The sequence below is a fragment of the Ancylobacter sp. IITR112 genome, assembly GCF_041415945.1.
In the GTDB taxonomy this organism is placed as follows: Bacteria; Pseudomonadota; Alphaproteobacteria; order Rhizobiales; family Xanthobacteraceae; genus Ancylobacter.
On the sequence record NZ_JBGCUS010000002.1, the window covers coordinates 57,672 to 115,342 of the forward strand.

Annotated in this window: 49 protein-coding genes and 5 pseudogenes (1 of these 54 only partly in view); 28 read left to right on the forward strand and 26 right to left on the reverse strand. The window is 64.0% G+C overall.

The annotated features are described in order from the left end of the window. Positions 1-231: 231 nt before the first annotated feature. The 5 genes from AAC979_RS21890 to AAC979_RS21910 all read left to right on the forward strand — a co-directional run bounded on the left by AAC979_RS21890 (position 232) and on the right by AAC979_RS21910 (position 5,965). A complete protein-coding gene (locus AAC979_RS21890) occupies positions 232-1,830 on the forward strand; it encodes a Mu transposase C-terminal domain-containing protein (RefSeq protein ID WP_371349230.1) in 1,599 nt (532 codons plus the stop codon). Beyond that, positions 1,827-2,705 carry a TniB family NTP-binding protein gene (locus tag AAC979_RS21895; RefSeq protein ID WP_371349231.1) on the forward strand — a complete coding sequence of 293 codons (879 nt, stop codon included), beginning with the start codon at positions 1,827-1,829 and terminating at the stop codon, positions 2,703-2,705. The genes AAC979_RS21890 and AAC979_RS21895 overlap by 4 nt, the downstream gene beginning before the upstream one ends. A 3-nt stretch (positions 2,706-2,708) precedes the next feature. Further along, positions 2,709-3,686 (forward strand): TniQ family protein, encoded by a 978-nt coding sequence (locus AAC979_RS21900; RefSeq protein WP_371349232.1) that lies wholly within the window; start codon positions 2,709-2,711, stop codon positions 3,684-3,686. Positions 3,687-4,286: 600 nt separating this feature from the next. After that, positions 4,287-5,237 carry a DUF1403 family protein gene (locus tag AAC979_RS21905; protein ID WP_371349233.1) on the forward strand — a complete coding sequence of 317 codons (951 nt, stop codon included), beginning with the start codon at positions 4,287-4,289 and terminating at the stop codon, positions 5,235-5,237. 2 nt (positions 5,238-5,239) lie between these two features. Further along, positions 5,240-5,965, forward strand: a complete 726-nt coding sequence (locus tag AAC979_RS21910) for an SMC-Scp complex subunit ScpB (RefSeq protein WP_371349234.1) — start codon at positions 5,240-5,242, stop codon at positions 5,963-5,965. Between the two features lie 149 nt (positions 5,966-6,114). Here the strand turns inward: AAC979_RS21910 and AAC979_RS21915 are convergent, their stop codons facing one another. The 6 genes from AAC979_RS21915 to AAC979_RS21940 all read right to left on the reverse strand — a co-directional run bounded on the left by AAC979_RS21915 (position 6,115) and on the right by AAC979_RS21940 (position 12,596). Next, the gene (locus AAC979_RS21915) at positions 6,115-7,641 is read right to left on the reverse strand and encodes a hypothetical protein (RefSeq protein WP_371349235.1); all 1,527 of its coding nucleotides are present in this window, start codon (positions 7,639-7,641) and stop codon (positions 6,115-6,117) included. Positions 7,642-7,875: 234 nt separating this feature from the next. Continuing rightward, complete coding sequence (locus AAC979_RS21920; protein WP_371349236.1) at positions 7,876-8,466, reverse strand: restriction endonuclease; 591 nt, start codon at positions 8,464-8,466, stop codon at positions 7,876-7,878. Beyond that, the gene (locus AAC979_RS21925; protein WP_371349237.1) at positions 8,463-9,389 is read right to left on the reverse strand and encodes a restriction endonuclease; all 927 of its coding nucleotides are present in this window, start codon (positions 9,387-9,389) and stop codon (positions 8,463-8,465) included. The genes AAC979_RS21920 and AAC979_RS21925 overlap by 4 nt, the downstream gene beginning before the upstream one ends. Before the next feature lie 507 nt (positions 9,390-9,896). Further along, entirely contained in the window at positions 9,897-10,703 is an 807-nt protein-coding gene (locus AAC979_RS21930) for a hypothetical protein (RefSeq protein ID WP_371349238.1), read from the reverse strand. 568 nt (positions 10,704-11,271) lie between these two features. Continuing rightward, a complete protein-coding gene (locus AAC979_RS21935; protein ID WP_371349239.1) occupies positions 11,272-11,853 on the reverse strand; it encodes an RES family NAD+ phosphorylase in 582 nt (193 codons plus the stop codon). Between the two features lie 2 nt (positions 11,854-11,855). Then, entirely contained in the window at positions 11,856-12,596 is a 741-nt protein-coding gene (locus AAC979_RS21940; protein ID WP_371349240.1) for a hypothetical protein, read from the reverse strand. A gap of 146 nt (positions 12,597-12,742) precedes the next feature. Between AAC979_RS21940 and AAC979_RS21945 the strand changes: the two genes are divergently transcribed. From AAC979_RS21945 to AAC979_RS21960, 4 genes and pseudogenes are all read left to right on the forward strand, one after another. Then, positions 12,743-13,747: a hypothetical protein gene (locus AAC979_RS21945; protein WP_371349241.1), complete on the forward strand. Its 1,005-nt coding sequence runs from the start codon at positions 12,743-12,745 to the stop codon at positions 13,745-13,747. Positions 13,748-13,826: 79 nt separating this feature from the next. Then, complete coding sequence (locus tag AAC979_RS21950) at positions 13,827-17,258, forward strand: AAA domain-containing protein (protein WP_371349242.1); 3,432 nt, start codon at positions 13,827-13,829, stop codon at positions 17,256-17,258. Then, the gene (locus AAC979_RS21955) at positions 17,255-18,994 is read left to right on the forward strand and encodes a phospholipase D-like domain-containing protein (RefSeq protein ID WP_371349243.1); all 1,740 of its coding nucleotides are present in this window, start codon (positions 17,255-17,257) and stop codon (positions 18,992-18,994) included. The genes AAC979_RS21950 and AAC979_RS21955 overlap by 4 nt, the downstream gene beginning before the upstream one ends. A gap of 159 nt (positions 18,995-19,153) precedes the next feature. Next, a pseudogene (locus AAC979_RS21960) lies at positions 19,154-19,534 on the forward strand (Tn3 family transposase); the annotation flags it as partial. A 75-nt stretch (positions 19,535-19,609) separates the two neighbouring features. Here the strand turns inward: AAC979_RS21960 and AAC979_RS21965 are convergent. Next, a pseudogene (locus tag AAC979_RS21965) lies at positions 19,610-20,422 on the reverse strand (cation transporting ATPase C-terminal domain-containing protein); the annotation flags it as partial. 42 nt (positions 20,423-20,464) lie between these two features. Here AAC979_RS21965 and AAC979_RS21970 point away from each other — a divergent pair. After that, positions 20,465-21,576 (forward strand): IS3 family transposase gene (locus AAC979_RS21970; RefSeq protein WP_371346076.1). Its coding sequence is split into 2 segments (ribosomal slippage): positions 20,465-20,720 and positions 20,720-21,576, totalling 1,113 coding nucleotides; the frame shifts between segments, so codons are not numbered across the junction. A gap of 27 nt (positions 21,577-21,603) precedes the next feature. Here AAC979_RS21970 and AAC979_RS21975 read toward each other — a convergent pair. The 9 genes and pseudogenes from AAC979_RS21975 to AAC979_RS22015 all read right to left on the reverse strand — a co-directional run. Continuing rightward, positions 21,604-23,565, reverse strand: a pseudogene (locus AAC979_RS21975) (cation-translocating P-type ATPase); the annotation flags it as partial. An 87-nt stretch (positions 23,566-23,652) separates the two neighbouring features. Further along, entirely contained in the window at positions 23,653-23,982 is a 330-nt protein-coding gene (locus tag AAC979_RS21980; protein WP_371349244.1) for a P-II family nitrogen regulator, read from the reverse strand. A 35-nt stretch (positions 23,983-24,017) separates the two neighbouring features. Further along, positions 24,018-24,701: a DUF1538 domain-containing protein gene (locus AAC979_RS21985; RefSeq protein ID WP_371349252.1), complete on the reverse strand. Its 684-nt coding sequence runs from the start codon at positions 24,699-24,701 to the stop codon at positions 24,018-24,020. Between the two features lie 41 nt (positions 24,702-24,742). After that, positions 24,743-25,438 carry a DUF1538 domain-containing protein gene (locus AAC979_RS21990; protein WP_371349245.1) on the reverse strand — a complete coding sequence of 232 codons (696 nt, stop codon included), beginning with the start codon at positions 25,436-25,438 and terminating at the stop codon, positions 24,743-24,745. A 110-nt stretch (positions 25,439-25,548) separates the two neighbouring features. Then, positions 25,549-26,601 (reverse strand): AI-2E family transporter, encoded by a 1,053-nt coding sequence (locus tag AAC979_RS21995; protein ID WP_371349246.1) that lies wholly within the window; start codon positions 26,599-26,601, stop codon positions 25,549-25,551. A gap of 24 nt (positions 26,602-26,625) precedes the next feature. Then, positions 26,626-26,925, reverse strand: a complete 300-nt coding sequence (locus AAC979_RS22000) for a hypothetical protein (RefSeq protein WP_371349247.1) — start codon at positions 26,923-26,925, stop codon at positions 26,626-26,628. 114 nt (positions 26,926-27,039) lie between these two features. Further along, positions 27,040-27,297 (reverse strand): annotated as a pseudogene (locus AAC979_RS22005) (hypothetical protein); the annotation flags it as partial. Positions 27,298-27,496: 199 nt separating this feature from the next. After that, a complete protein-coding gene (locus AAC979_RS22010) occupies positions 27,497-27,658 on the reverse strand; it encodes a carboxymuconolactone decarboxylase family protein (RefSeq protein WP_371349253.1) in 162 nt (53 codons plus the stop codon). Between the two features lie 343 nt (positions 27,659-28,001). Beyond that, a complete protein-coding gene (locus AAC979_RS22015; protein ID WP_371349124.1) occupies positions 28,002-28,505 on the reverse strand; it encodes a DUF305 domain-containing protein in 504 nt (167 codons plus the stop codon). 275 nt (positions 28,506-28,780) lie between these two features. Here AAC979_RS22015 and AAC979_RS22020 point away from each other — a divergent pair, with 275 nt between their 5' ends. Beyond that, positions 28,781-29,041, forward strand: coding sequence for a hypothetical protein (locus AAC979_RS22020; protein WP_371349125.1), 261 nt, complete (start codon positions 28,781-28,783; stop codon positions 29,039-29,041). Continuing rightward, positions 29,041-29,352 (forward strand): annotated as a pseudogene (locus AAC979_RS22025) (FAD-dependent oxidoreductase); the annotation flags it as partial. The gene AAC979_RS22020 and the pseudogene AAC979_RS22025, both read left to right, overlap by 1 nt. A gap of 156 nt (positions 29,353-29,508) precedes the next feature. Here AAC979_RS22025 and AAC979_RS22030 read toward each other — a convergent pair. Together AAC979_RS22030 and AAC979_RS22035 are read right to left on the reverse strand one after the other, a co-directional pair. Continuing rightward, a complete protein-coding gene (locus tag AAC979_RS22030; RefSeq protein ID WP_371349126.1) occupies positions 29,509-30,873 on the reverse strand; it encodes an ATP-binding protein in 1,365 nt (454 codons plus the stop codon). Then, on the reverse strand, positions 30,870-31,529 hold the full coding sequence (locus AAC979_RS22035) for a response regulator transcription factor (protein ID WP_371349127.1): 660 nt from the start codon (positions 31,527-31,529) through the stop codon (positions 30,870-30,872). The genes AAC979_RS22030 and AAC979_RS22035 overlap by 4 nt, the downstream gene beginning before the upstream one ends. 142 nt (positions 31,530-31,671) lie before the next feature. On the opposite strand from AAC979_RS22035, the gene AAC979_RS22040 reads away from it, so the two are divergent. From AAC979_RS22040 to AAC979_RS22070, 7 genes are all read left to right on the forward strand, one after another. Then, complete coding sequence (locus AAC979_RS22040; protein WP_371349128.1) at positions 31,672-31,986, forward strand: PepSY domain-containing protein; 315 nt, start codon at positions 31,672-31,674, stop codon at positions 31,984-31,986. A gap of 167 nt (positions 31,987-32,153) precedes the next feature. Further along, positions 32,154-32,492 carry a hypothetical protein gene (locus tag AAC979_RS22045; protein ID WP_371349129.1) on the forward strand — a complete coding sequence of 113 codons (339 nt, stop codon included), beginning with the start codon at positions 32,154-32,156 and terminating at the stop codon, positions 32,490-32,492. A 39-nt stretch (positions 32,493-32,531) separates the two neighbouring features. Then, complete coding sequence (locus AAC979_RS22050) at positions 32,532-33,002, forward strand: DUF2271 domain-containing protein (RefSeq protein WP_371349130.1); 471 nt, start codon at positions 32,532-32,534, stop codon at positions 33,000-33,002. A 9-nt stretch (positions 33,003-33,011) separates the two neighbouring features. Beyond that, positions 33,012-35,219 (forward strand): PepSY domain-containing protein, encoded by a 2,208-nt coding sequence (locus AAC979_RS22055; protein WP_371349131.1) that lies wholly within the window; start codon positions 33,012-33,014, stop codon positions 35,217-35,219. After that, positions 35,200-36,174, forward strand: coding sequence for an FAD:protein FMN transferase (locus AAC979_RS22060; RefSeq protein WP_371349132.1), 975 nt, complete (start codon positions 35,200-35,202; stop codon positions 36,172-36,174). Before AAC979_RS22055 ends, AAC979_RS22060 begins: the two co-directional genes overlap by 20 nt. Before the next feature lie 5 nt (positions 36,175-36,179). Beyond that, positions 36,180-38,081, forward strand: a complete 1,902-nt coding sequence (locus AAC979_RS22065; RefSeq protein ID WP_371349133.1) for a heavy metal translocating P-type ATPase — start codon at positions 36,180-36,182, stop codon at positions 38,079-38,081. Next, positions 38,078-38,311: a DNA polymerase gene (locus AAC979_RS22070; RefSeq protein WP_371349134.1), complete on the forward strand. Its 234-nt coding sequence runs from the start codon at positions 38,078-38,080 to the stop codon at positions 38,309-38,311. Before AAC979_RS22065 ends, AAC979_RS22070 begins: the two co-directional genes overlap by 4 nt. 23 nt (positions 38,312-38,334) lie before the next feature. Here AAC979_RS22070 and AAC979_RS22075 read toward each other — a convergent pair whose 3' ends face one another. From AAC979_RS22075 to AAC979_RS22085, 3 genes are all read right to left on the reverse strand, one after another. Beyond that, positions 38,335-39,126, reverse strand: coding sequence for a hypothetical protein (locus tag AAC979_RS22075; RefSeq protein WP_371349135.1), 792 nt, complete (start codon positions 39,124-39,126; stop codon positions 38,335-38,337). A gap of 221 nt (positions 39,127-39,347) precedes the next feature. Beyond that, on the reverse strand, positions 39,348-39,671 hold the full coding sequence (locus AAC979_RS22080; protein ID WP_371349136.1) for a hypothetical protein: 324 nt from the start codon (positions 39,669-39,671) through the stop codon (positions 39,348-39,350). A gap of 183 nt (positions 39,672-39,854) precedes the next feature. Continuing rightward, positions 39,855-41,348, reverse strand: coding sequence for a multicopper oxidase family protein (locus tag AAC979_RS22085; RefSeq protein WP_371349137.1), 1,494 nt, complete (start codon positions 41,346-41,348; stop codon positions 39,855-39,857). A gap of 293 nt (positions 41,349-41,641) precedes the next feature. On the opposite strand from AAC979_RS22085, the gene AAC979_RS22090 reads away from it, so the two are divergent. After that, the gene (locus AAC979_RS22090) at positions 41,642-41,842 is read left to right on the forward strand and encodes a hypothetical protein (RefSeq protein ID WP_371349138.1); all 201 of its coding nucleotides are present in this window, start codon (positions 41,642-41,644) and stop codon (positions 41,840-41,842) included. Positions 41,843-41,978: 136 nt separating this feature from the next. Here the strand turns inward: AAC979_RS22090 and AAC979_RS22095 are convergent, their stop codons facing one another. The 5 genes from AAC979_RS22095 to AAC979_RS22115 all read right to left on the reverse strand — a co-directional run bounded on the left by AAC979_RS22095 (position 41,979) and on the right by AAC979_RS22115 (position 50,078). Then, positions 41,979-45,155 (reverse strand): efflux RND transporter permease subunit, encoded by a 3,177-nt coding sequence (locus tag AAC979_RS22095; RefSeq protein WP_371349139.1) that lies wholly within the window; start codon positions 45,153-45,155, stop codon positions 41,979-41,981. Beyond that, a complete protein-coding gene (locus AAC979_RS22100) occupies positions 45,152-46,573 on the reverse strand; it encodes an efflux RND transporter periplasmic adaptor subunit (protein ID WP_371349140.1) in 1,422 nt (473 codons plus the stop codon). The genes AAC979_RS22095 and AAC979_RS22100 overlap by 4 nt, the downstream gene beginning before the upstream one ends. Then, positions 46,570-46,977: a FixH family protein gene (locus tag AAC979_RS22105; protein WP_371349141.1), complete on the reverse strand. Its 408-nt coding sequence runs from the start codon at positions 46,975-46,977 to the stop codon at positions 46,570-46,572. Before AAC979_RS22105 ends, AAC979_RS22100 begins: the two co-directional genes overlap by 4 nt. A gap of 786 nt (positions 46,978-47,763) precedes the next feature. Next, positions 47,764-48,786, reverse strand: coding sequence for a murein L,D-transpeptidase family protein (locus AAC979_RS22110; RefSeq protein WP_371349254.1), 1,023 nt, complete (start codon positions 48,784-48,786; stop codon positions 47,764-47,766). 929 nt (positions 48,787-49,715) lie between these two features. Beyond that, positions 49,716-50,078, reverse strand: coding sequence for a hypothetical protein (locus tag AAC979_RS22115; protein ID WP_371349142.1), 363 nt, complete (start codon positions 50,076-50,078; stop codon positions 49,716-49,718). A 1,025-nt stretch (positions 50,079-51,103) separates the two neighbouring features. Between AAC979_RS22115 and AAC979_RS22120 the strand changes: the two genes are divergently transcribed. From AAC979_RS22120 to AAC979_RS22155, 8 genes are all read left to right on the forward strand, one after another. After that, positions 51,104-51,790 (forward strand): Crp/Fnr family transcriptional regulator, encoded by a 687-nt coding sequence (locus AAC979_RS22120; RefSeq protein WP_371349143.1) that lies wholly within the window; start codon positions 51,104-51,106, stop codon positions 51,788-51,790. 1,168 nt (positions 51,791-52,958) lie between these two features. After that, on the forward strand, positions 52,959-53,177 hold the full coding sequence (locus AAC979_RS22125) for a hypothetical protein (protein WP_371349144.1): 219 nt from the start codon (positions 52,959-52,961) through the stop codon (positions 53,175-53,177). Continuing rightward, the gene (locus AAC979_RS22130) at positions 53,177-54,643 is read left to right on the forward strand and encodes a TolC family protein (protein ID WP_371349145.1); all 1,467 of its coding nucleotides are present in this window, start codon (positions 53,177-53,179) and stop codon (positions 54,641-54,643) included. Before AAC979_RS22125 ends, AAC979_RS22130 begins: the two co-directional genes overlap by 1 nt. A gap of 19 nt (positions 54,644-54,662) precedes the next feature. After that, positions 54,663-56,060, forward strand: coding sequence for a multicopper oxidase family protein (locus tag AAC979_RS22135; protein ID WP_371349146.1), 1,398 nt, complete (start codon positions 54,663-54,665; stop codon positions 56,058-56,060). A gap of 13 nt (positions 56,061-56,073) precedes the next feature. Continuing rightward, entirely contained in the window at positions 56,074-56,544 is a 471-nt protein-coding gene (locus tag AAC979_RS22140; protein ID WP_371349147.1) for a plastocyanin/azurin family copper-binding protein, read from the forward strand. Between the two features lie 25 nt (positions 56,545-56,569). Next, positions 56,570-56,854: a copper-binding protein gene (locus tag AAC979_RS22145; protein ID WP_371349148.1), complete on the forward strand. Its 285-nt coding sequence runs from the start codon at positions 56,570-56,572 to the stop codon at positions 56,852-56,854. A gap of 60 nt (positions 56,855-56,914) precedes the next feature. After that, the gene (locus AAC979_RS22150; RefSeq protein WP_371349149.1) at positions 56,915-57,388 is read left to right on the forward strand and encodes a DUF411 domain-containing protein; all 474 of its coding nucleotides are present in this window, start codon (positions 56,915-56,917) and stop codon (positions 57,386-57,388) included. 10 nt (positions 57,389-57,398) lie between these two features. Beyond that, positions 57,399-57,671: the beginning of a cytochrome b gene (locus AAC979_RS22155; protein ID WP_371349150.1), read on the forward strand. It continues 291 nt past the right edge of the window; only the first 273 of its 564 coding nucleotides appear in the window; its start codon is at positions 57,399-57,401; its stop codon lies off the right edge, out of view.

A 57,671-nucleotide genomic window follows, 5' to 3' on the forward strand; every position in this document is an offset into this window, starting at 1 on the left:
GCGGCTAAAGCGGCGCCGGAAATCCGCCGATCTTGGCGGAGCGGTCCGCCCAATTAGGGCGAGGACTCCACCCATGTCAGCCGACGGTTTTTCATGAGACTGGCGATCGCTTATTTTCAATGGGTTAGCCGATTCAGAATTTGTGAGACCGAGTCGGATCTGCTGAGACGGAACCGTCACGCGATTCAGTTATGGTGAGACTAGATTGATCGACCATCCGCGTGAATAGGCATGGAACGCGACCAGCTCGACGAACAGGAATGGCAGAACGCGCTCAGGTATGCAGATGTTCTACGACGGATGCCACAACGCCCGAGTGCAGCTGATGTCGCGGACGCTATGGCGGAGCTTGCCGTCAGTCGCGCGACCTTATTACGGTGGCTAAAGCGGTACCGGACGGAGGAGCGCGCCACTGCGCTCATTAGTCGAAAGCCAGGGCGGCGTGCCGGAATCGACGCCTTTGATCCTGCCCTGAAGGCGATCGTCGACCGCAACATCACGACATTCTACGCCACACCCGAGAAGCCCACGTTGACGCGCCTGTGGAAGCGAATCTCGGCCGATTGCCGGGTGAGCGAGTTGGCGCCGCCCTCAATCAGACGCCTGAAAGGATACCTTGCGACGTTCGATACGGAAGCTATGACGCGCCGTCGCGAGGGCAAGGCCCGGGCCGACGCGCAGTTCCTGGCACTACCCGGCGAGCTTTCAGCGCAGCATCCGCTGCAGATCGTCCAGATCGATCATACGAAGGTCGACGTGACGGTGGTCGACCCGATCGAGAGGCAGCCGATCGGTCGACCGATCCTCACCATCGCGATCGATGTCTGTACCCGGATGGTGCTGGGCTTTTACCTGTCTCTGGAGGCGCCGTCGGTGACGTCGGTGGCGCTTTGCTTGACGCACGTGATCATCGACAAGACCCGCTGGCTGCAGGGTCGGGGGATTTCGCTGGATTGGCCGACGAGCGGCCTGCCCGAGTGCATTCATGTCGATAACGGCGCTGAATTCCACGCGCGCGCCTTCAAGAGGGGCTGCGACGACCACAATATTGCCATCTCCTACCGTCCGCCGGGAACACCGCGTTTCGGGGGGCACGTCGAGCGCCTGATCGGCACGATGATGGGGGCGGTCCATCTGCTGCCCGGCACGCATTTTTCCAATGTGCTGGACCGCGGCGACTATGATCCCGAGGCGCGCGCCGTGATGACCATGCGCGAGCTCGAGGCCTGGCTGGCGCTGGAAATCATCGCCTACCATTCCGATCTGCACCGCGGTATCGGCCGGCCGCCCGGTGCGGCCTGGCACGAGGCCATATCCGGGCGCCCTCCGCGGCAGGTGCGCGATCCGCTCGCCTTCCTGATCGACTTTCTACCATTTGAGCCGCGTGTACTGCGGCGAACCGGCATCCACATCAACAACATCTGCTACTGGTCGGACGGCTTTGCCCCCTGGATCGGCCGGAGCAGCGACAAGGTTCTCGTCAAGTACGATCCGCGGGATCTGCATCGGGTCTTCGTCAAGCTGGGTGGGAACTATCTGATGGCGCCCACGCGCAACCCTGGACGCCCGGCCATCACGCTGTGGGAGCAGAAGGCGGCGCTGCGCGTGCAGCGGGCGCGCGGCCGCCGGGAGATCGATGAGGAAACGATCTTCCAGACGATCGCTGCGCAGCGTGCCCTGGTCGAACAGGCAACCCGGGACACCACACAAGCCCGCAGGCTGCGCGCGCGGCGCGCTCATCTGCAGGCAAGGCCAGCGCTTCCGGCAAGCGCGCCGGCGGACGAGCCGGTGATCGCCTTGCCGCATTTCCCGGTGGAGGTATGGGAATGACGGCTTATCCGCATCTCGATCCCGCCGTTCAGGCCTATGCCGATCTGCCCGCGCGGGAGCGCATCGAGCACATCCGGGTGGATCGATGGATCGACTATCCGCGTGCCCGCCAGGCGCTCGACAAGCTCGAAGAGCTGCTGTTGTTTCCCAAGCGCGCCCGCATGCCCAACCTGCTGATCTTCGGCGCCTCGGGCATGGGCAAGACGATGATTATCGAGAAGTTCGTGCGCGCTCATCCGCCTCGGTTCGATGAGCGCAGCGGAATCCATCACCGGCCTGTCATCGTCGTGCAGATGGTCCCCTCCCCGGATGAGGGGCGGTTTTATCATCGCCTTCTGTCGGTGATTGGCGCGCCGCCGCCAACCCGTGCCACACTCGGACAGCTCGAAACGCAGGCGCTGCGGCTGCTTCAGGAAACCGCGCCACGCATGCTGATCATTGACGAGGTTCAGAATCTGATTGCGGGCACCTACCGGGAACAGCGCCGAATGCTCAATCTGCTGCGCTTCCTCGGTAACGAACTGCGGATTCCCCTGATCTGCCTTGGCTCGCACGAGGCGCGTGATGCGATCCGGGGCGATGCCCACCTCAACAGCCGCTTTGAGCCGTACGGCTTGCCGCCGTGGCGGCACGATGCCGACTTCCATGGCCTGATCGGCGGTCTCCTCTACTCCTTGCCGCTGCGCCTGCCGTCCGAGATGACGGACAGCGCGCTCAAGCGGCTTGTCGAAGCCAATGGCGGCATCACGGCATCGATCTTCCGGATGGTGATCGAGCTCGCCACGGATGCCATCCTCTCGGGAACCGAGCGGATCACGCCGACTGCGATCCTCGATCATCGTGTCGCCGCGCCGGCGACCTTCGCCGCGGCCTAAACCGTGACGGGGGAGGGGAGGGCGCCGCTGCCGATCGTGCCGCCGCCCTTTCGAGACGAGCGGCTGAGTTCCTGGCTGGAGCGGATCGCCGACGTCTATCTGGTGTCCCTGGACGAGCTGCAAGCGCATATTGGTTGCGTTCGTCCGGCATTGCAGCTTGAGTTCGAGCCTGTGCAGGCCGACATGGAGCGCATCGCAGTCGCGACGAACAGTTCGGCCGAACGTCTGTTCGCCATGACCTTCCGTGGCGCACCGCCGCGCTATCGCAGCCTGCTTCGACCCAGCTCCAGAGAGATTTGCCCGGCCTGCTCGCGCGGCACGCAACGACCGCAGCGTCTGAGAGGCTGGTCGTTTGCCTTTGCGTTCTGGTGCGATCGGCACCGTGAGCCACTATTCGGCGGCGAAATGAGCGGCGTCAGCGCGCTCGGCGATGAAGCATCAGGCCGTCGGGGTGCGGAAGTCCTGCTTCAATGGGCAATGGAGAGGGAGATTGCCGCGATTCCTGTCGGCTCGGTGCTGTCGCTGCTGCTTTTGCCGTCTCGGAAATCGTCGCCTCCGGAACCGTGGGAACTCGCGCACTTGCCGATCCCGCATCAGCGCGATCCTTCCGTTCTGTCGCGACCCTGCCGGCGCCCGGTTCTGAGTGTCGTGGTGCCGGAATTCAGGACTGCGGTGCCGATCAGCGATCAGCGTCTGTCTTCAACCATCGCCGATCTGCCGAGTGCGCCACGGGCGGAGCGGTACGCGCTTGCCATCGGCGTTGCCCGGGTTCTGAAGAATCCGATCGGCGCGATCGTTCGTGTCCTGGAGGTTTCCGACGAGTTCGGCCGAAAGAAGGTAATGGCGCTGATCGACGGATGGCCGGCGGCAATCCGCTACGCTGTCGGACGTGCCGCTCCCTGCACCAGGCACAGCGGGGAGGCCGGAAGAGCGGTGACAGGTGCCCGTTTCAGCCATCAACGGGTTCAAGCGCTCTCCTGATCCCCCAAAAAAGCTGGAGGCCCGCCAAGGCCGCTCAGAAGCCCGCAGGCGGCCACTAGCCGTTTTCCGACCCTTGCCTCGCCCAACCCGTTCGATCGGCCTCAGCGGCCTCCTGACGAGGTCGATGGAATGGGGTCTGCGTCCGCATCCGGCGACGTCCACCGAACAGCAGGCTGTCTTCAAGATGTGCGAGCCGCGCTTGGCCGGGCTTCCGCGCTGATCGGGGCGGTATTCCCGAGACAATGTCCATCCAAACCGGAAATCGTGAGACTGCGTAACAAGGCGCGCCTCTGGCTGGGAAAGGCGTCTGGAAACCAACGATTTCAGTCTGTTAGCAACGCGCCCAGCTCTGGATCTGGCAGGCTGTCTCACGAAAACCGCTTCAAAAAACGGCTCGACGGCGGCCGAGTCTCACGAATTCCGGTCTGCTGACACGGTCTGCTGACAATTTCAGGGGGCAACGTCATCGATCATCTCCTCTATAAAGAGCAATACGACCGATAATGCAACATTATCGGACGTTTTTATTCGGCGACAGGGCGTGCGCTTCATGGCGTTTCTTCTGGCTCAAACCGCACAGCGCATCTATCCTTCCGGACGATGCCCGCGCCCGATTCGACCCTGCCCGCCGCCTCCGATGCGCCCGCCGTGCCCGGCTGGGCGATCCCGCGCGCGCATGTCGAGGATCCGGCCGAGGCTGCCTATCTGGCCGGCGCGGCGTTGAATTCACTCGACAATCTCGTGCGTGCCGAGCCCACCTGGGCTGGCGCCTGGCGCCGGCGGCTTGCCCTGCGCGCCGCGGCGGCGACCGGCCGGCTGCTTGGTCATCGCGAGGACGAGGCGGCGCTGCGCGACGCCTGGCACCTGCGCCCCGCCGGCGCCGATCCCGGGCCGGCCGGCAATGTCCTGGCGGCGTGGCGACGGCTTGCTTCCCGCTCGCCGGCGATCGACGGCGACGGGCTGCGCGCGATCGTCGGCCTGCTCGGCCTCGCCTGGAGCGACAGGTTTGCCGCGATCCCCGAGTTCGTCGCCGAGCACGCGCGCGCGAGCCGGCCGGCCCCGCTGGTCGCCGCGACTGTGGCTGACGAGGTTGCGGCAAGCGGTCCTCAGGCCGAGGCGCTGGCCTGGTGGTGCGCCGATCTGGCGCTCGCCGCGCGTTTCCGGTGGCCTTTCGCCGTGCCGATCCTGGCGACGCAGATCCATGCGCCGCTGCTGCGCGGCGGCCCAAGCCGGAGGCGCCTGCGGCCGGGAGAGGAGGGGTTTGCGCGCGCGGCCTGTGTCGCGGCCGCGGCGGGCGGGGCGGAGGCCTGCCGGCTCGCCGGCGAGATCGCCGCCCGCGGCCGGCGCCTCGAGGCGGCGACGCCGAAGCTGCGGACAAAGGGGGCAGGGGAGGCGATCCGGCTTCTGCTCGACGACGACGCGGTGTTGGGATCGCTGACGACGCCGGCGCTGTCGCGCTGGGCGGCGCGACGGCTGTTCGACCGCCTGCACACGCTCGGCGCGGTGCGCGAGCTCAGCGGCAGGCCGAGCTTCCGGCTCTACGGATTGTAGCCATGGCACGCCGGCGTCGCGCAGAGGGAGTTCTCGACACCGAGCTCGCCGAGCTTCCGCCGGAGCTGCGCTGGCGCGAATGGGTCGCGCGGGTCGAGGCGGTGATCTTCGCGGCGCCCGGTCCGGTCGAGCGCGAGACGCTCGCCCGTGTGGTCGGCCGCGCCTGCAGCATCGAGCTCGTCATCGACGACATCCGCGAAAATTTGCGCGGTCACGCCTACGACCTGGTTTCGGTCGCCGGCGGCTGGCAGCTGCGTTCGCGGCCGCGCTACGCCGAGGCGATCCATGCCGCCTTCGGCTCGACGCCGGCGCCGGTGCAGCTCTCCCAGGGCGAGATGCTGGTGCTGGCCTGCATCGCCTACCACCAGCCGGTGACGCGGGCCGAGCTCGGCGAGATGATCGGCAAGCAGGTCAGCCGCGACACCATCGCCGAGCTGCGCGCGCTCGGCTTCATCGCCGCCGGCCCGCGCAGCCCGCAGCCGGGCGCGCCATACACTTATGTCACGACGAAGGGGTTTCTGTCTCATTTCGGCCTCGACACGCTGCGCGACCTGCCCGACATGGAGGCGCTGGAGGATGCCGGCCTGCTCAGCAAAGACACGCTGCTGGCCGATGATATTCCGCTGGGGCTCATGGCGGGCGAGGGAGACGAGGAGGACCTGGACGGAGACGACGTCACGGATGACGAGCCTTACGACCTCGACGACGGATCAGGTGGGAACGGATGACCGTTGTTGACGATCACGACGAAGACGGCCCCATGAGCGTGCGCGAACATCACCTCGTCGTCGCGACGGCAAGCCGCTGATCCGATGCTGAGCTGCACGGCGGCCGTTGAGACATAAGCCTCAAGAAGCTGCTTCCGCGAATATCTGCCCTAATGCTGGTTGCCCGTGGGAGCCACCGGCGCGGATTTGTTCAGCGACGCCAGAGGATGGCGGAAGTAGTGTTCGTTCATGATCTTGGTGATCGCGCCCGATTTCGCCAGCCCAAGATAGGCGCGCACAGCGTCGCCATCTCTCCATACGATCTCAAACCTCGGATCGGCGGCCTGATCCGCGAGCCACGCGGCCGCGTCGGGGCGGAAGCGGCCATTGCTCCAGAACTCGAAGGAAAATGAGCGGCCCGCGTAGCGGCCGGCAGCCGAGAGCGCTTCGTAGATTACAGGCACCCGATCCTCTCGCCATCTTCTGACCTGATCGAGGGTCACCATGTTGCCCGGCACCTTCGCCTTGCATTCAATCGCCAGGACCGATTTTCCGTCCGGCCGATCTAGCAGGACATCGATGTCGGCCGCGCGCCGGGTCAGAGGGTCCTTGACCTGTACACCGGCCTTCACGAAGCCGCCGTCGACCTCTTTGACCAGATAGGCCACGGCGAGTTCGAAGAGGGCGCCGCGGAGGTTGTCGGCGGCGCCTTCTATCCGGGTCAGCTCGCGGAGCACCTTGTCCAAGTGCTCCGGATTGACGGCGACTGTCGCTCCGAGGTTGGTCAGCATGTCGACTAACTCATGGAGGGCCCGGGCGATGATATCGCCGAGCAACTGCGCCGTTGTCGTCGGCAGCATTCCCTTTTGCTTGGCGAGGCTGTGGCCGTCCGCGGTGAAGGCCTCTGCGACTAGGAAAGGCATAATTGGCGGGAATGTCGGCAAGGCGGAGGCCATGTCGTGCTTGCGCACCATCGCCGCGACGGCGGACGCGTCCAGGAGGCCGCGTAGATTGATGTCAGCGACAACGAAACCCGGCTTGAGCCCTACTTCGCCGGCCCTGGCCAAAGGACGGATGTAAGACGGCCCAGAGAGGTCCCAGGCGATCGAGGAGACCTCGGGCGCCGGGTCTTCGCCGCGAATCCGGGTCTGCTGATAGCTCGTGAAGCCCAGCTTCCTCATCCAGTCACGCACGCCTTCGAGCGCGACGGATTCGGCAAGCATGCGAGCGCGCAGGACTTCAGGCGTATCGCACTGATAGACATGCGGCCGGAACTTCACATAGGTCTCTTCGCCGATTTCCTCGATCTCGAGGAGCTGGATGGCGATGAGCCGATCGAGAAGATGGCGAGGTGGGTATTGCCCTTTGCGAGAGGCAGGCGCGCCGCACACGCCCGGAAAGTCGATAAGGCGGACACGCCCGCCGCGAGCTTTCATGCCCGTGACTGCTGCCCAATAGGCGGCCCCGCCGCGCTGGAACGCGCGCTCGACGGCAAGCCAAAATGGGGCATCGCCGAACTGGTCGCCGAGGTAGAGAAAACGCGCATTGTGCTGGAATCGCACGCCGGCAAGCTTCACGACGTCGAAATCTCGCGCGCCGCGCGCAATGCGTTGACGCGCCGCGTCGGCGGAGACACCCTCTGCGACGAGCCGCTCAACCAGCTCGGTGCTCAGGGACGGCCCGACCTTGCGCAGCACGCTTGTCAGGGATTCAGCACGTGGCGAGAGAAGGTTTGTCACACTGCTCTATTTATAACAGGTTCTCTTTTCGCGGGCGTCGTTTTCGCGGCTTGTCGGCGAGAAAATAAATCGATGTCTTTTCAAGCACATACGCATGACGCAACAGAGCCGATTCTTACCCTCTGTCACACCCCCTGACAAGTTTAGGGGTCACAAGCACTTCCTTGGCCTGCGTGAGCGCTCGCTCCCGCCTCAACGCGAAACGGCAGCTGTCGGTTTGCGGGCGACCCGGGGGTTGCGGGGCTGCACATCGACCGCCAAGACCTGGTCCCGGACCTGATCCGTCAGCCGCCGGCGCAACAACCGAATGAGGTCTACCCCGGAAGTCAGCTTCGCGAGGTCCTCGCCCGTGACCACCAGCACGGTTTGGCCGGCCGCCATCGCGGTCGCGACATGAAAGAAACCGGCGGACTTCCTCGCAGGGTCTCCCGTCAGCCCTTCCAGCGCGATAAAGATGCCGCTCGATCGCCCCTTGTCCTTCAGCGTGGTTGCAAAATACCGAAGATCCCGTCCGGAGGCGGGCTTCGACCAGGCCTTGCACTCCACGAGCAGAGGGCAGTCCATGAAGTGCAGGCCCGTCCGTTCGCGGTGGTTCCAGAAATAGAGGTCAATCTCCTCGGTCCCGTAGGCGCTCTCGACGTCCTGATCCTCAAGATCGAGGCCCGGAACCGACAGGAAGATATCCCGGATGAGCGCTTCGAGCCGCGGGCCCTTCACCATCGGGTCGGAAGAGGCGCGGATCGCGGCCAGTTCGCTGGCGATCCAATCCGGATCGAGGGTCATTCGCGTGCTCCGCCGACGAACGCCGCGCGGCGCCGACGCTGGAGTATGTCCTGTTCGAACGTCCCCGCTTCGAGGCCGTTGATCACGTCGTCGACGGATATCGCGATGACGTCTGGGGTCGCGAACGAGGTTGGAGGCGACGCCGACCGATCGTGGTCGAAGACGAGAAGGCCCAGGCTCGCATCGCTTTTTGCCAGTAATTTGCTGAGCTTGCCGACATAGAACTCCGCGTTCTTGATGACGCTTCCCGAGCCGCCCCGAAGTACCTTGCATTCAACGAGGATTGGGCCGCCCAGCGCGTAGGCGACGTCGTTGAGCCATACGACAAAGTCGACGCCGCGGTCGGCTCCTGGCTGTCCGGCCCGCTCCACATCAGCGCCCGACGCCTCAAGAACACGGCCGATGAGGCTCTCGAATTCCTCGTAGCGGTGCGGTGAACCGGGGTCCCGTAACGCTCGCAGTTCATCGCGCGCCCAGCCGAGTTTCCTCCTGTGCGCCAGGGGTGGTTCGTCACTCAACGGCGGCGGCGACTTGGCATTCCGGAGGAAGCGGGCAATGTCAGCCGCCACGTCCGGAAGGCGATCGAGGCTATCGAGCGACCGGTAGATGATGCCATGGAGGTCGGAAGGGGGCGTCCTTCCGAACGTGAACACAAGCGCCGGCTTATTCATGCCGCGCGCGACGCCGAGCTCGAAGATGGCGTTCTCGGCCTCCTGGTGTGTCAAGACAACGACGATGAAGTCGGCACTCGCGATGCCTCGCAGAATCTCATCGGTGAGCGATGCGCCGAGGGAAATGGCATTGGCCGAGAGAACGGCGACCCCGAATCCCGTGAGCATGTTGGCGATGGCTTCTGTCGCCTGGCCAGCGGGCCCGGAAACGAAGCAGGTTCGAAAGCGGGGCTCTGGCTTGGTCTCGGTCATGCCTGTCCGTCTCAATCCGTATTCTCACCCGCAGCTTGGTTGAGAATCACATGGCTGCATGGATGCAACTTGCGCCATCCCCGGCAAGACGTCTGCGTGTCCTTCGCGGCATCGGCTCATACCCCGCAGAAGAGGGGTGTGAGCGGACGCCGACGGCGAAGCACGAGCCGGATTTCTAGAGCGGGATGTCAGCCGCGTTACGGGGACGAACATTGATAGGGTTCTGGGCCTCCATACCGCTGGAGCATACCAACTACAATATTTAGGGGACGCCCATTTCGGCGCGGCGTGATCGCCGGTGTGCCATCGGGCCTGGTTCGCAGCGCACTGTTTAGGGCCTCAAGGGCCCGCTCGTTGTACGAGAAGGTCATGCTTCTTGGCATGTATCATGCGCCGACATAAGAAGAACCCCACCCAAAAGAGATGGGGTTCTTCTCGACCGGAATGGGCATTCCGCCAGCCTTAATTCGGGCGAATGGCGGATCCAAGACCTCCTGCCCCAATTGCCTATGTGATGAAATCAGCTGTCCACTCAAGCACCGCTGGATGATAAGCTTCCAGCTTCCGAACGACCGAATCCAATGGCTCACCTAAAGTCTTGTGCGACATCAAAATGAAATCGCACCAGTCTTCCGGGAAATACATGCCCGCCCATTTTGGGCGGCGCCATTCATAATCGTTCGTCTGGCACCAAGGCTGGCCGCACTCGTCAAAGGTTCCAGCAAACCAACCAGGCGGATTGATGTACGGCTCATCGATATGAATGGGTTTTCCAGTCTCCGGGTTCATCCATGCCGACTGGTGATCCATGCCCCTGTAACGCGGGGTCGGGGCACGGCGCCAACTTCGCGAATTGGCGGGTACCAGTCCGGTCGCATCGACGAACTGGATTGTCCGTGCAACCCGGGTGAGGTCTGACCGTGCAAATTCTTCCTGACTGAAGTTAGATGCTTCGATAAGGAAGCGATTTCCCTTCCGGCGACGAATCCGGATTCTTGGCAAGCGGCCAATTCCGCGACAGGGAAGATCGTCGACCGATCGCGATAGCGGAAGCCGAAGCGCCACCCTTTGGGTCGTACCCAGCTGCGACTCCCCCCAGTCTTGCTCGAGAATGATCTCGTGCCGCAGAGGAATCACTGATTGATCGGAACTGTATAGTCGGAGGAAGTACTGATAACTGAGTGCACCGCTCTGGCGCGCTGCCCAGTCGAGGGCGTCGTGATAAGGAATGTTCTCACGCCGACTGATTCTTCTCGCCTTCCTCTTCAGACCGGAGACAGTCTTCGGGAACTGGCTATTGATATCGTAGCCCATCTTCTTCGATCCATTGCCCTGCGAAGTCACCCGCCAAACACGCAAGGTCCGATCAAGAGAAGCGGAGCCAAATTCCACGTTCCATTGCCGAAATACGGCTTCGCTCGGGCGGGTGTGCAGGCCTATGGATAGGCACAATTCAAAATACCTCCGCTATCGGGTTGCCACAAGGCTCCTTTGAACAAGATCCACAGGCGCCCGCCCGTATCGCCATATGCCGCGAGCTGGGCCAGTCGGCAGCATGTAGCCGGTCCCGCCGGTTGCGATGGATTGCGTGATGCCGGCGCTGACATCACTGCCTAGTGTCGAAGGTGCCGAAGGCCGACGTGTCCATGACCGCTAGTCTCACCCCGTAGCCGCTTCACGTCGTGCGCATGAGGACATCGAGGGAGGGGAGTATGGAGATCCACGACGGGGCGCCCTCGATGCCGGAACCTTCGGGAAAACCGAAAGCCGCAGCCCCGGGCGCGTCTGCCCGGAGGCCTCGCCCCAGCCCAACTGAACGCAACGCATCGGCGACAGTCTGGAACTACTTGGTTTTTTGGCATTGCCAGACCCTCTGCCCGCACTAGGCGCTCCGTACGGTCACATTGAGGGATCGCAGGGCGTCAATCAGGTAGGGATTGCGCACTAAATCTGCAGCCGGCGTCGAAGTCAGCTTGGCCGGGACGGCCCGATCATACACGGCGACACATTCGGCTGACGTCAGCCTCGACGTGTAGAGAATACCGTCGATCGCGAAACGATCGTAGAGCGCTTTGCTCAGCCGTCTGCCTGTCGCATGGCTTTTTGCTCGTGCTGCATTGGTCGATACGCCCAGTTTCAGCAGTCCGGTCGTACGGAGGTCGAGTACTGTCAGGGGATTGGTCGCGGACACCTCCGAGAAGGCCCAGGCGTCCACCTCGGTGATGTCGAGAACTCGCTTGGCTCGCCCTTCAAACCGATCCCGAATGATCGTCTCGGCAATCGCGGTCGTGATATCGCGTGCAATATAGACGAGCCTGAACGTGTTGTCGGGCGCGGAAAAGCGGGTCTGCCCAAAGCCCATGCCGAGAGGCGTCGCGGCGTGAACCTTCGGCAAGACGCGCAGATATGAGGACGGACGAAACGGAATGGCGAGTTCCGCGACGACTTTGGGATCCAACTTCACGGTCAGCCAAAATCGCGTTCGGCCGCTTCGACGACCTGAGAGATGTGTCCCTTTTTGAGACGCTCGAGCGGAGCTCCTCCGATGCTCGGCTTCGCCTGAATGAGCCACTGCCAGGCCGCACGCTGATTACCGATCAAACGCACGACCGCGGACATGCCTTCGAGAGGTCGGCCATCGACGAATTGCGCAAGAGGGAAAACATGCTTGCGTTCACCTTTGAGCAGGCCGATGACCGCCCCACGCTTCTGCCATTCGTGAAGCGTGGATCGCCGTGTGCCGAATTTGCGTTCGATCTCGCTTGGCCCCGCCACCGGGCCCGCCCAGTCTTCGAGACGAGCTGGCTCCGCGATCGCCGCGAGTCGTCGATTGCCCTCCGACATTTCCAGCAGATCGCCCATGCCTTCACCTTGGCTGATCTCCACGGGCTTGTCCGTTTCAACCTTGAGAAGCTCATCAGAGCTTTCAGCGGCAAGGTCGGCGACCACAGATTCTATCGTTTTCCTGAGCACGCTCTCATGTGCCAGGATAAGTCTCTGTTGTTCCTCGGAAAGTCGCGCGGCCGCCGCCGCTATTGCGGCAACGACCTTGGTCCTGCCCTTCAGGGCAGACCTTGAAACCCCCGGGTTGTGGCGGGCCAACACATCGAGAATATCGGCAGCCGCTGCACGGCTCACATTGAGGTGCAGGTCGGCTCCGGGCTTACGAGCTGTTGCGACCATCATCGCCTCCATCGGTTCATGCATAGATAGCCCTAAACGTCCGAATTGTCCAGATTGTTCGATCGCCTTGACGCGTCACCTCTCCGGCTTGCCGAGCAGTTCGAATCGCTTAAGCTGAAAGCTGGCTGATCCGGCCATGCCGTCCACACTGGCGAAGCCTTTGGGCAGGAATGAACAATCGCTTCGCATCAACCTCTCTTGAAGGTGCGCGGGCCAAGTGGACACGCCGCTACAAGCACCGCCGGAGTGGTTCGATGCGTGCTTATTTTTCCGATCTGACTCGGCCGAAACAGGCCGCGAAATACCTGGCACGCGCCGGTTCCGAGCTGAAACTCGCAACTGTGCACGAGACGCTCGCTTCGGCGCTCGGCTACCGGGACTGGCACGAGCTGTCGACCTTTGCCCGACCAGACAATTCCGCTGCCGAGCAAGACATCGGTCTCGACGATGTGTTGCGTGTCATTTTCAAGCTGGCGGACGCCCTCGTACTTCTCGAATCCGACGTCCAACATGCGGTGTCGAAAGCGCGGCTGCTTCGAGCGACGCCCTGGTCCATTGACGATCAGATGGCTTTGCGTGCGTCCATTTGGAGAAGGCGACTGTTCGGCCCCCCTGGCCGTGGCAAGTCCGGAACCATCGTGAGAGACATGGCATATGGTACCAAGACGCCGGCCTATCTGCGCTATCCCGGCCGCCCAACCTATCTGCTCTTCGATACTGGATTTGGTGAGCGTGCGGACTTCGAGGTGATCACGCCGCGCTCCCCGCTCCCCGACTTCGTGCCCTCGCGCATCTGGTTGCCCTATGGGGTGTGGACGCTGAACGACGGATCCGAAGTCGTCTTCTCTCGGGACTACCTGCCGATGTGGCGTGTTTCGAACGAAAGAGCAGAGCGTTTGGCGCCTTGGCTCTGGATCACGGGCATTGTCGACGAAGCGCATTTCCTCAGTCCGGGGAGCGCCACATGGGCCACCGGCGCGGCGCGAGAAAGAGCAGTTGCCTACCTACAGCGGCATCGCATCTCTGAGCTTCCGAGGCTGACCGATATCATGCCGCATCTCTTCGAGAGCCAAGTCGAGACGTTGTCCGATGGCGTCGCGCGCCTTTATGCGGCGCAACGTGTGCCAGAAGCGGCCCCACCCTATGCGGAGCTCAACGAACGTATTCTGACTTGATCCCCAGCTTGTTGTCAGCCCGGACGATGATCAGCCGACGAATCTGCTAAAGTCGGAAGTATTCACGGATTCGAACCAGATGGCCGTCGCGAAAAAGAAGAGTAACTCGCCGCTAGAATCGCGTTTCAAATTTGCCGAAGATTCTTTTGGTCGGCTGCCCGGAGGTTGGGACTCTCATCTGCGCACAGCAACAGGTGCCGCGGATGGTGAGTCGTACCTCCTGCGCCTCTTCAAGAAAACAGACACAGCGCTGGATGAGGATCTGCGGGCAATCGTCACCCGCGGATTGAGGCGGATACGACGTGTGCTGTCGTCACGTCGCGCCCGAGACGTTCTGGTCGAGGTACTCGAGATCGCGGAAGACCAGCACGAACTCGCGATCGTTATGGTTGATCCCGGAAGCCCAGTCTCTGCATCGACGTACCGACGCAGGGCGAGGGAGGGGCGCTATCTGACGAGCGCGAGTCGCGGTGTCTTTTGGCGGAACATCGTCCGCATCGCGGAAGCGCTCACGCTCTGTCACGACGCGGGCATTGTGCACGGTGGAGTCGGCATCCACTCGATATTCTCGCACAGAGAAGAGAGTGCCGATTATCGGCTCGGCGGTGTTGAGGCGTGCGTGCACATCTCGGATGGCGATCTCGAAGCATCCGGGCATCTGTTTCGGCCTTCCGCCACGATATCGTTCCGTCAGGACTGGATCGATCTTGCCGCCGTTGCGAGAGAGCTTCTTGGTATTGAGGGGGACGCTCCGCCGCAACTTCTCTCCGTCGAACGCCGAGTCCTGGAGAGGCTGGCCAGCCCACCGCAATTTCAGCTCTTCGATGGCGCTGTTGTTCTCGAAGAACTGCAAAACGTCATCGCTGAACTCGACCGGGTCGGCTCGAGTTCGGACGGCGAACTCGTCCTCTATCCATCGAGAAGCGTCCTACAGAGCGATCTGCCGGCTCTTGCGTCGGGAGCCATTCCCGCAACCGACAGCGACGCGATCATGCAGTTTGTCGCTGACGATCTGCTTTCGGCAGGTGTTCGCCTGGTCCCCGCCGGACAGGACACCGTGCGCCTCATGACAGACCTCGCGATCTACAACGTGCGGATCATGAGTGACGCTGTCGGGATGATCGAAGGCGCGCACCAGCGTCGCTCGAATGAATGGATGCACGGTGCCATCGATATCGTTCATCGGCTACATCTTTCCCGAAATCGAGCCAGCGCTGAAGAGCGCGTGCAGAATCTCGGACCAGGTGCCAAAAGATGGCGCGACCTGCTCGAACCCGTTCGATTGGCCGCCGGCACGGTCGACGTTCCCGTATGGTTCGCTCTCATCCTTTTGGAAGCCTTCACCCTCTTGAGGGAGCAATTTCGCCTCTATCCCGTCGATGTACTTTCGCCGGTCAAAGCAGAGGCGAATGTCGTCTGGTTGGCGCCCTGTGATGACGAGGAGCGCGATGCACGGCGCGAAACGATGGGTCTGCGCAAGGCAGCCGAGACCCTCAGGCGAGAGCTGAAACACGACGACGGAAAGGCGAATTGGACGCTGTCGCAGTCCGCACGCCTCGCGATGGGTCGCGAGCGCGCGCCCGAGCTCAGCTACGAAGGTAGCGGCTTGATTGGTGGGAAAGTAGCGTTCGCGTTCGGGACCAATCTGTCGATCCCCGTTGGGCAAAGGCTGTTCTTGCGCCCCCGCAGAGACACCGGCACCGAACGAGCCATCCGGCGGCGGCTCCAGAATATCATGGCCGCGAGATCGAATTTGGAGCTTCTGAGGGCATTGGACGACCCGGCGCAGGTCGCCATGGATGAGGTGTTGCGCGACATCGCCGCCCCGGGCCCGCCGCCAGCCGATGCTGACCTTGAGCAATCCAAGATCCAGGCTTGGGAGGCGATCGTCGCCGGCCGGTCCATCAATGTCGTTGTCGGACCGCCGGGCGTCGGCAAGACGTTTTTGATCTCGCACCTCGTCAAGAGCATTCTACAGGAAACGCCCGATGCTCGTATCCTCGTGTCGTCTCAGAACCATGAGACACTTGTGCACATGGAGGAGGAGCTTCGCAAGTTTCTCCCTGCAAACGCGACCATTGTCGTTCGCGTCGAGCGATCCCGCTCCAGCGAGAAAGAGAGCACGCTGAGGCGGAGCTCGACGTCTCTGCTGCGCTCGGTGGCGAAGCCGGATCCCGCGAGCGCGACGGTCATGGCCAATCAGCTCCATCAGATCGTCCAGGCACTCAAACCTGTCGATACCTCCGAACAGTCGATCGCCGATCGTACCCTACGTGACACCGACAACCTGATGTTGCGTTCATCGGATGTGACGCTGGCGACTACCTCTTCGCATGTATTGGAGGAGATGATCGCGGATGGCGAGCAGTTCGATTGGGTTTTCATCGAGGAAGCGGCGCGGGCCAACGGTGCAGAGCTGATCGGAGCACTGCTCCTTGGAAACCGGCGCGTCATGATCGGTGATCACAATCAACTATCTCCCTTCGATGCGTCCGATCGTCGGAAGTTCTACGATGTCAGCCGAGCGGGCGAACTCCTGCGCGATGCGAAGGAAAAGCTGGCCGCGATCCCCGACTTGCCGGGAGAAGTAGACGTCGCCCTCGATGCTTTGAAGGCGGACGAGTTTCTTCTGCGCGACGTCCTCGCCATCGCGTCCCGCCTCGAAGAGCCGTTCAGATCGATTGCCGAACGGGAAGAGACGAGAACCTCGGACACCGGCAAACCCAGCTCGATCGCCACCACGCTGCGCGAGCAAAGCCGCATGCATCCGGCCATATGCGAGCTGGTTTCCAACACGTTCTACAAACGCCAGTTGCTGTCCTCGGTCCGGGTGAAAACACGCCTGCAGGCCGTGGAGTGCACCGACGGATTCCCCGCTTCTCCGGTCGTCATTCTAGACGTGCCCTCATTAAGCATGGTCAAGCGACGGACATTCGAACAGCCTGTGAGGCGTTCAATCCGCAATGAGGTCGAGGCGACGGCATTACTGGCCGCCGTCAAGAAGATGCGACCTGTGATCCAGAAGGGCGAGCGGGTGCCGACGCTCGTGATCCTGTCCCCGTATCTGGCACAGGCCCATCACCTCGAGCGACTGGTCCAGCCTCAGGTCGATCTATCTGCGGGCACGCTGTTCGGCTTCGCGAGCCCGCGGGGCGATGGGAAGTTCGTATACACCAGCGACAGCTTCCAAGGCGGGGAGGCCGACCTCGTCGCAGCCAGCCTTGTGCGCAACAATGTTCTCGTCGGCTCGAGAGCTCTTGGCTTTATCAAGAACCCTCAGCGCCTGAACGTGCTGCTCAGTCGTGCCAAGCATAAGCTCGTCCTGGCAACCAGCCGCCAGTTCATCCGCAACGCGGTGGAGGGTATCGATCCTGACGCCGTAAACGACGAGCTCGGCTTTCTGCGGACCATGCTCGACGAAATGGTTCGCTCGTGCGAGGTCGACCTTCCGACCGTCGGCAAAGCGGTCTCGATCGTCCCTGTCGATGAACAGGGGAGGCTGTGCCCGTGAAGAATATCTATATCCCGGCGTGGCATTATCGGGCGCCAGGCATCGTTCAGCGGACGTGGGGCTGGAGCCCAGTCGAGGAAATGATCCTGCTCTCGCTGGATCGGAGCCCGGGAACCATCCACGACGTATCCGAAACGTTGAAGATTCCCCGGCAGGTGGTCGGTTCGACCGTGGCGCGGCTCATGCAGTTCGGGCTTGTGGAAGTGCGGCTGTCGCCGCAACCAGTTTTGACCACGAGTGGCATCGGCCAGGATTTCATACGCTCAGGTCGGGCGCTTCCGGAACGAACGGCTGATCGCGAAATCGGCATCAGCGTCGTCTACGAGAAGGTCGGGTTGTCTGTCTTCCGAACCAAAGACGTCGACACGATCCCCATGACGAAGCTCCCCGCCACGGGCGCAATCATCAGGTTTCCAGACGGCGATCCGCCTGAAACTCACTACTCGATGATGCAGCGGGTGAACGAATTCATGGTTGGCATGCTCCGGTCGGGCGAGTGGCTGCGCGGCGTCCAAGCCACCAGCTCCTTCCTCGAGGCGCGATTTCTCGTCCTGGACCTCGATGAGATTGGAGCTGGCGTGTTTCCTCCAGGCGCGAGCGAGCGGCTCGTTGATGCTCTCAAGGCTACGATCGAGACCGGCGTTTTGCCGCAAACCGCGACAGCATCCCCAGAGCGCCCTGCGTCCATCGCGACTCGCTTCAGCGCCGATCAGCTCATCGTCGGCGCCGATAAGCACTTGCAACGCTTCGAGCAGATCGTCGGGGCCGCCAAGTCGAACATCTTCGTGTTGTCGACTTTCGTTGCCTCGCAATCGGACGAGAAGGGCAGGGACCGTCGGGAACGCATCGTGCGAGCCTTGGAAGATGCGTGCAGGCGTGGCGTCAAATGCCATCTTTTCTTCGGCACGTCGCTCGATCGTGCCAAGCACGCGGCGGCCATGCAGGAACTATATCTCCGTTTGTCGGTGGCGAGACAAACGAGGGGGTATCTGCTGGTCCAGAGGGATCCCGTCGACAGCCATGCGAAGTTCCTTGTGGCCGACGACGGTCACGACGGCGCTGTCGTGTTGATGGGATCGTGCAACTGGCTCCATTCCCCGTTCTCGGCCGTTGAAGTCTCGGCCGAGCTTACGGAGACTAATGCGGTCGCCGAAGGCCTCGATCTGCTGCGAGAGATTGTTTCCAAACTTTCCAGCGCCAGTCGGTCTGTGGAAACGCTGCAGTTCATGGCCTCTGAATTGCGCCGTTCGCGCAATATGCTGTCGATCTCCGAAGACGCGCAGGCTCCAGCCGCTACCCTAACAATCCTGCCTGCCGCCGATCACGAGCGTCTGCTCCGCCTCGCGGCCCATGAAGCACAACAGCGCTTCATTTGCTGCACGAACAAGGTCGGCGCGAACATGGTGCCCGCGCTGTTCGATCCGGCTGAGGTCGCGGGCCGGAGACTCAGTGATGTCCGCGTCTATTATTCGCGCCGTTCTGGCCCGGTGAAGCGCGGTCATGTGACGAAGCATCGTGAACGGCTTCATGGGATAGTAGACATTATCGGTGTGCCAGAGCCGCAATTGCACGCGAAGTTTCTGGCCTGGGACAGCGATCACGTCGTCGTCAGCAGTTTAAACTGGGGGTCGCAATCGGGGCTCGATGACAATCCGCTGGACGAAATTGGCTTGCATTTGGAGGGCCCCGGGCTGGCGACTTCGTTGCTAAAAAAGCTTGATGCCGAACTCGGATGATACGGCCCCGGGGCAAATCCCGGACTGTCCTTGACCTGCGACCCTGATCTTCCTCCGAATTTGAATGGAGCCCAACGCCGCGTAACTGAGTCGCCGGTGTCCGGTTTTGGACATCTCGCCAATGTCCGCTTCTGGGCGGACCACAGGTTCGATTCCCTCCACCTCAGCCAAGCTGATCGTCGGCTCATCTTCGAACGAGGAAGGCCTGATCGCCGTCTCTACGAGATTGCGACGCTCGCGGCCTTGCGAGACCGGCTGCGATCTGCAGACATTTGGGTCGATGGCAACCGATCCTTCCGTCCGATCGATGAGCATCTCATGCCGCGGTCAACATTCACCACCATGAAGGATGAGGAGCGCCTTGGACTGGGCGTTCAGGGCGATGGCTTGGCTTGGCTCACCGAAGCGCGTCAGATGCTCGACTGCAACCTGAAGCACCTGGCGCACAGGGCACGGTCGGGAAGGCTCGAGGGTGTTCGTCTTGAAGACGGGAGCATGCCCGACGATCCGCGCACCCTTGGTTTGGTGCCCTGCATCGCGCGTCCTCAATCGATCGGGCGGCCCGAACGAAGCCGCCCTGGAGCTGTCTCGCATCAACCAGGATACATAGGACGATCATGCCCGTCGTCCGGAGACGCCGGCGGATATCGCATCCCCAGAGATCCCACGCATTGCGATTTTGCTCAATTCGCGCAGCCACAACACCGAACTTGAGACCGCCACACACAACAGCCAGTCTCCGGCGCCCAGGCTGACGGTCGAGAACGCCTCCTGCAGGAACGGCGTGTAGACCACGAAAGCGTGCAGCACCAGCGAAAGCATGACCGCGCTCCAGAGCCAGCGATTGGTGAAGAGGCCATGGAATGCGCTGCGATCGTCGGAGCGGGCATTGAAGACGTTGAAGAGCTGGAACATCACGAGCGTCGTGAAGGCCATGGTCTGGCCATAGGCGAGAGTGCCCGAGCCTTCGATCATTCCCCCGGGCAGCGCGGCGTCGAGCACGAACAGCGTACCGGCCGCCATGATCGCGCCGACCAGGAAAATGCCAGCCCACATCCGCACCGTGATCACGCCTTCTCCTTGCGGGCGGGGCGGTCGGCGCATCACGTCCGCGTCGGCGGGATCGATGCCGATCGCCAGCGCCGGCGCCCCGTCGGTGACGAGGTTGATCCAGAGGATCTGCGTGGCCAGGAGCGGAAGCGCGACGCCGCCGGTCGCGGTGCCGGCCAGGCCGATCACGTCGGCGAGGAGGATGCCGAAGAACATGGTCATGACCTCGCCGATGTTCGACGACAGGAGGTAGCGCAGGAACTTCCTGATATTGGAGAAGATCGCCCGCCCCTCTTCGACGGCGGCGACGATGGTGGCGAAATTGTCGTCCGCCAGCACCATGTCGGCCGCTTCCTTGGTGACGTTGCCCCCTGAAATGACCCCGCTCAGAAGCTAGGATCCGTCGAGAGGAGACGGACGATGCGCAAGAGCCGGTTCAGCGAGGAACAGATCATCGGGATCCTGAAGGAGCACCAGGCCGGAATCCCGGTCGTGGACCTCTGCCGGAAGCACGGGATCAGCGACGCGACCTTCTACACGTGGCGCACGAAGTACGGCGGGATGGAGGTGTCCGACGCCCGCAACCTTAAGGCGCTCGAGGAGGAAAACCGGAAGCTGAAGAAGCTTCTGGCCGAGTCGATGCTCGACGTAGCCACTCTCCGCGAGGCTCTTGGAAAAAACTTCTGACGCCCAGTTCCCGGAGGAAGGTCGTGACCTGGGCGATCGAGGAGAAGGGCTACTCGCAGCGGCGTGCGTGCGGCCTCATCGGCATCGAGCCGAAGACCTATCGCTACGCCTCGACGCGAGGCGACGATACCGCGCTCCGCCAGCGCCTTCGTGAGCTGGCGAGCTTGCGTCGGCGGTTCGGCTATCGGCGTCTGCTGATCCTGCTTCGGCGAGAGGGCAAGGAGATCAACCACAAGAAGCTCTTCAGGCTCTACCGCGAGGAGCGGCTGTCGGTGCGCCGTCGCGGCGGACGCAAGCGAGCGCTTGGCACGCGAGCGCCGATGACCTTGCCGCAGGCACCCAACCAGCGATGGAGCCTGGACTTCGTCTCCGATGTGCTCGCGGACGGACGCCGGTTCCGCGTGCTGGTGATCGTCGACGACTTCACCCGGGAGTGCCTGGCGCTCGTGGCCGACACGTCGCTGTCGAGCCACCGGGTCGTACGGGAGCTGGACGCCATCATCCAACGTCGTGGCAAGCCGCTCATGGTCGTCAGCGACAACGGCACCGAACTGACCTCGCACGCGGTCCTGCGTTGGCAGCAGGACACAGGTGTCGAGTGGCACTACATCGCTCCCGGCAAGCCGGTTCAGAACGCCTTCGTCGAGAGCCTGAACGGCCGCTTCCGCGACGAATGTCTGAACGAGCACCTGTTCCAGGGCTTGCCGATGGCACGTCGGATCATCGAAGCTTGGCGGATCGACTACAACGGCCACCGGCCTCACACGAGCCTCGGCGGCCTTACCCCAAACGAGTTCGCAGCCCGGTCCAGGCAGGACCACAACCAGAACGGATTCTGGTTATGAACGAGGGCATTCAGGGGGCAACGTCACCACCGTCTCTCCCGCGCGCTGCAACGCTTTGACGATCCGCAGCTTGTGCTCGGGATTGACACGGGCATAGACCCGGACCTCCCGGACGGTCCGGTCCAGTTCCGCCTCGGTCATGGCCGCGAGCTCCGCACCGGTGACGGCGCGGCCATCGGAGGTGATGCCGAGCTCGGCGGCGATGATCGCCGCGGTCACCGGATGATCACCGGTGATCATGAGGCACCGGATGCCCGCCGACTGTGCCCGGGCCACGGCCTCGCGCGCTTCCCGGCGCGGCGGATCGATCAGTCCGATCAGGCCCAGAAAGACGAGATCGTGCTCCACATCCTCCGCGAAGGCGCCATGGTCCGCGTGCTCGGCCGGCAGCGAGCGGAAGGCGACGCCGAGCGTCCTCAGCGCCTCATGGGCGAGCGCGTCATTGCTCGCCATGATCTCGGCCCTGCGCGCCTCGGTGAGCGCGACGGCGTCACGGCCGACAAGCTCATGGGTGCAGCGCGCGAGCAGGACATCCGGCGCCCCCTTGGTCACCGCGATCAGACGCTCGGGCTGCTCGGCATCCGTGTGGACGGTGCTCATCAGCTTGCGTTCGGAGGAAAACGGCACCTCGCCAACCCTCGCGAAGCGCGCATCGAGGGCCTGCGGCAGCAGGCCGGCCTTGCGGGCCGCAACGATCAGGGCGCCCTCCGTCGGGTCCCCCTGGACGGACCAGTTGCCGTCGCGCTCCTGCAGCACCGCGTTATTGGCCCGCTCGGCGGCCGTCAGCGCGCGCGTAAGCTCGGACTGCAACGCCTCGTCGGGCGATGGCGGTCCGACGAGTTCCATGTCGCCGTGCGGCGCATATCCGGTCCCCGACAGATTTGCGCTGCCGCTCGCCGTCACGACCCGGCGCACCGTCATCTCGTTTCGGGTCAGCGTGCCGGTCTTGTCGGAGGCGATGACCGTTGCCGAGCCGAGCGTCTCCACCGCCGCCAGCCGGCGGATGATGGCCTTGTTCTTCGCCATGCGCTGCATGCCGAGCGACAGCACGGCGGTGACCACCGCCGGCAGTCCCTCCGGCACCGCGGCGACGGCCAGTGCGACGCCGAGGATCAGCACGTCGAATATCTCGGAGAAGCCGTGAATATCGCTGACGAGGAAGATCGTGCCGATCATCGCGAGGGCGATGAGAACGACGGTGACCGCCAGCGCCTTGCCGACCCGATCGAGTTCCCGCTGCAGCGGCGTGATCTCGTCCGGCGCCTTTTCCAGCATGCCGGCGATGCGCCCCACGGCGGTCCGCATCCCGGTCGCGGTCACGACGGCGCTGCCATGGCCATAGACCGCCGCGGTTCCGCTGAAGACCATATTGTGCTGGTCGCCGAGCTCGGGCGTGCCGGAGAGCACGGCGATGTCCTTTGAAACCGGCAGGCTCTCGCCGGTGAGCGCGGCTTCCACCGTCTGCAGGGAGGTCGATTCGATCAGCCGCGCATCGGCGGGGATGGTATCGCCTTCCGCAATGAGGACGATGTCGCCGGGCACGAGCTCGGCCGCCGGGATGCTCCGCCTGTCGCCGTCGCGGATGACGCTCGAATGTGTGGCGGACATTTGCCGCAGCGCCGCCGCAGCCTGCTCCGCCCGGGCTTCCTGAATGTAGCCCATCAGGGCGTTGAGGATCACGATGGCGAAGATCGCCAGGGCCTCGTAGGGGAGCGCCGTGTCGCGCTCCTGCAGCCAGATCGCGGCGGAAACCATCGCCGCGACGAGCAGCAGGAGCACTAGCACGTCGGTGAACTGGTCGAGGAACTTCAGCCATTGCGGACGCGGCGGCACCGCATCGAGCTCGTTGCGGCCATAATACGCCAGGCGCCGCGCCGCCTCCGCCCGGCTGAGGCCGGACTGGCGCTGCGTCTTCAGGAGGGCGATGATCTCGTCGGCGCTCTGCCGGTAGGGCTCATCGACGAGCGGGGCGGGGGATGTCGCGGACATGCCACAACGATACGCGTCCGCGACGGATTGCAATACCAGAGTTCTACCGATGCGGCCATCGATTCCCGGCCGGCCACCCGGCTTGGATCACGAGGGGCGTTCCTCGACCAGATGCACGATGCCGGCCACTTTATCGACCGGGACGACGAAGGCGAGGCCGTTGCCAGGCATGGTCAGTTCCGCCGCACGCACGATTTCCTCGAGCATCGCCTCCTTCAGATCCGCGGGCACGACGGTCAGGACGATTTCCTTTTCCGGCTCGATCTGGATACCGAAGACATGCTGCTGCTCATTGCGCCCGATGCCGCGTCCGAACAGGACCGTGCCGCCATGGGCACCCGCGTCCATCGTGGCCTTCAGGACCGTGTCGCCCCAGCCTTTGCGCACGATAGTGACGATCAGGCACGGGCTCTGCATCGGGGCTGCTTGCGTGGGGGCTGCTTGCATCGGGGTCACTCCTGGGTGCGGGTCTTCAGCCGGACGAAGAGCCCGAGCACCATGACGGATATGATCGGCGCCAGGGCGATCAGCGCGACGAAGCCGAAGCCATGGACGATGGGATCCTGATCCCCCATCGACGCAGAGGCGCCCAGCGCCAGAGCCAGGAGGAAGCTGTTGGCCAGCGGCCCGGTCGCGACGCCGCCGGCATCCACGGCAATCGCGACGAAATCCCCGTCGCTGAGCCACATCAGGCCGATGGCCAGCAGATAGCCCGGCACGAGCAGATACAACAACGGAATCCCGTAGGCAATTCTGAGCATGCCCAGACCGACCCAGAGAGCGACGCCGACGCAGATCGCCCACAGGACCAGCGATCCGGGAATGGAGCCGCTCGAGGCCTGCTCCACCTGATCGGCGAGAATGCGCACCGCGGGCTCCCCCCATGCCGTGAACAGCCCGAGCAGAAGCCCGCCGAGCACGAACAGCCAGGTCCGGTCCAATGCGCCGAGAGCCGCACCCACAGCCCGGCCGAAGGGCAGGAAACCGATGCCGATGCCGAGCAGGAACAGGAAAAGCCCCCCTGCCGCGATCGCTGTTCCCTTGAGGATATCGGCGACCTGCCGCTGCGGCAATTTGAGCAGGAAGACCTGAACGAGCAGGAAGAGCAGGACGAGCGGCACAATGGCGATCGTCACGCTCAAGGCGGTCGCCTTGATCTCTGCGGCCCATGCTCCGCTCACCACAGCCACATCCCGACCAGCAGCACAGCGATGATCGGACCGACGGAGGCGAATCCGAGAAGCCCGAAACCGTCGGACACCGCCGAGCGTCCCGCCAGCACCGAGCTCAACCCGATGGCGAGAGCAATCACGACGGGCCCGGAGAGGACCCCCGTCGTCACGCTGCCGGCATCGAACGCCAATGGCACGATCTCCCCCGGCGCGAGGAAGGATAAGGCGACGACCAGGCCGTAGGCGACGGTCAGCATGAGCCGCAGGGACCACCCCAGAATGATGCGGCCCATGGCCATGGCGGCGAAGCCGGCGACCCCGACCGCGATGAGGTACAGGATTGCCGACCCGGCAATCGCGCGCCCGGAAACCGCGTCGACCTGCGAGGCCAGAACCAGCACGTCGGGTTCGGCGACCGTCGTCGCGAAACCGAGGGCGAAGCTCACGGCGACGATCAGCGTGATCGACCCCTTCTTCGGCAGTTCGGCGCCGATGAAGCGTCCCATCGGCAGGACGCCGAGGTCGACGCCGACAAAGAGCAGCAGCATGCCGAAGACCGCGAGGATCGAGCCGGCGAGAAACTGGAGGAACAGGTCGAGCGGGGCGTGAACGATCGTGACCTGCAGCACGCAGACGAGCCCGACGAGCGGCGCGACGGCCTTGAGCACGTCAATGAGCCTGTCTTTCAGCACGGTCAGCATGATCGATCACACCATAGCATGGATCGAAGGCCTTCCCGCATCATGCCGGAAGCCGACGTGACCGAGGCGATGGGCCTCGCGGCTTCCAATCTCATGGCGTGAAGGTCGATTCAGGAGTGCAGTTGCTCCTCGGAGAACAGCGACCAAATGGCGATGAACAGCGCGGCAATCAGTGGGCCGATGACGAAGCCGTTCATGCCGATCACCGAGAGGCCGCCCACCGTCGATATGAGGACGACATAGTCCGGCAGGCGTGTTCCCCGGCCGACCAGGGGCGGACGCAGCAGATTGTCGACCGTGCTGATGACCAGCACCCCGACCGCAAAAAGCACGAACCCCCTGAAATAGTCGGCCGCGAGCAGGAAATAGACGGCCACCGGGACCCATACGAGCGCCGCGCCGATCGCAGGAAGAAGCGACAGAAACGCCATGAGCACGCCCCACAGGAGCGCCGCCTGAATGCCGAGCATCCAGAATGCAATGCCGCCGATCCCGCCCTGGATCGCCGCTATGATGATGTTGCCCTTGACCGTCGCGGCAACGACAGACGAGAATTTTCCAAGGATATGATCGGTATGGCGACCGCTGAGCGGGCTCGCCTTCCGGATCAGGCTCGCCAATAGCCTGCCGTCGCGAAACAAGAAGAACAGCAGGTACAGCATCACACCGAGGCTGACGAAGAACTGCGCCGTGTTCTGGCCGATGCTGAGGGCGCGCGTGGCGACTTCTTGGCTTGCCTGCATCAGGAAGGACGTCAGCCTGGTCCGGATTTCGACGAAGTCGCCTAGGTTCAGCGTGGCGAGCGCTTTCTCGACGAAGGGCGGAAGCGCGCCCTGGATCTGCCCGAGCAAGGTCGCGAGATCGAATTCCCGCGTGTTGATCCGGTTATAAAGGCTGGCCGCCTCCTGGGCCAGAGAGGCCAGGATCGCCGCACCGGGAATGACGACTATGCAGATGCAGGCCAGGACGCTGAGCGCTGCCGCAAGATTGCGATGTCCGCCCAGCCGGGCCTCGAGGTTCCTGTGCAGCGGATCGAACAGGATCGCCAGGATGACGGCCCAGAGAATGGCGCCGTAATAGGGAAGAAGAAGCCACAGGAAGGCCGTCGTCACCGCGACGACGAGGACGACAAAGCTAAGCCCCTGGATCGTCGCCTTGGGCACCAGGCAATGCTCCCGTCCGCGGTTTCAGGCTCCCATCGGGCACCCCGTGACATAGAGCACCATGAGGATGCTTGTCGATCGGTTGGCGCCAATCCGGACGGGGCGGACGGGCGATCGCAAGGAACCTCCCGCGGCGCAACCGGCGATCTCCGGCCAGGTCTCGGCATGCGCCTGGCGGCCGGCAAGGATAGCCAGATGCTGCAGGCCGACCCCGAACTCCGCCGAATGCTCAATGATGCGGTTATCGCCGTCCATGTTGCGGAAGACCGGCTCGACCGAGGCGCGCGGGCCGATCTCGTCCGCCGCATTGATGAGCGCGAGCATGGGCAGGCGGAGGTTGCGGGGCCGATCGTCTTCCTGCCAATGGTCAGGACCCCACGATGGAACCGGTCCTCCCGGTAGAGCCATCCGACGATCTCATGGACGAGCCGGCCCGGCAGGCTTCACGGTCTGGAGGCGGTGCCATCGGCTCGCCGCGTCTGCCCCGGCCGACCGGATGGGCGTTGTCGAAGCCGACCAGCCGTTCGCCCAAAGGCCCGTGAAGCGTGAGTAATCGAGGCCGTGCGGCTTTTCCGGCGAAGCCGGAACGCGGGTGACGACGAACTTCACCCAATGGCCGTCCTCGGGATAAACGACAAGCACTTGGCCGTCGAGGTCCAGAAGCATGTCGAGGCTCGGATCACGATCCTCGCTCATGGCTTTTCCTCATCATTCGTTGATAAGAATTTCAAGTCCTTTTCCGGATCGTCGATAGCGCCGAACAGCCGGTCGAGCACGTCGCCGAAGTAGCGCTCGAAGATGTCGATCGCCGATCGTCAGCACGACGGTGTGGGCGTCGGTTGGGCAAGTTGCCCGCCAGCCTCGGAAGGCTACGGGCAACTACCGGTATCACGTGCTATTTGCTGCGCTTTTCGAGGACCTCTCGAACGACCGGACCAGCTGAGAAGGCCGTTGGCCAACCCGTGTGGAACGCGAGGTGGGCTACCACTTCGCCAGCTTCTTCAGCGGTGAGTCCATTGCTGAGCGCCCGGTTGAGGTGTCCCGCTAGCTGCCCGATCTTGCCCTAGAGCGATCAGTGAGGTGATGGTCACAAGGCTTCGATCACGCGGCTTCAGACCGGGGCGGAGCCAGACTTCGGCAAAAAGAGGAGCGGTGGCGAACTCCTTGAGCCCGGGGGGGAGCATTGCCAAGCACGCCGTCGACGGTCTTGACGCGGGCAGCTTCGCCTTCGAGGTTCTGCTTGAGATAGTCGACCTCACGGCCCGGCAGTTGGTCCGCTGACACATTATGAGCGGCGAACACCTCTCGGCGAAGCAACTTGGCGGGCTCATCGTCACCTAGGACTCGCAGGGCTCATCATCGACATGATCATCGAGCACGACAAGCTTGCTGAATGAAGCTCATCGGGGCGCCGCTCCGGCTTCCAGCCGCGATCTGATCCCGTTCATCTGCTCGATTTCATTCCTCTGCGATTGGATGATTCCGTCGCAGAGGCGGGCGAGCTCCTGGTCAGTGAAGTGGTTCTGCCGGCACATGAGGATCGCGCCGGAATGGTGTGGAATCATCGACGCGATGAATTGCCGGTCTCCGACCAGAGCTTGAGTGCGGGTGGCGGCGAAGGAGGCAACGCATAAGGCGGCGAGGCCGAGATAGAGGACCATATTGAGACTACGCCGCGGATACATCTCATTCATGGTCGCGAGCATGATGATGCCCATCGGGGCCGCCATGGTCAGCGCCATGTAGAGCATGTTGATGTTATTGTGGAAGTCTTGCCAGCCGTCGACCATCGTGAACATCGCCACGTACATGACGATCAGGCCGAGCAGGAAGTTGACCGCGAGCATGACATAGCTTCGCGTATCTGTCTGATCGTGCTGAGTTGAATGCTGGTGGTCCTCCATTGGTTGTCTCCTGTAGTGGTTCAAAATGGGCCCCTTCCGCCTTGGCATCCCGCCCGAGACATCTTCCGGGTTGCAGGAACCCCTCATGGGCGTCCCCGCGTTGCTCAACGACAGTGACGAGGCCTTTTCAGCTAGGTAGAGGCCGATAGGCCTGTTTCACTAACTCCAAAAGGCGCCACAACGCAGGGAGTTCCAGCAATGGCTTTCGCGCTCGAAAGCGATGCACCACGAGGCGTGTTCCGCCATGGGGCGATCTACGGACATCAACAAGGAGCGTGACTGTTACCGGAAGGCGCAGCCGCCGGCCCCAAGACCGAGAGCCTCGATCATGGGTCAATGATTTCGGTAACTCGCACTATGATGGTCTCAAGCCACCTGAGGGGCACGGCCTGCACTATTATCGTTTCCGCCTTTCGGCGCTCGATGTCGAGACGCTGCATTGCGGGAAGAAGGCGCGTATCGCCGATCTCCTCGACAAGGCACGGCCTCATGTGATCGTTACCACCGAACTCGTCGGAGCTTACGAGAGCCGCTGATGCCGAAGCCATCCGGACAGATTGGCTGCGTCTGGATTGCCGACATCGCCGCGCCCGTGCTTCATCCGCCGCTGAAGGGTGACCATCGTACCGCGACCGTGTTTATCGGAGCTGGCATCGTCGGACTCACCACCGCTCTGTGCCTCCTGGAGCAAGGTCATTCTTTGATCGTCCTAGAGGACCGCGCCGGGCGGCAGGTGAGCGGGCGCTCCTCTGTCAAGATCACCACGCAGCATCGCCTCATCTATCACCATCTCGTCAGACCATCGGGATCGAGCAGGCCGACGCCTATGCTGAGGCGAACATGTGCGGCGTCGCAGATCCGCCGATGGATGGCCGAACATGACATCCTCTGCGTTCTTGAGAACAAGGCAGCCTTTACCGACTCACACGATCGATCTCGAAACCCAAGCGGCGGCGGCGCAACGTTTGGCAAGTCGCTGAGGCGACACGGCATGTGCCGCGTCCTATCTCCCAATCGATGCCGTCACCTCGACCTTATCCGTGATTGCGAAGCTAACGCTGGCTTCGAAGCCCGATTGCCTGCCGGGCCTCGGCGAGCGAAGCGTCAGCGGGCTGCCTATGCGCTCGGCGATCGTCGACACGATCGACAGGCCGATCCCGCTGCCGCGAGCCGAGGTTCCGGCGCGCTCGAACCGGCCGGCGAGTTTGGCCAGCGTCTCGGGCGGGACGACGGGGCCGTCATTCGACACCGTCAGCAGCCCGTCGGCATCGAGGGCCACCTCGACGGGCGACGACGGGCTGCCATGGTCGAGGGCGTTCTCGACGAGATTGCGGCACACGATCCCGGCGGCGTCGGGATCGATGTCGGACATCACGGGGGTCTCGGGCACGCGCAGGGACAGCCTTTCCTCAGGCACGCTCCTGTGCATGTCGTCGATCACGACGCGCAGGGCGTCGCGCAGGTCCGACGTCCGGTCGAGCCGAAGCCGGCCGCCCTCCGCGCGGGCAAGCTGCATGAGGCGCTCGGCGCGCGCCGTCAGCCGCTTGAGCGTCGCCTCGATATCGGCTCCCCGCTGCGCGATGTGAGGCTCCGCGGTCTCCTTCTGGATGCGCTGGGCCTGGGCGATCGCCCCGGCGAGGGGGTTCCGGAGTTCATGGGCGGTGTTGGCGGCGAGGCTGCGTTCCGCCGCGAAGGCCGCCCTGAGCCTGTCGAGCAGCGCGTTCAGCGTGGTGGCGAGCGGGGCGACCTCGCTGGGCAGGTCGTCGGAGGCGACGGGCCCGAGGTCCTTCTCGCTGCGGGTCTCCAGCCGTTCCCGGAACGCCCGCAGCGGCCGCATGCTCCGGCGCACCGCGAGCATGACGGCGGCGAAGGCGGCCGGGATGACCAGGAGGATCGGCAGGCCGAGGCCGATCTGGATTTCCCGCGCGACCCCGGCCTCATGGGCGAGCGGCTCCGCCACCGTGATGCGGACCGTTCCCTGCAGGGCTTCCTCGCTGTACAGGCGGTGCGTCGCGGTCCGGCCGAATCCGGGGCCGCTGTAAGGCGGGAAGACGGACAGGTCGGCGGCATGGGACCGGAGCAGGACCTTGCCCTTGTCGTCGCGGACCACATAGGTGAAGAGCTCGTCATGACCGTGGATCGCGCCGAGCCGCTGGCTGGCGGCATCCCCCTCCTCACGGCCGACGATGTCCATCACGGCGAGCGGAAGCAGGCGCTGCGCCGTCTCCTGCAGCGACGAATCGAAGACCTCGCCGATCTCGTGCCGCAGCAGGACGGCGGTCGTCCAGGCCGCGCCGACCCAGATGACGAGCAGCACCGCCCCGAGCGAGAGCAGGAGCCGGCCCTGCAAGCTCCGAGGGCGCCTCATGCCGCGACCAGCCGGTAGCCGAGGCCGCGCTCGGTCTCGATAAGGTCGGCACCGAGCTTCTTGCGTAGCCGGCTGACATGGACCTCGATCGTGTTGCTCTCCACCTCGGCATCGAAATCGTAGAGCTTTTCCTCGAGCTGCGCCTTGGAGAGCACTTGGCCCGGCCGTGCCAGGAACACCTCCAGCAACGCCCATTCACGGGCCGTGAGCTGCACCAGCCTGCCGTCCCGGCGCACGCTCCGGCGGGCGATGTCGATGTCGAGTGAGCGATGCCGGATGATCGGGTTGGGATTGCCGGAATAGCGGCGGGCGACCGAGCCGATGCGCGCCGACAACTCGTCGAGGTCGAACGGCTTGACCAGATAGTCGTCCGCCCCCGCGGTCAGGCCCTCGATCCGGTCCGACACCTGGTCGAGCGCCGTCAGGATGATCACGGGCGTGACGTTCCCCGCAGCGCGCAGGGCGCGCAGGAACACGATCCCCCGGCCGTCGGGGAGCATCAGGTCGAGCAGGATCAGGTCATAGGCGGCGCCGGCCATGGCGTCGCGGGCCGCGTCGATCCGCGTGACCCAGTCGGCGGAGTGACCGTCGCCGACGATCTGGTCGCGCACCGCCGCGCCCAGCACGCCATCGTCCTCTATCAGCAGGATTCGCATCGTGGTTCGCCTTTCGCGGCTCCTGCTTCCTTGACGGTCTTTCCTTACGCCGCGCTGAAGCGGATCGCATGCGAGCTTCAGGATGCCGTCAGCTTGGCCCTCCAGGCTTGTCGCAGATCAAGGTGGAAGGAAGCTCCGGCCCATGCGGCTCGCTCTGACAATCCTCGCATGTGTCGCGGTCCTCCCCGTGGGGCAGGCGCTCGCCGATGACGACTGCTTCGCGCCGATGGCGGACTGGAAGCCGAAAGAGGCCGTCGCCGCCCTCGCGGCCCGGAACGGCTGGACGGTGCGCCGGATCAAGATCGATGACGGCTGCTACGAGATCGATGGCACGGACGCCGAGGGCCAAAGGATCGAGGTGACGGTCCATCCCTCGACCCTCGACGTCATCGAGATCGAACGCAAGGACGGCACAGGCCACCGGCGCCGCGACGGGGAGGGCCGCGGCGGCGAGTGAGCTGCCGCCGTCCGACCCGGACCCAGCACTGAGGCCAACCCCGGCCCCGTCGTTTCGGCGGGGCCTTTCGATTCCTGACGGCAAGCTGAACCAGAAAATCCACTTCCGTCAGGAAGGGATCAGGCGGGGTGCCCAGAACGGCTCCAGCAGAGAAAGGAGCCCCTGCCATGAGAAAGACCTTTGCCATTCTCTTCGCCTCGACCGCCCTGACCGCCGGGATCGGCTTTCCCGCATGGAGCGCGATGCACGACACCGCCCGCTTCGAAGGTCTGCGTGACGCCGTCCTCGATGCCGGCCGGGATCTCGGCGTGGTGCTGGCCAGCGACGACGACGACCGCGACCATGGACGCCAGCTCCGGCGCGGGGACGATGACGACCGCGATGACGAAGACGATGACGATGCTCGCGGCGGCAACCTCTTCGCTCCCGCGCCGGCGGGCAGCGTCGCTCCCCCGAAGAACGGCCTCTTCGGCAACGGCGCGGCGCCCAAGGTCCAGGTGAACTGAGCCGGCCGCCCCATCACTTCCGATCGAGAGAACCGCAAGATGAGAACCATCCTCGCCGCCCTGGCGCTGACCACGGCGCTCACGCTTCCCAGTATCGCCATGGCGCGGCCGGTGACCCTGACCACGACGCTGAAGAACTATGGCGGCAATGGCGCCTACCTCGCCATCTACGTCACCGACCCGAAGGGGGCCTATGCCGGCAGCCTGTGGATGGCCGGAACCAAGTCCAAATACTACGAGCACCTGTCCGACTGGTATCGCGCGACCGGCGGCAACACCGCCGAGATCAACGGCATCACCGGGGCGAGCGTGGGGGCCGGCCGCCGGCTGGCGATCACCCTCGATCTCGCCGACGCGCTCTTCGACGCCGGCTACACGCTCCATGTCGATGCGGCGGTCGAGGACATGCGCGACAGCCCCAACGAGATCGCCGTGCCGCTGACCGCGAAGGGAGCGGGACAGCCCGTCCAGGGCCGCCGCTACATCGCGAATTTCAGCTACGGCATGTAGGGGGCGAGCATGATCCGCGCCCTCCATCGCTGGTCGGGCCTGCTGGCCCTCGCCCTCGTGACGCTGCTCGCGGTGAGCGGCGCGGCGCTGTCCGTCTTCCCGGCGGCGGAACGGATCGCCGCGCCGCAGGCGGAGGAGGCCATGAGCGTGGCCGACCTCGCCGCGCGGATCCGGTCCGCCCATCCGGGCGTCGAGCAGATCAGGCGCGCGCCTTCCGGGCGCATCACCGCCTACTGGTTCGACGGCGGCACGCCGGGCTCCGCGGTCATCGACCCGGCGACGGGGGCAAGCGTCGCTTCGGCCGATCCCAACCCGTTCCGGCGCTGGCTCACCAATCTGCACCGCTCGCTGTTCCTCGATGATGCCGGCCGCATCGTCATGGCGGCGGGGGCGGGAGCGATGCTTGTCCTCGCAATCTCCGGCTTCGCGCTGGTCGCGCGGCGCGCGGGCGGATGGCGACGCTGGCTGGCGCCGCTGCGCGGGCCTCTGGCCGGGCGTGTCCATGTCGAGCTTGCGCGAGCCGCCGTGCTCGGCCTCCTCATATCGTCGGCGACGGCGCTCTGGATGACGGCCTCGACCTTCGGCTTCCTTCCCAACGAGGGAGCCCCTCCGGAGCCGCCTTCCGCGGTGAGCGGTGCGACCGGCGCCCCGCTGGCCGCCATGCCGCCGCTCGCCGCGACGCCCGTCGCGAGCCTGCGGGAGCTGAGCTTCCCCTCTCCCGACGACGCCACCGACGTCTTCACGCTCAAGACCGACGATGGGGCCGGCTATATCGACCAGGGCACCGGGGCGACGCTCGGCTGGGCGGGGCTGAGCGGCTGGGAGCGGGTCTCGGAGACCGTCTACATGCTCCACACCGGACAGGGCGCCCCGCTTCTCGGCCTGCTGCTCGGGCTCACGGCGCTCGCCGTCCCGGCGATGGGCGTCACGGGGCTCTTTATCTGGCTGGCGGGCCGCGCCCGTCGCCCCGGGATCCGCGGCAACGCCGCGCCGGGCCGCGCGGAGACGATCATCCTCGTCGGCAGCGAGGGCGGTAGCAGCTGGGGATTCGCCGCGACGCTGCACGCGGCGCTGACCCGCGCCGGGCAGCACGTCCATGCTGCGCCGATGTCGGCGTTCGACCCCGCCCGCTTTTCCGGGGCGCGGCGCTACCTCGTGCTGGCGGCGACCTATGGCGACGGCGACGCCCCCGCTTCGGCCAAGGGATTCCTCGACCGCCTGGACCGGCTTTCCGCCGTGCCGGCCGCGCCGGTGGCGGTGCTGGGCTTCGGCGACCGGAGCTTTCCGGCCTTCTGCGCCTACGCCAGGTCGGTCGCCGCCGCGGCGGAACGCAAGGGCTGGCGGCTCCTCTTGCCCTTCGAGACGGTGGACCGCCAGTCGCCGCAGGAATTCGCGCGTTGGGGCCGTGCGCTGGGCGAGGCGCTCGGCATCGCGCTGGAGCTCGACCACCAGCCCGTCCGGCCCGAGACGAGCGCGCTCACGCTGGTGTCGCGCCGCGACTATGGCCACGACGTCCAGGCCCCGACCGCGATCCTGCGCTTCGCGCTCCCGCGCCTCTCCGCGTGGCAGCGCCTGACGGGGCAGGGATTTGCCCGCTTCGAGGCCGGAGACCTGCTCGGCGTCGTACCGGAAGGATCGCCCATACCTCGCTTCTATTCGCTCGCCTCGGGCTGCCGGGACGGCTTCTTGGAGATCGTGGTGCGCCGGCATGTCGGCGGCCTCTGCTCGAGCGCGCTCGCGACGCTGGAGCCCGGCGGGACGGTCGCCGCCTTCATCCGCCGCAATCCCGGCTTCCACGCGACCCGTGACCGCACGCCGCTGATCCTGATCGGCGCGGGCACCGGCATCGGACCGCTTGCCGGCTTCATCCGCGCCAATGGATCGCGGCGCCCGATCCACCTGTTCTTCGGCATGCGGAATCCCGACAGCGACTTCCTCTACCGCGAGGAGCTGGAGGGCTGGGCGGCCGGAGGCCGGCTGCGCCATCTGTCCACGGCGGTCTCGCGCGGAGCGGGACCGCGCTATGTCCAGGACGCGCTGGTCGCCGAACAGTTCGAAGTCGTGCGCGCGATCCGGGAAGGTGCGCATGTCATGGTCTGCGGCGGGCGGCAGATGGCGGCCGGGGTCGCCGAGGCGATGGCGCGGATGCTGGAACCCATCGGCCTGTCGCACCAGCTTCTCAAGGCTGAAGGACGCTATGTCGAAGATATCTACTGATCTTGCGCGATACGCCCTCAACGGCCCGACAATGGGGACGCGCTGGTCCGCGCTCGTCTATGCCCCCTCCGGCTTCGATGCCGGGGCCGTTCAAGCGGATCTGCAGGCGGCGATGGACGAGGTCGATGCGCAGATGTCGACATGGAAGCCCGACAGCGAGCTGATGCGCCTGAACGAGACTCCGGCGGGAGAATGGATGAGCGTTCCGGCACGCCTCCTGGATGTGCTCCGGCTGGGGCTGGCGATCGGTCGCGCCTCCGACGGCGCGTTCGACATCGGCATGGGCGACGCGGTGGCCGCGTGGGGCTTCGGCGCCGCGGAAGCGAGCCCGGACCGCATCCGCAGCGCGATGGAGGCCCGACGCGTGCCGGCCCATGACGCGCTCGAGATCGATGGAACCAGGGTCCGCAAGCGCGTGCCGATCACGCTCGACCTCAACGGCATCGCCAAGGGATATGGCGTGGACCGCCTCGCCGGGATACTCGGCGGGGCCGGCATCCGCGACGGGCTCGTGGGGATCGACGGCGAGATGCGCGCCATGGGCCTGAGGCCCGACGGCGAAGCCTGGACGGTCGCGGTAGAGCAGCCGGACCCGGAGCGTCGCGCGCCGCATTCACTCCTGTCGCTCAAGGATTGCGCCGTTGCCACCTCCGGCGACTACCGCCACTGGATCGACGTGCAGGGCCGGCGCCTCTCCCACACCATGGACCCCGCCCGCGGCGCCCCGCTTGTGCAATCCCCAGCTTCGGTCACCGTGCTCGCGCCGACATGCGCGGAGGCCGACGCCTGGGCGACCGCGCTCATAGTGCTCGGCGCCGGCGACGGCGGGAAACTCGCCCGGCGGCTGGGGATCGATGCCCTGTTCCTGCTTCGCAGCGCCTGTGGCATCCGTTCCTGTGGGATCGGACGCCTGTTCGGGGATGCAACGATGGCGGTTGGGGCGCGGGGAGGCTGAACGCGGTGGAGCATTCGAAAGGGGACTGGCTGAAGATCGCACTGCTGGTGGGGTTCGGCGGCCTTGCAACCGGCCTCATCCTCCACGTCGCGGGGAGACCGGACCTCGCACAGACTGTCTGGTTCGCGGGTGTCATTCCCGTCCTGGCCGCGCTTCTGGTGGAAATCCTGCGCAGCCTGTGGCGCGGCGAGGTCGGCCTCGACATCGTGGCGGCGCTGTCCATGTCCTCCGCCCTCGCCTTCGGAGAGACGCTTGCGGCGGCGGTGGTCGCCGTCATGTATTCCGGCGGCACCTTCCTCGAAAGCTTCGCCGAGGGCCGCGCCCGCCGCGAGATGCGCGCTCTCCTCTCGCGCGTCCCGCGCATGGCGACGAGATACCGCGACAACGGCCTTGTCGACGTGCCGCTGGACGACATCGTGCCCGGCGACCGTCTCCTGATTCGGCAGGGCGATGTGGTCGCCGCCGACGGCACCGTCGCTTCCGCCTCGGCCTTCCTCGACACCTCCGCGCTGACGGGTGAATCGCTCCCCGTCCGCGTCGACGCGGGCGACGAGGCGATGAGCGGCTCGACCAATGCGGGCGAAGCCTTCGACCTGATCGCGTCGCGCCCGGCGAAGGACAGCACCTATGCGGGGATCGTCCGCCTGGTGGAGGAAGCCCAGCGGTCGAAGGCGCCGATGTCGCGGCTGGCGGACCGCTGGTCGCTCGGCTTCCTTGCCGTCACCCTCGGGCTCGCCTTCGCCGCCTGGTGGTTCACCGATGATCCGATCCGCGCCGTCGCCGTCCTCGTCGTAGCCACGCCCTGCCCGCTGATCCTTGCCGTTCCCGTCGCCCTGGTGGCCGGGCTGTCGCGCGCGGCGCATTTCGGCGTGCTGATCAAGGGCGCCGGTGCCCTCGAAACCATGGTGAACATCCGGACGCTGATCCTGGACAAGACCGGCACGCTGACCGACGGCCAGCCCCGGATCGTCTCGATGGACAGCCATATCGGCATGGACAGGACCGATATCCTCCGCCTGGCGGCAGCCCTCGAACAGGCTTCCAAGCACCCGATGGCGCAGGCGATCGTCGCCGCCGCCAGAACGAGGGGCCTGTCGCTCCCCGTACCCTCGGAGGTGACGGAAGTACCAGGCGAAGGGGTGGCCGGACGGGTGGATCGCCATGCCGTCCTCGTTGGCGGGCACGGGTTCGTCTCGGATCGCGTGGAACGGACGGCGGTGGAACATCCGGCGCTCGCGGCGGGGGCGGTGCTCGTGGCGGTCGGCATAGACGGCCGGCTGGCGGGACATCTGATCATGGCCGACCCGCTGCGCGACGGAGCGCGGGACATGCTGTCCGGCTTGCGCGGCCAGGGCGTCGAACGGATCCTGCTGGCCACAGGGGACCGCCGCGAGGTGGCCGAGCGGGTGACGCAGGGCCTCGGCCTCGACGGCATCCGTGCGGGCCTGACCCCGGACCAGAAGGTCCTGCTGGTGCTCACCGAGCATAAGCGGGGGCCGGTGATGATGGTCGGGGATGGCGTGAATGACGCGCCGGCGCTCGCGGCGGCGGATGTGGGCGTCGCCATGGGCGCGCGCGGCGCCGCCGCCTCCGCCGAGGCCGCCGACGTGGTCCTGCTCGTCGATCGCATCGATCGGCTGGGAGCCGGGATGGAGATCGCGCATGGCGCGCGCCGGATCGCGCTGGAAAGCGTCGTCGCCGGCATAGGGCTGTCCGTTCTCGGCATGGTGGTGGCGGCGTTCGGCTATCTCACGCCCGTGCAGGGCGCCCTGCTCCAGGAGGCGATCGACGTCGCCGTCATCCTCAATGCCCTCAGGGCGCTCCGCATCTCTCCGGCCGGTGCGCTGCCGCCTGCGCCGGTTCCCGCCGTCATGGCAGCCAGCCCTCCAGGAAAGCCCCCGAAATGAGCCGCCTCTCGCATTCCGAAATCCACATGGTTCACTTCACCGATCTCTTGGCCGAGCTCGCCACCGTCGGATCGCGCGAGGCCGGGTTTCCGGTGCCGCACGGGTGCGGCGACGAATTCCACCACGGTTCGCCCGCGCCCAATCCGCGCGGATTGGCAAAGCCGCGCAATCTGGTCGATCCGTATGGGCACATCGATGAGATGAGGGTGAAGACGCGGGATTTTCGTTGATCGTCCGCACCTCACGGGTATGACTAGCCCGAGGCGTCGGTCACGAACAGCAACTGCGCCCCCTGGGACCAGGCTTCCAGCCCGACGATCGCGGCCATGCCGTGTGTCCGATCCTTGGAGCGGGCGAATATTCGGTCCTCTCTCGAGCGGGCGAGGGCGCCGGGACCCGCCTGTGGTCGGGCACGCTCGTAGAGGCGGCCTACCTGCTCTTCAAGCGTAGCCTTCGATTGCCGGATCTTGGTTGCGATCTCGGTGGCGACCTCGCCGGGTCGGGATTCGCGAAGGGCCGTTGGCTCGGAGCAGACATATCGGCTCAAGCCGTCATAGACGATACGATGCATGCCGGCGGATCCACCCTGGGCCTGGACCCCTCGAGAAATCTCCGACGGCTTCAGCAGCAGCGATTTCTCCAGCACCTTTCCGTCCTGGAATGCGCTGTCATAAACCTTCCAGTCCGAGAATTTGGGCGCGATATAATAAGTATCGGCGTCGCTGGCCTCGAATTCCGTCAGGCGTTGAAACTGGTGCCCCGACGTGTCGACGATGAATCGCCAGAACGGGTGTTGCAACTCCGGTACGGATTGCGCCGGCGTTGCGCGATGAAAGCGCTTCAGCTCATGGCCGAGCTTGAACTGCAGAATGACGACCCGTCCCCGGTCCTCAAAACCGACATCGAACCCGAGCTCCTCTTCATGGAGCAGGTTCGGCAGGAAGGGGGTGGGCCGCAGCCCGATCCCCTCCAGCAGCGATTGCACTTCGCGAGTGACACCGAAACCGTAGGAAAACTCCGACAGACGTTCGTGCAGATTGATCATGTCGACTTCCCAAGACCCCCATGCTTGTCCGTCGCGTTTTCGCTGGAACGCTGTGCGCCTGATGTCGCGCATGCTCTCGCTGGGGCCGAGCGTGATCCTCAAAATCGCTCTATCTCCCAATGACTTCCATCGATACCGGTATAGTCGATATCATCGCCTTGTTCGAATGTCTCAGGGCCTGACGCATTCTATGCAGAAGCAGCGGGGGGCGGCGCTCTTGGTTAGTCTTGAGAGGCGCTACGCCGGCCGAGTGCGTTGGCCATGACGCTGACGGATGACAGCGTCATGGCCATGGCCGCCTTGATGTTGTTGCCGGTAAGCTTGGTGATGCGAATGACCGCCCGCCTGGACCGACGCGGGCGCCGCCACATTGATCCGATCACCGATGGTGAGAGGCTCGCCCTTTTCCGTCGATCGCTATGAGGACCATCCCTCGCGCCTTGGCCGCCCAGCCGCTCGGTATCGTGAGTCAGGGCCGACAGCTCAAGATCCGCCTCCGCCATGAAGCGATGACTGCCGGTGGCGAGCTTTCTGTCGTCGACCAACGCGCCGATGCCCTTGCCGAGCGGATTGTCGAAATCCCGCGCTTCGCCGAGCCGGTTGCCACGTCCTTCGGGTATCCACGATCACGGACGCGAGTGGATGATTCTGCGCCGAGGTCGGTTGTTCGCGGATATCCGTCGTCGATGGCAGATGATTGGCATGTTGCTGTATGACACTCTCCCCATTCACGCGTCGTAACTAACGAATGACATCATGCCAGTCGCCATGTGATAGAGGTGGTGGCAGTGGAGGGGCCAGCGTCCTGGATTGTCCGCATCGAAGGTAACGGTCACGCGAGCCATCGGCGGGAGGAGGACAGTGTCGCGCACCGCGCCGCCGAGCGTCTTGCCGTTAACGCTGACCACCTGGAATGCGTGGCCGTGCAGATGCATCGGGTGAGCCATCATCGACATGTTCGCCAATGCGAGCTCAACGCGCTCTCCTCGCTTGATTTGCAGCGCGTCGCCCCCTCCGATACCCCAGCTATAGTCCGCCATGTTGCCGGTGAGGGTGAGCGCGAAGCGACGGTCGGCGGGACGCTGCGCGAGCGGTTCGGCAGCGCGCAGCGTCTGTTCAAGATCGAGCCCGAGCACCGGTCCCTTGGCTTGTCCGAGTACCGGAATCTTGGCGATTGTCGCGCCAGCAGATGCCAGGATGATTCCCGCTCGCTCGGCGCCACCCTCGCGAAGGGCGAGGATCGGATGGGATCCGCCCGCCTTCGGTAGCGCCAACCGGATATCCAGGCGCTGGCCCATGGAAATCGGGAAGGACCGGCCGGCGACCGGCTGAACGGCTTGACCGTCGACCGCGATGAGTTCCCCATTCAGGCTTCCGGTATCGATAGTGAAGGCGGTCGCGGTTGCGCCGTTGATGATCCGCAGGCGCACCCGGCCGCCCTTGTCGACGGCGACAACCTCGGGGTCACTCAGCGTGCGGTCATTGGCGAGGTAGGCGTCATAGTCGATGTCGTTGAGATCCATCGCCATGCCCGGCATGCTTTGCATCTGGCCCGTCGTGCCGGAGGCCATCATGCCGGCCATGCCCTTCATCGCGTTGCTCTGGGCCATCGCGCCGTGATCCATCGGCATGGCGCCGGCGGCAGGGTTTCCTTTGAGTTTGGCGAGCAGTTCTTCCGCAGGCGTGAACGAGAAGTCGTGCAGCAGGATCACCACCTCCTGCTCGTCCCGCTGCCGGTCGGCGGCGGTCCGCACGATCAGCGGCGCCGCCAGCAGATTCTGCTCCTGCAGCGTATGAGCGTGCATCCAGTGCGTGCCTCCGGTGCCGATGGGGAAGGTGTAGCGGCGCGTTTCGGAGGGTCCCAGAAGCGCGGCAGGATTGTCCGGCACACCGTCCATTGTCCAGGGCGGTGTCAGGCCATGCCAATGGATGAGCGTCGGCTCATCGATCCGGTTGGAGAGCGCGACGTCGAAGCTGCTCTCGGCATCCAGGGTCAGTCCCGATGTGCCGTTGGACTGGGCAAGCCCGAATACGCGCGCGGCCTTGCCATTGACCTCGATGGTTCGACTGACCGCCCCGAGCGGACGCGGCGCGGCGTTTGCAGCGGGCCGAGCGGCGTCGGGTGCGGCCTGCGCCCAGGCGTTGATTGGATGAAAGGCAGCCGAGGTGCCGAATGCGGCCGCTCCGGCCATCATCCGGTTCAGAAAATCACGACGATTCATGATGTGGGTCCTTGTTCCCTTGCCGGTAGCAGGCCGGCTGACTGATCATGCGAATGCGCATTCAACGACCCGATGCCCGCGGAGCATCAGGTCAGGTCCGATCAGGAACGGGTTCGAGGAGGACCGAGGGTGGGTGGAAACGCTAGGCCGATGACGATCTCGTCACGCCGGGCGTAACGCGCCGTGAGTACGATGCGCTGCGGGACAGTCGCATCTGGCGCGGCAAGAGCCACGACACAGGATGCGCATGCGCTGCTGCAACAGAGCGCATGGTCGGCAGTGTGAGAATGACCTTGGAGGCCATCGCCGCTGATGGCGGCCTGAAGCTGGCCGCCATCCACCACGGTTGCTTGCTCGTGGCGGACAAGGTCGTGACATGGCATGGCCTGCGCGCTGGCGACAGGCGTAATGAGCTGCGCCGTTGCAACCAGAAAGGTCAGCAACGCTCTCATCATCATCCGTCCTATCGTCTGAAACCTGACGCTCATGCTTGACCCCTGTCTCCTCAAGAAGGCACACTCCGCACATTCCGCCTTGACCCACATCAATGGCCTCTCTGAGGCGTTCTTTCGTCACAAGAGCTTGTCCCTTTGCGAGGGACTCGGACCGGGACCAGCCCGCCGGCATGTCTCATTCGGCGGCGAGCGGGCCGTCGACAGGCTCCGGCGTCACCGCAGCATCGGATGCCGCCGCGGTTGCCGGCAACCGCCAGCCCTTCACCAGCCCGTAGACCGCCGGAATCACGACGAGGGTCAGCATGGTCGAGGAGACCATGCCGCCGATCATCGGCACGGCGATGCGCTGCATCACTTCCGAGCCGGTGCCGCTGCTCCACAGGATGGGCAGGAGGCCGGCCATGATGGCGACGACTGTCATCATTTTCGGCCGCACCCGCTCGACGGCGCCGAGCATGATTGCCTGGTAGAGATCGGCCTGCGTGAAAGGCTGTCCCGCCACCTCTCGCTCAGCCTTCAGCTCCGCCATCGCCTGTTCGAGATAGATCAGCATGACGACGCCGGTCTCGGCGGCGACGCCGGCGAGCGCGATGAAGCCGACAGCGACGGCGACCGACATGTTGAAGCCGAGCCACCACATCAGCCAGATGCCGCCGACCAGGGCGAAGGGCAGCGAGAGCATGACGATGAGCGTCTCTGTCAGCGCCCGGAAGTTGAGATAGAGCAGCAGGAAGATGATGAGCAGCGTCACCGGCACGACGATCTTCAGCCGGGCCTCGGCACGCTGCAGATATTCGAACTGGCCGCTCCAGGCGACATAGGTGCCGGGCGGCAGCTTCACCTCGTTCGCCACTGCGGCCTGCGCGTCCGCGACATAGCCGCCGAGGTCCCGGCCGGCGATATCGACGAAGACATAGACGGCGAGCTGGCCGTTCTCGGTACGGATCGAGGTCGCGCCGCGCGTCAGTTCGACCTTGGCGACCTCCCCGAGCGGCACCGTCCCGCCGCCTGACAAGGGCACCTGCACGTCGCGGGCGATCGATTGCGGGTCGCTCCGAAAGTCGCGGGGATAACGGAGCGTGACGGCATAGCGCTCGCGCCCCTCGACCGTGGTTGTCACCGTCTCGGCCCCGAGCGCGCTTGCGATCACGCTTTGGACGTCGCCGATAGCCAGGCCGTAGCGCCCCAGCACGTCGCGGTCCGGCACGATGTCGAGATAGTAGCCGCCGATCACCCGCTCGGCATACGCGCTCGATGTCCCCGGCACCGATCGCAGCACCCGCTCGATCTCGCGGGCGCTCTGCTCCATCCGGGCGAGATCGGTGCCGAACACCTTGACCCCGACCGGAGTGCGGATACCGGTGGCCAGCATGTCGATCCGGGCGCGGATCGGCATGGTCCAGGCATTGGAGACGCCCGGGAATTGCAGCGCCTGGTCCATCTCGGCCTTCAGGCTGTCGATGGTGACGCCAGGTCGCCACTCGCTCTTCGGCTTCAGATTGATGATGGTCTCGAACATCTCGGTCGGCGCCGGATCGGTCGCGGTCAAGGCCCGCCCTGCCTTGCCAAAGACCGTATCCACCTCCGGAAAGCTCTTGATGATGCGGTCCTGCACTTGCAGCAGTTCGGCCGCCTTGGTGACGGAGATGCCCGGCAAGGTGGTCGGCATGTACATCAGCGTGCCTTCGTCCAGGCTCGGCATGAACTCGGAGCCGAGCTGGCGTGCCGGCCAGACGGTGACGCCGAGCACGAGGAGCGCGACGAGGATGGTGAGCGTCTTCGCCTTGAGCACGCCGCTTATGACCGGCCGGTAGAGCCAGATCAGGAACCGGTTGATCGGGTTCCTGTGCTCCGGGACGATCCGCCCGCGCACGAAGACCACCATGAGCGCCGGCACCAGCGTCACCGACAGCAGCGCCGATGCCGCCATGGCGAAGGTCTTGGTGAACGCGAGCGGGCCGAACAGCCGGCCTTCCTGCGATTCCAGCGTGAAGATCGGCAGGAAGGAGACGGTGATGACCAGCAGGCTGAAGAACAGCGCCGGCCCGACCTCGCTTGCTGCCTCGATCAGGATCTCGACACGCGGCTTGTCCGGCGGCGCGCGCTCCAGATGCTTGTGGGCGTTCTCGATCATCACAATGGCGGCGTCAATCATGGCGCCCACCGCGATGGCGATACCCCCCAGGCTCATGATGTTGGAGCCGAGCCCGATCGCCTTCATCGCCGCGAAGGCCATCAGGATGCCGACCGGCAGCATCAATATGGCCACCAGCGCACTGCGCAGATGCAGCAGGAAGACGACGCAGACCAGAGCAACGATGATGCTCTCCTCGATCAGCGTGCCCTTCAGCGTCTCGATCGCGCGGTCGATCAGTCCGAAGCGGTCATAGACCGGCACGATTTCGGCGCCCTTCGGCAGGCTCGGAGCGATCTCGGCAAGCTTTGCCTTGACGTTCTCGATTACGGTCAGCGCATTAGCGCCGAAGCGCTGCAGCACGATGCCGCTCGCCACCTCGCCTTCACCATTGAGCTCGGTGATGCCGCGTCGCTCGTCCGGCCCGGTCTCGACGCGGGCGACATCCTTCACCCGCAGCGGCACGCCGCCGTCGGTCTTCAGCACCACATTCTCGATGTCGGCAACGCCGCGCAGATAGCCGCGGCCGCGCACCATGAACTCGAACTCGGAGAGCTCGACGGTGCGCCCGCCGACATCGGTGTTGCTGGCCTTTACGGCGTCGCGCACCTTGTCGAGAGGGATGCCCAGCGCGCGCAGCCGGTTCGGATCGACCACGATCGAATATTGCTTGACGAAGCCGCCGACGCTGGCGACCTCGGCGACACCTTCCGCCTTGGAGGCACCGAAGCGGATCACCCAATCCTGCAACGAGCGCAGCTCGGCGAGCGTCATCTGCTTGGCGACGACGGCGTATTGGTAGACCCAGCCGACGCCGGTCGCATCCGGCCCGAGGGTCGGCGTCACACCCGCCGGCAGGCGCTGCGCGGCGGCGTTGAGATATTCGAGCACGCGGCTCCGCGCCCAATAGGGATCGGTGTTGTCCTCGAAGATCACGTAGACGAAGGAGACGCCGAAGAAGGAGAAGCCGCGCACCACCTTCGATTTCGGCACCGTCAGCATGGACGTCGTGAGCGGATAGGTGACCTGATCCTCGACCACCTGCGGCGCCTGGCCGGGATAATCGGTGTAGACGATGACCTGCACGTCGGAGAGGTCGGGGATGGCGTCGAGCGGCAGCGTCTTCAGCGCATAGAGGCCGGCGGCGACCGCGAAGAGCGTGCCGACGAAGACCAGCACAAGGTTGTGGGCGGACCAGCCGATGAGGCGGGCGATCATGGCCGTGTCTCCACAGGCGTCAGGCCGCGCAGCGCCGCCTTCAGATTGCTCTCGGCGTCGATCAGGAAGTTCGCGGCGACGACGACGCGGTCGCCCTCTGCGATCCCGTCGCGAATCTCGGTGAAGCCTTCGCCACGCAGGCCGATCTTCACGTCGCGCGGCTCGAACCGGCCTTCGCCGCGGTCGAGGATCACCACTTGCCTTGTGCCGGTATCGATGACGGCGTCATCCGGCACGGCAACCACAGGCGCGGCAGCGCCGCTGCCGATCTCCACCTCGGCATACATGTTGGGCAACAGGGCGCCGTCCGGGTTCGCGATCTCGATCCGCACCCTCGTGGCCCGCGTGGCTTCACCGACCTGCGGATAGATCAGCGACACCTGGCCGCTGAGGCGGCGCCCCGGCAGGCTCCGAACCCTTATCGTCGCCGGCGCACCGAGCCGGACAGCGCCGAGATCGAACTCCGGCACATCCGCCAGCACCCAGACGGTCGAGATGTCGGCAAGACGGAACAGCACATCACCGGGCGCCGCCTTCATGCCGTCGACGACATTGCGCTCGAGCACGACGCCATCGCTCGGCGCTCGCCAGATCATCGACAGCGGCACCTTGCGGGTGCGCTCGATCTCGGCGATCGCTTCCGGCGGGAGGCCGAGATTCTCCAGGCGCTGGCGGGCGCCTCCGAGAGTGCTGTCCCGGCCGCCGCCATTGAGATCGGTCAGGAGCTGGGCACCGGCGGTGGCGATATCAGGCGCATAAAGCCGGAGCAGCATCTGGCCCTTCGTCACCCGGTCGCCCGTGGTGACGTTCGCCACCTCATTGATAAAAGCCTCGCTCCGGGTCGCCACCACGGAGACGCGCCGCTCGTCGAGCCGGACGGTTCCCGGTACGCGCACCAGCCTGCCGACGACACGCCGCTCAACCAGCGCCGAGCGCACCCCGGACCGCTGCAGCTTGCCGAGCGAGACCTTCACGACCACGCCGTCGTCGTCCTCGCCTTCATGGACAGGGATGTAATCCATCCCCATCGAGTCCTTCTTCGGCACCGGCGAGGTATCCGGCAGGCCCATTGGATTGCGGTAGTAGAGGACGCGCCGCGGGCTCGCCGGGCCGGCCGCCTCAGCTGTCACCGGCGGCTTATCCTCGAAGCTGACATCCTCGCTGGCGCGAACGGCGCGGAATTCCCGGCCATCCCCGGTCTGGCGCGGCGTCGCCGAATAGGCGGCCTTGCCGTCGGGGTCCTGATAATAGATCACGGCCCCCGTGCCGGCCGGTTCCGCCGCGGCCGGAATGCCCAAGTTATCGAACAATGCGCGAAGGCCGGGCGCGGGAATACCCTGAACGCCGGCCCAATAGCCTCCGCCCCCCGCCGCCATGATGGCGGCGAGGGTGAGGCCCGTGAGGGCGATCCGTTTCATGGCACGGCCTTGAGGACCAGCTTGTTCTCGACGGTGCCGGTCTCACCCTGGATCTTGGCGCCGAGCGACAACTGCCAGCCGCCCGCCATCATCAGATTGGCCTTGAAACGGTAGACGCCCGGCTCGGTCGAGGGCAGCGCCTCGATCGGCGCGGTCATGGTCGGCATGCCGTCGGGTGCCATGTCGATCCGGGTGGCGAAGATGACCGCGTCCGGAATCGCCTTGCCGGATCGCTTGTCGACGAGCCGGACGGCGACAATGGCGGCATTGCCCTGCTTGACGTCAGTCTGAACGAGCCGGAACTCGTAATTGGCGATGTCGGCGTGCGCCGTCGAGAGAGCCGCCATGGACAGCGCGGCCGCAAGCGCCGCAGCAGCGGCGTGCTTCGTATTGAACGTCGTCATTGTCTGAAAATCCCGGAACTATCGGAGCGCCGTGCACATGCCCGGCGTTGCGTGGCGCATGGCCACGCGCTCTCGGCCGCCCGCGGCTCGCCGGGGCGGCACGAGCCGGCGTCGAAACGCCGGCGATGTCCTAGGTTCGTGGAGGTCGGGCCGGAGGCTCTGTCGAGCGCGCGTCGCCCATTGCATCACTGCCTGGGCGGATGGCATCGCCCTCCGCCCGTAGCACGAAGGCCACGCTTGAGAACGTCGGTCCGACCGAGAAACACTTGGCCATACATGTCGCCATCAGCGGGCAAATCTTCTGACAATCCGGAACGGCCGGCTTATCCGGGCAGCACGGCATGTCGTCCGGCATTGCCGCCGTGGCCACATCGGAGACAGCCGCCATCGCGGCCGCGCTCACCGGTGCGGTAAACGGACCGGCAATGAGCCCCACGATCGCAAGGATCGGGAGTAACCTGCGGAGCCAGATGCCGAGCTTCATGGTACCAAGGATGTCACAGCCTGGACATGCTGGAAAGCCGCCGGGCACACGCGCGGACTTTCGCGGTTGGCACTTCGCCTACCGCTTGGTCCGGCTCTCCACGTCGCAGATGAGTGATGTCGATGATTGAGCTGATGCGAGCCGTCTCTCACTGCCCCCAGTCTGCGGCAAAGCGACTCGTATAGTCTTGGTGCTGCGTACCGACGCGTCTCATTTCGGCCCGATAGCGGCCGCACCGATTTATCGGACGCCGTGGTGGGGCATGGACGAGAGACGAGCCGCGTAGATCCGTGAGTGATTTGCTAGTGGCGCGTGATTGAGCCTGTTGCCTCAGCCAAATCCGCTTGGCCCGGCATATAAGGATCTGCGAGTGCCGCATCAGGACGGCTCACCTCCGCATTTCGCGACGTCATTTTCGAGAAGCGATCCGGACCAATGTCTTTCAGCATTTTGCGAAAGCTCGTGTGCATCCCTCCGTCAGCGTAGCTCATCGGCATCTGGGGGCTTGCTGCGGCTATCTGCGCCACTCGCTCGTCATCGCGCATCCGCTTTTCGGCGACGAGCGAGTTCAGCGATGGCTCGACCTCATACGCCGGACACGGTGCCAACGGATCGAACGCCGACGAAGGATCCTTAGTCCTGGCGCCAAACACGTAGCGACGCCCACAAGCAGCGATCGTAGGTGGCTGCCTGATCACATCGAACTGATCGACCCCCTCTTTCAAATTGAGCCAAAATTGAAAGTTGGGGTCATTGCGAAACAAAGCAAGGTTTTGTGGCGTCATCCGAAACGGAAGAGCTTGCACTTGGAAACTCGTCTGTCCACCACTAAACGCCTCGCGAGCAAGGGCGTAGATCTCCCCAACGCCGTTGTCGGTGAGCGCGAAGCAACCGGACGAGGTGCAAGCCCCATGCACCATAAGGGCAGATCCCTGGTAGCCCAGAGCTTTCTCAAGCTCGTTAGGGTACCCAAGATTGAAAGACAAATAGTATTGTGATTGCGAGTTCATTTGGGACGGAGTGACCGTGTAGAAACCCTCTGGCGCCTGTCGGTCTCCTTCTCGTTTCTTGGGACCAAGCCTTCCTGACCAGCGGCACATCGGATAGGTCTTCAAAAGGGCGTACTGGCCGCTGCGATCGCGTTTCCAAACCTCGAGTTCGCTCTCGCGCTTATAGATTCTAATCAGGATCGGATCCGAAGGCGTCATGCCTTTCTCATTCATCTGGGCGACCAGCTTCGCCGGCAGCGGCTGAAGATGCCGGTCATCAAGATCAACGCTGGAACATGCAGCCAGTGCAAGCGAAAACACGACCAAGATCAGGATCGTGCTCAGCTTTGTCCCGCATGGTATTCGGATAGAAACGGTTCTGGTGGGAGATTGATATATCATTTAGCTGCTATCCGTTGATGAAATGAGTGAAGCCTGCAAGCGGCGGGATTGTCTCGGCCAGTGGACGCCCATCGTGTCGCCCACGCCGGCCGACATCGCCGCTTCCAAGGGGTGCCCGGAACCGATCAGGGCGCCGCGATGACGCCAAGCTCACGGGAGCCAATCGCCCTCGTGGCCGGTGCCCGCAAGGCGATGATCGTAGTCTGAAGGCTGGGAATGGAGCTGATAGTTCGTTGCTCACGTTCGACCCTTCCCATCATATTGGAGGACGGAACGCGTCGGCCGTCGATAGCCACTCGATCGGCTCTGCTCGCGCGCGAGCGGACACGCTCAGTCGCCCTGCTCAGTCGCTCAATGCGACGGCGATGGCGTCAACCGATGTGAATGGGCCTAGGAGGGTAAGGGTCGGGTGGGAGGACCATGCCGTGGAGTAGCGGGCTGTGCACAGCAAAGGAGGCCGTCCGCTGGAGGGCCAGCGCCTGCGCCTCCTGAGGCAGCGCCGCCAGGACAGAAGGGACGCAAAGCGCTGCGCAAGCCGCTCCCTTCATGCCATGATCACCGTCGTTGGCACAGCCCTGGCAGCCATCATCGGCGGAAACACCCACGGCAGCCGTCACCACCCTCTTGGCGGCCACGTCGCTCGCGTGAGCCATAGACAAGTTCATCCCCGCAGTTACGAGAACCGCGAGAAGCAATACGAGAACCCGTCGGAGCGACCAACACCTCATAGTAGGCAGCATTGCGCCGAACTGTGCCTAAAACAAGCCGAACCCGTGGCCTCCGCTCCGAACGTCGCGCAGGGCAAAGCGCGCTCGGCCTATCATCCGGAGAACAAATATTTGATGAGGGCGGCTATGTTAATGTCAGCCGATCACCGCAGCGTTGTCTGCACATGAGAGAGCCGTGTCCTCTAGATAGAAGGTGCCCGACTTCTTCGTCACAGCAAACGACCTCTCAAGACCGCTGTGCAGCGTGACGGTGATGAAACCGGAGCCTATCCGGTAGTGACCATCGTTTTTCCAGAGGCCATCATAGGTATATTGGCCCTTTGCGCCGAAGTAGAACTTGGCCCCAGCTTTTGTCGTGCAGGTCTTGCCCTGCACGGTTCGCGTGATTTCGGCGATGCTGACCGCGCTCACTGGTGAGCGTGCAGCAGCTTGGCTAGCCGGGATAATGAAAGCAAGCGCGGCGATACCCGCGAAGGCGTCAAAGTGAGCGTGTTTCATCGTTTCCTCCTTGGTGGGTATTGCCCGCCATTCTATGTTTCAAGGCATATTCTATCATTTCGTCTTCGCCGGCTTTCCAACATACGTGCCCTTGCCGCGCTGCAAGACTGGAAAGCAAATAAAAGACAGCCGATTGCCTCCTCTCCGTTTGCGAATTCGGCAGTATCAAGGTTACCACAAAGACGTGGGGTTCGCCTTATCAACTCGCAATGGACGCGGGGCACTGTCGAGCGTCTCGTTAAGCGACGCTGTGCTGCAACTCGCCAGCACGTTGATATTCGACCTTGCCGGGCATCGTATTGCGCCGAGGTACGAGAGCGATGGGATCGTGATATGGCCGCATTGCCCGGGCACTGAGGTTGCGGCGACTACGAGGCAGATCAACACCTCCATCATGTCGCAATTCGGACGATACTGTCCCTTGGCGATTCGGTTAAAATCCGCAGGGTCATGATGCGTTCGGGCAGGCATAAACCAATGATGGCTCGCGCGATCCGCGCCCTATTTGTTCTCATGCTTGTGATGACGGGTGCGGCACCACATGGCCGCAACGCATTCGAAACTGCAGCGCCAGGAAATGGGCAGACCGCGTCTCTGGCTTCCGATCTCGGGGTGACGGCCTGTGTCGATGGTTCCACCCGCGACTGCGGTTCATCAACCGATCATGAACGAGTGCCATCCGATTGCTCTCTTGCGACTTGCTTCCTGATCCTGCCCCGCCTCTCCGCCGGCACCGCAACAACCGATAGTAGCGTTCGGCTTATGTCTCGCCTTCGGGATGCTGTCGCTGACGGACGTATTCGCGAACGCCTGGAGCGACCACCCCGTACCGCCTGATTCATCGAGGATGGACGGCACGCTCACGCTATCCGGCGTGAGGATTTGCCTGTCGTCCGCTTCTTCTGACGGCCTGTCTGCGTCGGCCGCGCCGTCTCAATCCGCTTATAAATTGGCAAACTTTGGCTGCTGCGCGCGCCAGGTCGGCACGACCGGCTGTGGCGCGACACCAGCGACATGGCGTGAACATGGACTATCATTCTCCGATTTCCCTTCGCACCAACGGACACGAGCAAAGCTCACTGCTCGATCTCCTCGAGGGTCGCGCCGCGGACCTTCTGGCAAGGCGTCTAAGAATACCGAAAGCTAAAGACCTGGAGGTTTCCGCCGCCGCAATGCCGCCTGTCCTGATCCTCATCACAGGTCGCCTGACGGTTTATGCGTCGACACACAAGGGGGTCGACGTATTCATGACCGATCTTGAGCCTGGCGAGATCGTCGGCGAGGCCCCCGCATTCGGGAACGACGAGTTCCCGCTGCTTGTCCGAGCGTCCGAGGAATCGCAGGCTTGGGCGATTGATCAACGACGTTTTGTACGCGCTCTGACGACGCATACGGATTTCTCAATGGCAGTGATGCACGCGATGTGCCGGCGCGTGTGCCGCCTACATCAGCGGCTGGTCGACCAGGTGAGTCTACCAATGCGGGATCGCTTGAAGGCTGAGTTGCTGCGCATGGCTGTGACCGAGCCAGACGGCGCGTTGGTCATCACCTGGATGCCGACTCACGAGGAATTGGCGCTCCGAATCGCCACGCAGCGTGAGGCAGTGACGAAGGAACTGGCGAAACTCGCGCGGACCGGGGTTTTGGTGCGAAATGGGCGAAGCATCCGCATTCCGAGCTTGCCGCGCTTTGTCGCCCATATGGTAGATTAAATTGGAACCGCGCCCGCCAAACGGGCGCGGTCTTGGTCTCTGGCGACATGTGGATGTCGTCGATCCGATTGAAATTACGGCTTCGAAGAATCGGGAGCCGATGTGCCATCCTGAACGGAAGGGGTTATTGTGGATGGCGTCGGCCCTGTCGGAAAGGAACCTCGCTGCACGTCACGGAATTCGTGCTGGTCTCGCGATTGGGAACTTAGATTAGGTGGATAATAATCTGCCAAAATCGGGCCAGACATCGTGCCGAATAATACGATAGCCGTAATTATAGTCTTTAAGTGCATGTTTCTTCTCCGTATGAGCTCCAATCGAGCCGATCTAACATTTATAAAAAATGAGAAAGCGCGAGGTGGAAAACTCCACCTCGGAAATGACTAGCTTGTGATTAGTATGTGAATGAACGGACGCGATGTGCGGCCCACAGACCGCAATGGTACGCGTACCAAATCCCTATCACGCCGTTGCATTCTAGCGGCACGTTCGCGCGTTCGTTCTTTATGCCTTCCACGTGCCTTGACATCCCTGCCGAGTCACCTATCCCTGGGTCGCTATGCTTCGACGGTTGCGCCATATCATTATACTACTGACCGCGCTCACCTTCTCGGTGTCGAGCGTAGGCTGGAGTGTGGCCAGCGTCGTGCTCGGTGGGATGTCAGGAAATGGGCATCATTCCACAGTCGGATTAGCGGCAACGGAGCCAGGCGATCAGAAAGCCGTCGGCACCGCGCATCAGCATTCATCGAGCGCACATCACGCAACATGCGAGGCATCCGGCGGGATTGAATGCAAGTCCGAGCCGCAGGAGAGCGGAGCAACGAACTCCTGCTGCGCAGCAGCCTGCCATACCGCAATGCTGGCTAGCCATTACGTTGCGACTGTTGTCGCCTTAGCGCGTGCCATCGAGCACCCGCCTCTGGAAGTCGGCGTAAAGGAAGCCTCAGTCGTGCGCTTTAAGCGCCCGCCGAGATCTGCTGACGCCTAATCGTCGGCTAACTCCCTTCGCGATCTGCGGCCGCCAACGGATTAAATCCGTCGCCGTTCCGCTCCCGGGAATCTGCCGACACCTTCGCCGCTGCGCTTCCCGCAGCCGCTGAAGGTCGCCGATTGACGCCGCGCGGCTCCGCCGCTCCGGCTGGCTTGGCCAATTCCGAGGATTTTCATGAAGTCTGTTTTGCTGATGGCCGCCGCCGTCATCCTGTCCGCGTGTTCCGGACCGCCCGCCATTGAGTCGGCCGCCAATCCGTCCGACGCGGGCTCGCCGGTGCCCACCCTTCGCTATGTCCCGGTTACCGCAGGGACTGTCGATTACCGACCTGTCGACCCGAAACCATGGACCGAGCGCAACGAGCGTGTCGCCCCCAAAACGGGAGGCGAATGATGGCGCTTCAGATCGATACCCCGCTGAAGGGATTTCCCACATGGCCCTGGAAGCGGTTCGTCGCGATTGCTGCCCTCGCTGCGGCGCTGGGCGGCTGCGCGACGTTCACGCCAGATGGCGGCATGGGCCCAGTCTCAAGCCACGTAGGTACTGCGATCGGCATGGAGACGGTAAAGATCGCCTCTCCGGCCGATTCCGCGGTAGTTGAAGGCCGCGTTAAGGCACTCTTGACCCGCCCCTTGACAGCCGACGGCGCCGTACAGCTCGCGCTCATCAATAACCGAGGTCTTCAGGCGGAATACAACGCCCTCGGGATTTCCGAGGCAGCCTTTGTCGAGGCCAGCTTGCCGCCAAACCCAGTCATCGGCGTCGAGCGCCTGGCGACTGGCGGCGAACTCGAGATCGAGCGACGCGTCATTGCCAATATCCTGGCGCTCCTCACGCTTCCGGCACGCAGCGAGATCGCGAAGACACAGTTCGAAGTCGCTCGGCAGAAGGCGATCGAAGCCACATTCCGCACCGCTGCGGACACACGGCGCGCCTATTATCGCGCAGTCGCGGCGCGGCAGACCGTTTCATTCCTCGAGCAGGCGAGGATTTCGGCGGATGCCGCTGCCGACCTCACGCGCAAGCTTGGCGAGACCGGCGCAGCCAAGAAGCTCGATCAGGCGCGGGCCGGAGCCTTCTACGCCGAAGTGTCCAATGAGCTCGCCCAAGCGCGTATGAATGCGGGCACCGACCGCGAAGCGCTGACCCGGATGCTCGGCCTGTGGGGTGCCGATATCGAGTACAAGCTGCCCGGACAACTCCCGAGCATGCCTCGTATCCAGACGGCGCAACAGGTTGAGGTCGATGCCGTTCGAAAGCGGGTGGATCTGATCGCGGCGAGACTGGAGCTCGATGCTATGGCGAAGACCCTCGGTCTTACCGAGGCGACCCGTTTTGTGTCGATGCTCGATGGTGGCTGGCGCGGCAACTATCAACGGGTGAGCGAAGACGGAGTGCGTGAAAGCGCTTCGCCAAGCGGCTTCGAGCTCGAAATCCAGATCCCGATCTTTGACGGCGGCGAAGTCAATGTTCGCCGTTCGCGCGAGACCTACATGGAGGCCGTCAACCGCCTCATGGAAAAGGCGATCAATGTTCGCTCCGAAGCCCGAGCGGCCTATCTGACCTATCGCGGCAGCTATGACATAGCTCGCCAGTATCAGAACAGCATCCTGCCTCTGCGACGGACGATCAATGAGCAGGCGCTGCTCGAATACAACGGCATGTTGATCGATGTCTTCGAACTTCTGACGACAGCGCAAGAGAGCATCAACAGCAATGTCGCGGCGATTGCCGCCAAGCGCGACTTTTTCATCGCAACCGTCGACTTTCAGACCGCGATTATTGGTGGAGGCGGCTCGTCCGGCTCCGCCGGCGAGGCCCCTGTTGTCGCTTCGGCCGCCGAAGGCGGCGGGCACTGATCCGAGAAAGGTGAACATCATGACGGTCTCCCGTCGGAATTTCCTCGGTGCCTCCGGTGTGGCGGCGCTGATCAGCGCGAGCGCGGTCTCGGGCCGCGTCCAGGCGGCATCGATCCCCGAGGCTGCAACCATGAAAGAAGCGACCATGCAACCGCCCCTCGTCCCGACGAGTGGCCCGGATTACCAGCCGGTCGTTACCCTCAATGGCTGGACGCTGCCATGGCGGATGAACGGTGACTGGAAGGAGTTTCATCTCGTCGCCGAGCCGGTGGTACGCGAGTTTGCCCCCGGGATGGTCGGCCATCTCTGGGGATACAACGGTCAATCGCCGGGACCAACCATCGAGGCCGTCGAGGGCGACAAGGTCCGGATTTTTGTCACCAACAAGTTGCCAGAGCACACCACCATCCATTGGCACGGTCAGTTGTTGCCATGCGGTATGGACGGTGTGGGCGGGCTTACCCAGCCGCACATCAAGCCGGGCAAAACCTTCGTCTACGAGTTCCAGCTGCAGAAGAGCGGCACCTTCATGTATCACCCGCACGCCGATGAAATGGTCCAGATGGCCATGGGCATGATGGGCTTCTTCGTGGTGCATCCGAAGGATCCGGCCTTCCGCCGGGTCGACCGCGACTTCGTCTTCCTGATGGCCGCCTATGACATCGATCCCGGCTCCTATTTGCCGAAGGTCGCGGAGATGACCGACTTCAACATGTGGACCTGGAACAGCCGGGTCTTCCCGGGCATCGATCACATCGTTGCCGGCAAGGGGGACAAAGTTCGCATCCGCTTCGGCAACCTGACGATGACCAACCACCCCATCCATATGCATGGCTACGACTTCAAGGTGTCGTGCACCGATGGCGGCTGGGTGCCGGAGGGGGCGGCGTGGCCCGAAGTTACGATCGACTGCGCTGTCGGCCAGATGCGCGCTTTCGACTTCGTTGCAGACGCGCCTGGCGACTGGGCGATCCACTGCCACAAGTCGCACCATACCATGAACGCCATGGGCCACGATGTGCGCAACTTCATTGGCGTCGACAAGAAAGAGTTCGCCAAGAAGGTCCGCAAGCTCGTGCCCGACTATATGCCGATGGGCTCGGCCGGCATGGCGGACATGGGTGAGATGGAGATGCCGCTACCCGACAATACCCTACCGATGATGACGGGCTTCGCTCAGTTCGGCGCGGTCGAGATGGGCGGCATGTTCTCGGTCGTGAAGGTGCGCGAGGGCCTCGCCGCCAACGACTACAAGGATCCGGGCTGGTTCAAGCACCCGGAAGGAACGGTTGCCTTCGAGTGGAAGGGCGAGCCGAAAAAGGCCGAACGGGCACCGTCGCCGGCGTTCGACAAGACCAGAACTGCCGAGTTCAACGTGGTGAAACCCGGCGCCAAATCCCCTCACGACAATCATTGAAAAGGAATCCTGTATGCCGACAAGAATTTTGCTTACCGCTCTCGCGGCCCTGTCGCTGTCGACCGCCGCTCTGGCGGACGCCGGCCACTCTCATGGTGAAGAACGCGCCTATGGGGTACCCGGCGATCCGGCCAAGCCCGGACGCGTCATCCAGGTCACCATGCGCGAGACGGACGGAAAAATGGAATTCGTCCCGAGCCGTCTCGAAATCCGCAAAGGGGAGCAGGTCAAGTTCATGCTCCGCAACAATGGTGAGATGGACCACGAAGTTGTCCTCGCGACGCTGGAAGAGAACATGAAGCACGCGGTGGAGATGGCGAAGAACCCCGACATGGAGCACGACGATCCCAACGCCAAGCGCCTTGCGCCGAAGAAAACCGGAGAAATCGTATGGAGGTTCACCAAGGCTGGTGAGTTTGACTTTTCCTGCCTGATCCCAGGCCACCGGGAAGCCGGCATGTTCGGCAAAATCATCGTCAAGTGACCGAGTTAAGCGAAGGAACAGAGTGATGCGAAAATTCGTGATGGCCGCAGTAATCGCGGCATTTTCGACTGCCGCCTTGGCGCAAGCTGCACCTGTGGATGGGCAGATCACCAAAATCGACGAAGCACAGAGTAAGATCACGCTTAAGCACGGACCGATCAAAAACCTCGACATGGATGGGATGACGATGGTCTTTGCCGTCGCCGACCCGGCAATGCTCAAGGCAGTCAAGATCGGCGATAAGGTCAAGTTCGAGGCAGATCGGGTCAATGGCCGCCTCACGGTCACGAAGATCGAAAAGGTGAAGTGACATTTCCCGTTGTCTCGGGGGAGCGCCGCGGCGCTCCCCTTCCACTGGAGGATCAACCCGATGAACATGGACCGAAGACGCATGCTCCTGCTCGCAGGCGTGACGCTGCTTACACCGACGGCCGTCAGGGCCGCCGGACAACCTTTGGTCACGGTCTACAAGGATCCATCCTGCAACTGCTGCAGCGCTTGGGCCGACCACATTGCGAGGGCCGGCTTTCCCACGAAGATCGTCGAGGAGCCAAGGATGAACACAATCAAAGTTCGCTTTGGGATTCCCTCGGCGCTTTGGTCCTGCCACACCGCCGAGGTCGAAAACTTCCTTCTCGAAGGCCACGTTCCAGCCGCGGCTTTGGCCCGGCTCCTGGCTGTCCGTCCGTCCGTACGCGGCATCGCTGTTGCCGGCATGCCAGTGGGATCGCCCGGCATGGACGTCGCCGGAATGGAACCCGAGACCTACAACGTGATGGCTTTTGGTTCCGAAACGCCGAGCCTGTTCATGCGCTTCCGCGGCACCAGCCTGATTCCGAACTGAGCGCACAGGCATGGACGAACAATCGGGGAGCATTCGGAAGGTGGGCCGGCAAGCCGGCATGGTCCTGATCGCACGTCCTGCGTCGGGCTATTCCGTGCTCCAGCGGGTCTTGCATTGGGGTGTGGTTCTGCTGTGCTTGGCACAGATTCCCACGTCGTGGGCCATTGCTCGCACCCATATGACGCATGCCTTCATGCAGCCGGCTCCGTTCGACCTCTTCCTGCATCGCGTGCACGCCTGGGGCGGTTGGCTTATCCTGGCCTTCGGGGTAGCCCGTATCGGC

Coding starts and splice junctions, on each gene's coding strand:
- AAC979_RS22140 (WP_371349147.1), top strand. CDS start 56,074: ATGCCGACAAGAATTTTGCTTACCGCTCTCGCGGCCCTGTCGCTGTCG.
- AAC979_RS22015 (WP_371349124.1), bottom strand. CDS start 28,505: ATGGAGGACCACCAGCATTCAACTCAGCACGATCAGACAGATACGCGA.
- AAC979_RS22135 (WP_371349146.1), top strand. CDS start 54,663: ATGACGGTCTCCCGTCGGAATTTCCTCGGTGCCTCCGGTGTGGCGGCG.
- AAC979_RS22035 (WP_371349127.1), bottom strand. CDS start 31,529: ATGCGAATCCTGCTGATAGAGGACGATGGCGTGCTGGGCGCGGCGGTG.
- AAC979_RS21950 (WP_371349242.1), top strand. CDS start 13,827: ATGGCCGTCGCGAAAAAGAAGAGTAACTCGCCGCTAGAATCGCGTTTC.
- AAC979_RS22055 (WP_371349131.1), top strand. CDS start 33,012: ATGATCCGCGCCCTCCATCGCTGGTCGGGCCTGCTGGCCCTCGCCCTC.
- AAC979_RS21990 (WP_371349245.1), bottom strand. CDS start 25,438: ATGCTGACCGTGCTGAAAGACAGGCTCATTGACGTGCTCAAGGCCGTC.
- AAC979_RS21905 (WP_371349233.1), top strand. CDS start 4,287: ATGCCCGCGCCCGATTCGACCCTGCCCGCCGCCTCCGATGCGCCCGCC.
- AAC979_RS22095 (WP_371349139.1), bottom strand. CDS start 45,155: ATGATCGCCCGCCTCATCGGCTGGTCCGCCCACAACCTTGTGCTGGTC.
- AAC979_RS22045 (WP_371349129.1), top strand. CDS start 32,154: ATGAGAAAGACCTTTGCCATTCTCTTCGCCTCGACCGCCCTGACCGCC.
- AAC979_RS22150 (WP_371349149.1), top strand. CDS start 56,915: ATGAACATGGACCGAAGACGCATGCTCCTGCTCGCAGGCGTGACGCTG.
- AAC979_RS22120 (WP_371349143.1), top strand. CDS start 51,104: ATGGACTATCATTCTCCGATTTCCCTTCGCACCAACGGACACGAGCAA.
- AAC979_RS22145 (WP_371349148.1), top strand. CDS start 56,570: ATGCGAAAATTCGTGATGGCCGCAGTAATCGCGGCATTTTCGACTGCC.
- AAC979_RS22105 (WP_371349141.1), bottom strand. CDS start 46,977: ATGACGACGTTCAATACGAAGCACGCCGCTGCTGCGGCGCTTGCGGCC.
- AAC979_RS22130 (WP_371349145.1), top strand. CDS start 53,177: ATGGCGCTTCAGATCGATACCCCGCTGAAGGGATTTCCCACATGGCCC.
- AAC979_RS22085 (WP_371349137.1), bottom strand. CDS start 41,348: ATGAATCGTCGTGATTTTCTGAACCGGATGATGGCCGGAGCGGCCGCA.
- AAC979_RS22075 (WP_371349135.1), bottom strand. CDS start 39,126: ATGATCAATCTGCACGAACGTCTGTCGGAGTTTTCCTACGGTTTCGGT.
- AAC979_RS21890 (WP_371349230.1), top strand. CDS start 232: ATGGAACGCGACCAGCTCGACGAACAGGAATGGCAGAACGCGCTCAGG.
- AAC979_RS21895 (WP_371349231.1), top strand. CDS start 1,827: ATGACGGCTTATCCGCATCTCGATCCCGCCGTTCAGGCCTATGCCGAT.
- AAC979_RS21940 (WP_371349240.1), bottom strand. CDS start 12,596: ATGCATGAACCGATGGAGGCGATGATGGTCGCAACAGCTCGTAAGCCC.
- AAC979_RS22100 (WP_371349140.1), bottom strand. CDS start 46,573: ATGAAACGGATCGCCCTCACGGGCCTCACCCTCGCCGCCATCATGGCG.
- AAC979_RS22040 (WP_371349128.1), top strand. CDS start 31,672: ATGCGGCTCGCTCTGACAATCCTCGCATGTGTCGCGGTCCTCCCCGTG.
- AAC979_RS22070 (WP_371349134.1), top strand. CDS start 38,078: ATGAGCCGCCTCTCGCATTCCGAAATCCACATGGTTCACTTCACCGAT.
- AAC979_RS22030 (WP_371349126.1), bottom strand. CDS start 30,873: ATGAGGCGCCCTCGGAGCTTGCAGGGCCGGCTCCTGCTCTCGCTCGGG.
- AAC979_RS21910 (WP_371349234.1), top strand. CDS start 5,240: ATGGCACGCCGGCGTCGCGCAGAGGGAGTTCTCGACACCGAGCTCGCC.
- AAC979_RS21980 (WP_371349244.1), bottom strand. CDS start 23,982: ATGCAGAGCCCGTGCCTGATCGTCACTATCGTGCGCAAAGGCTGGGGC.
- AAC979_RS21945 (WP_371349241.1), top strand. CDS start 12,743: ATGAACAATCGCTTCGCATCAACCTCTCTTGAAGGTGCGCGGGCCAAG.
- AAC979_RS22125 (WP_371349144.1), top strand. CDS start 52,959: ATGAAGTCTGTTTTGCTGATGGCCGCCGCCGTCATCCTGTCCGCGTGT.
- AAC979_RS21920 (WP_371349236.1), bottom strand. CDS start 8,466: ATGACCCTCGATCCGGATTGGATCGCCAGCGAACTGGCCGCGATCCGC.
- AAC979_RS22115 (WP_371349142.1), bottom strand. CDS start 50,078: ATGAAACACGCTCACTTTGACGCCTTCGCGGGTATCGCCGCGCTTGCT.
- AAC979_RS22000 (WP_371349247.1), bottom strand. CDS start 26,925: ATGCTCGCGCTCATCAATGCGGCGGACGAGATCGGCCCGCGCGCCTCG.
- AAC979_RS21925 (WP_371349237.1), bottom strand. CDS start 9,389: ATGACCGAGACCAAGCCAGAGCCCCGCTTTCGAACCTGCTTCGTTTCC.
- AAC979_RS21930 (WP_371349238.1), bottom strand. CDS start 10,703: ATGGGCTACGATATCAATAGCCAGTTCCCGAAGACTGTCTCCGGTCTG.
- AAC979_RS22050 (WP_371349130.1), top strand. CDS start 32,532: ATGAGAACCATCCTCGCCGCCCTGGCGCTGACCACGGCGCTCACGCTT.
- AAC979_RS22060 (WP_371349132.1), top strand. CDS start 35,200: ATGTCGAAGATATCTACTGATCTTGCGCGATACGCCCTCAACGGCCCG.